61 protein-coding genes and 2 tRNA genes (1 of these 63 only partly in view) are annotated in these 54846 nt (G+C 65.8%); 27 read left to right on the top strand and 36 right to left on the bottom strand.

What is annotated here, in order from left to right:
- The 7 genes from DN824_RS07000 to DN824_RS06970 all read left to right on the top strand — a co-directional run.
- Positions 1-441, top strand: partial view of a TRAP transporter permease gene (locus DN824_RS07000; RefSeq protein WP_138407631.1) — the 3' end only. 1515 nt of this gene lie to the left of the window's left edge; the window shows 441 of its 1956 coding nt (coding positions 1516-1956); its start codon lies beyond the left edge, outside the window; it ends in the stop codon at positions 439-441.
- Positions 442-481: 40 nt separating this feature from the next.
- On the top strand, positions 482-1474 hold the full coding sequence (locus DN824_RS06995) for a TAXI family TRAP transporter solute-binding subunit (RefSeq protein ID WP_138407630.1): 993 nt from the start codon (positions 482-484) through the stop codon (positions 1472-1474).
- 63 nt (positions 1475-1537) lie between these two features.
- Positions 1538-3175, top strand: a complete 1638-nt coding sequence (locus tag DN824_RS06990) for a thiamine pyrophosphate-binding protein (protein WP_138407629.1) — start codon at positions 1538-1540, stop codon at positions 3173-3175.
- A gap of 351 nt (positions 3176-3526) precedes the next feature.
- Positions 3527-4963: a UbiD family decarboxylase gene (locus DN824_RS06985; protein ID WP_138407628.1), complete on the top strand. Its 1437-nt coding sequence runs from the start codon at positions 3527-3529 to the stop codon at positions 4961-4963.
- Positions 4964-5196: 233 nt separating this feature from the next.
- A complete protein-coding gene (locus DN824_RS06980) occupies positions 5197-6639 on the top strand; it encodes an aldehyde dehydrogenase family protein (RefSeq protein WP_138407627.1) in 1443 nt (480 codons plus the stop codon).
- A gap of 21 nt (positions 6640-6660) precedes the next feature.
- Positions 6661-7611 carry a LysR family transcriptional regulator gene (locus tag DN824_RS06975; protein WP_138407626.1) on the top strand — a complete coding sequence of 317 codons (951 nt, stop codon included), beginning with the start codon at positions 6661-6663 and terminating at the stop codon, positions 7609-7611.
- The gene (locus DN824_RS06970; RefSeq protein WP_138407625.1) at positions 7598-8230 is read left to right on the top strand and encodes a UbiX family flavin prenyltransferase; all 633 of its coding nucleotides are present in this window, start codon (positions 7598-7600) and stop codon (positions 8228-8230) included. The genes DN824_RS06975 and DN824_RS06970 overlap by 14 nt, the downstream gene beginning before the upstream one ends.
- A gap of 47 nt (positions 8231-8277) precedes the next feature.
- On the opposite strand, the gene DN824_RS06965 is transcribed toward DN824_RS06970, so the two are convergent.
- Entirely contained in the window at positions 8278-9057 is a 780-nt protein-coding gene (locus tag DN824_RS06965; RefSeq protein WP_138407624.1) for an alpha/beta fold hydrolase, read from the bottom strand.
- Between the two features lie 89 nt (positions 9058-9146).
- Between DN824_RS06965 and DN824_RS06960 the strand changes: the two genes are divergently transcribed.
- The 3 genes from DN824_RS06960 to DN824_RS06950 are packed head-to-tail and all read left to right on the top strand — an operon-like array spanning position 9147 to position 11591.
- Positions 9147-10115: an XdhC family protein gene (locus DN824_RS06960; RefSeq protein ID WP_138407623.1), complete on the top strand. Its 969-nt coding sequence runs from the start codon at positions 9147-9149 to the stop codon at positions 10113-10115.
- A complete protein-coding gene (locus DN824_RS06955) occupies positions 10105-10725 on the top strand; it encodes a nucleotidyltransferase family protein (protein WP_138407622.1) in 621 nt (206 codons plus the stop codon). Before DN824_RS06960 ends, DN824_RS06955 begins: the two co-directional genes overlap by 11 nt.
- A 2-nt stretch (positions 10726-10727) precedes the next feature.
- Positions 10728-11591: a helix-turn-helix transcriptional regulator gene (locus tag DN824_RS06950; RefSeq protein ID WP_138407621.1), complete on the top strand. Its 864-nt coding sequence runs from the start codon at positions 10728-10730 to the stop codon at positions 11589-11591.
- A 138-nt stretch (positions 11592-11729) separates the two neighbouring features.
- Here the strand turns inward: DN824_RS06950 and DN824_RS06945 are convergent.
- The 4 genes from DN824_RS06945 to dapA all read right to left on the bottom strand — a co-directional run bounded on the left by DN824_RS06945 (position 11730) and on the right by dapA (position 14934).
- A tRNA-Ser gene (locus tag DN824_RS06945) sits at positions 11730-11819 on the bottom strand.
- Between the two features lie 111 nt (positions 11820-11930).
- Positions 11931-12800 (bottom strand): phosphoribosylaminoimidazolesuccinocarboxamide synthase, encoded by an 870-nt coding sequence (locus tag DN824_RS06940; RefSeq protein ID WP_138407620.1) that lies wholly within the window; start codon positions 12798-12800, stop codon positions 11931-11933.
- 137 nt (positions 12801-12937) lie between these two features.
- Complete coding sequence (gene bamC / locus DN824_RS06935) at positions 12938-14038, bottom strand: outer membrane protein assembly factor BamC (RefSeq protein ID WP_138407619.1); 1101 nt, start codon at positions 14036-14038, stop codon at positions 12938-12940.
- Positions 14039-14055: 17 nt separating this feature from the next.
- A complete protein-coding gene (dapA, locus tag DN824_RS06930) occupies positions 14056-14934 on the bottom strand; it encodes a 4-hydroxy-tetrahydrodipicolinate synthase (protein WP_138407618.1) in 879 nt (292 codons plus the stop codon).
- Positions 14935-15155: 221 nt separating this feature from the next.
- Here dapA and DN824_RS06925 point away from each other — a divergent pair, with 221 nt between their 5' ends.
- Together DN824_RS06925 and DN824_RS06920 are read left to right on the top strand one after the other, a co-directional pair.
- Positions 15156-15713, top strand: a complete 558-nt coding sequence (locus DN824_RS06925; RefSeq protein WP_138407617.1) for a glycine cleavage system transcriptional repressor — start codon at positions 15156-15158, stop codon at positions 15711-15713.
- 57 nt (positions 15714-15770) lie between these two features.
- Positions 15771-16244 (top strand): peroxiredoxin, encoded by a 474-nt coding sequence (locus tag DN824_RS06920; protein ID WP_138407616.1) that lies wholly within the window; start codon positions 15771-15773, stop codon positions 16242-16244.
- Positions 16245-16284: 40 nt separating this feature from the next.
- On the opposite strand, the gene DN824_RS06915 is transcribed toward DN824_RS06920, so the two are convergent.
- On the bottom strand, positions 16285-17364 hold the full coding sequence (locus DN824_RS06915; RefSeq protein WP_138407615.1) for an AI-2E family transporter: 1080 nt from the start codon (positions 17362-17364) through the stop codon (positions 16285-16287).
- Positions 17365-17382: 18 nt separating this feature from the next.
- Entirely contained in the window at positions 17383-17634 is a 252-nt protein-coding gene (locus tag DN824_RS06910) for a sulfurtransferase TusA family protein (protein ID WP_138407614.1), read from the bottom strand.
- Between the two features lie 106 nt (positions 17635-17740).
- Here DN824_RS06910 and DN824_RS06905 point away from each other — a divergent pair, with 106 nt between their 5' ends.
- Positions 17741-19171 (top strand): M48 family metalloprotease, encoded by a 1431-nt coding sequence (locus DN824_RS06905; RefSeq protein WP_138407613.1) that lies wholly within the window; start codon positions 17741-17743, stop codon positions 19169-19171.
- 16 nt (positions 19172-19187) lie between these two features.
- Here DN824_RS06905 and nadA read toward each other — a convergent pair whose 3' ends face one another.
- The 16 genes from nadA to aspS all read right to left on the bottom strand — a co-directional run bounded on the left by nadA (position 19188) and on the right by aspS (position 32405).
- Positions 19188-20246, bottom strand: coding sequence for a quinolinate synthase NadA (gene nadA, locus DN824_RS06900; RefSeq protein ID WP_158295370.1), 1059 nt, complete (start codon positions 20244-20246; stop codon positions 19188-19190).
- 230 nt (positions 20247-20476) lie between these two features.
- Positions 20477-20552, bottom strand: a tRNA-Lys gene (locus DN824_RS06895).
- Between the two features lie 58 nt (positions 20553-20610).
- Positions 20611-21285: a 7-cyano-7-deazaguanine synthase QueC gene (gene queC / locus DN824_RS06890; RefSeq protein ID WP_138407611.1), complete on the bottom strand. Its 675-nt coding sequence runs from the start codon at positions 21283-21285 to the stop codon at positions 20611-20613.
- 14 nt (positions 21286-21299) lie between these two features.
- On the bottom strand, positions 21300-21947 hold the full coding sequence (gene queE / locus DN824_RS06885) for a 7-carboxy-7-deazaguanine synthase QueE (RefSeq protein ID WP_138407610.1): 648 nt from the start codon (positions 21945-21947) through the stop codon (positions 21300-21302).
- A 113-nt stretch (positions 21948-22060) separates the two neighbouring features.
- Positions 22061-22882 (bottom strand): tol-pal system protein YbgF, encoded by an 822-nt coding sequence (gene ybgF, locus DN824_RS06880; protein ID WP_138407609.1) that lies wholly within the window; start codon positions 22880-22882, stop codon positions 22061-22063.
- A 6-nt stretch (positions 22883-22888) separates the two neighbouring features.
- Positions 22889-23395: a peptidoglycan-associated lipoprotein Pal gene (gene pal / locus DN824_RS06875; RefSeq protein ID WP_138407608.1), complete on the bottom strand. Its 507-nt coding sequence runs from the start codon at positions 23393-23395 to the stop codon at positions 22889-22891.
- 57 nt (positions 23396-23452) lie between these two features.
- The gene (tolB, locus tag DN824_RS06870; RefSeq protein ID WP_138407607.1) at positions 23453-24754 is read right to left on the bottom strand and encodes a Tol-Pal system beta propeller repeat protein TolB; all 1302 of its coding nucleotides are present in this window, start codon (positions 24752-24754) and stop codon (positions 23453-23455) included.
- Positions 24751-25749 carry a cell envelope integrity protein TolA gene (gene tolA / locus DN824_RS06865; RefSeq protein ID WP_138407606.1) on the bottom strand — a complete coding sequence of 333 codons (999 nt, stop codon included), beginning with the start codon at positions 25747-25749 and terminating at the stop codon, positions 24751-24753. Before tolA ends, tolB begins: the two co-directional genes overlap by 4 nt.
- Positions 25749-26189 (bottom strand): protein TolR, encoded by a 441-nt coding sequence (gene tolR, locus DN824_RS06860; RefSeq protein ID WP_138407605.1) that lies wholly within the window; start codon positions 26187-26189, stop codon positions 25749-25751. The genes tolA and tolR overlap by 1 nt, the downstream gene beginning before the upstream one ends.
- 12 nt (positions 26190-26201) lie before the next feature.
- The gene (gene tolQ, locus DN824_RS06855; protein ID WP_138407604.1) at positions 26202-26894 is read right to left on the bottom strand and encodes a protein TolQ; all 693 of its coding nucleotides are present in this window, start codon (positions 26892-26894) and stop codon (positions 26202-26204) included.
- Positions 26895-26896: 2 nt separating this feature from the next.
- Positions 26897-27340: a tol-pal system-associated acyl-CoA thioesterase gene (gene ybgC, locus DN824_RS06850; protein ID WP_138407603.1), complete on the bottom strand. Its 444-nt coding sequence runs from the start codon at positions 27338-27340 to the stop codon at positions 26897-26899.
- Positions 27341-27393: 53 nt separating this feature from the next.
- A complete protein-coding gene (gene ruvB, locus DN824_RS06845; RefSeq protein ID WP_138407602.1) occupies positions 27394-28446 on the bottom strand; it encodes a Holliday junction branch migration DNA helicase RuvB in 1053 nt (350 codons plus the stop codon).
- Complete coding sequence (gene ruvA / locus DN824_RS06840) at positions 28447-29052, bottom strand: Holliday junction branch migration protein RuvA (protein ID WP_138407601.1); 606 nt, start codon at positions 29050-29052, stop codon at positions 28447-28449.
- Positions 29053-29133: 81 nt separating this feature from the next.
- A complete protein-coding gene (ruvC, locus tag DN824_RS06835) occupies positions 29134-29658 on the bottom strand; it encodes a crossover junction endodeoxyribonuclease RuvC (protein ID WP_138407600.1) in 525 nt (174 codons plus the stop codon).
- A gap of 148 nt (positions 29659-29806) precedes the next feature.
- Positions 29807-30553: a YebC/PmpR family DNA-binding transcriptional regulator gene (locus tag DN824_RS06830; RefSeq protein WP_138407719.1), complete on the bottom strand. Its 747-nt coding sequence runs from the start codon at positions 30551-30553 to the stop codon at positions 29807-29809.
- Positions 30554-30629: 76 nt separating this feature from the next.
- Positions 30630-32405: an aspartate--tRNA ligase gene (aspS, locus tag DN824_RS06825; protein WP_138407599.1), complete on the bottom strand. Its 1776-nt coding sequence runs from the start codon at positions 32403-32405 to the stop codon at positions 30630-30632.
- 415 nt (positions 32406-32820) lie between these two features.
- On the opposite strand from aspS, the gene DN824_RS06820 reads away from it, so the two are divergent.
- Positions 32821-33291, top strand: a complete 471-nt coding sequence (locus tag DN824_RS06820) for a Dps family protein (RefSeq protein WP_138407598.1) — start codon at positions 32821-32823, stop codon at positions 33289-33291.
- A 256-nt stretch (positions 33292-33547) separates the two neighbouring features.
- Entirely contained in the window at positions 33548-34162 is a 615-nt protein-coding gene (locus tag DN824_RS22805; protein WP_138407718.1) for a cold shock domain-containing protein, read from the top strand.
- Positions 34163-34185: 23 nt separating this feature from the next.
- Here DN824_RS22805 and DN824_RS06810 read toward each other — a convergent pair whose 3' ends face one another.
- Together DN824_RS06810 and DN824_RS06805 are read right to left on the bottom strand one after the other, a co-directional pair.
- Positions 34186-34392 carry a SlyX family protein gene (locus DN824_RS06810; protein ID WP_138407597.1) on the bottom strand — a complete coding sequence of 69 codons (207 nt, stop codon included), beginning with the start codon at positions 34390-34392 and terminating at the stop codon, positions 34186-34188.
- 2 nt (positions 34393-34394) lie between these two features.
- Positions 34395-34817, bottom strand: coding sequence for an HIT family protein (locus tag DN824_RS06805; protein ID WP_138407596.1), 423 nt, complete (start codon positions 34815-34817; stop codon positions 34395-34397).
- Between the two features lie 393 nt (positions 34818-35210).
- Between DN824_RS06805 and DN824_RS06800 the strand changes: the two genes are divergently transcribed.
- From DN824_RS06800 to DN824_RS06785, 4 genes are all read left to right on the top strand, one after another.
- On the top strand, positions 35211-36464 hold the full coding sequence (locus DN824_RS06800) for an OprD family porin (RefSeq protein ID WP_138407595.1): 1254 nt from the start codon (positions 35211-35213) through the stop codon (positions 36462-36464).
- Positions 36465-36645: 181 nt separating this feature from the next.
- Positions 36646-38361 (top strand): proline--tRNA ligase, encoded by a 1716-nt coding sequence (locus DN824_RS06795; RefSeq protein WP_138407594.1) that lies wholly within the window; start codon positions 36646-36648, stop codon positions 38359-38361.
- An 8-nt stretch (positions 38362-38369) separates the two neighbouring features.
- Positions 38370-39323: a hypothetical protein gene (locus DN824_RS06790; protein ID WP_138407593.1), complete on the top strand. Its 954-nt coding sequence runs from the start codon at positions 38370-38372 to the stop codon at positions 39321-39323.
- Positions 39324-39334: 11 nt separating this feature from the next.
- On the top strand, positions 39335-39907 hold the full coding sequence (locus DN824_RS06785) for a lytic transglycosylase domain-containing protein (protein ID WP_138407592.1): 573 nt from the start codon (positions 39335-39337) through the stop codon (positions 39905-39907).
- Between the two features lie 3 nt (positions 39908-39910).
- Here DN824_RS06785 and DN824_RS06780 read toward each other — a convergent pair whose 3' ends face one another.
- Entirely contained in the window at positions 39911-40375 is a 465-nt protein-coding gene (locus DN824_RS06780; protein WP_138407591.1) for a TlpA disulfide reductase family protein, read from the bottom strand.
- Between the two features lie 230 nt (positions 40376-40605).
- Between DN824_RS06780 and DN824_RS06775 the strand changes: the two genes are divergently transcribed.
- The gene (locus DN824_RS06775; protein WP_138407590.1) at positions 40606-41001 is read left to right on the top strand and encodes a hypothetical protein; all 396 of its coding nucleotides are present in this window, start codon (positions 40606-40608) and stop codon (positions 40999-41001) included.
- Between the two features lie 8 nt (positions 41002-41009).
- Here DN824_RS06775 and DN824_RS06770 read toward each other — a convergent pair whose 3' ends face one another.
- A complete protein-coding gene (locus DN824_RS06770) occupies positions 41010-41201 on the bottom strand; it encodes a hypothetical protein (protein ID WP_138407589.1) in 192 nt (63 codons plus the stop codon).
- Between the two features lie 159 nt (positions 41202-41360).
- Complete coding sequence (locus DN824_RS06765) at positions 41361-42584, bottom strand: YihY family inner membrane protein (RefSeq protein ID WP_138407588.1); 1224 nt, start codon at positions 42582-42584, stop codon at positions 41361-41363.
- A 181-nt stretch (positions 42585-42765) separates the two neighbouring features.
- On the opposite strand from DN824_RS06765, the gene arsC reads away from it, so the two are divergent.
- Genes arsC through DN824_RS06750 form a run of 3 tightly spaced genes read left to right on the top strand, consistent with a single transcriptional unit; the run spans position 42766 to position 44121 of the window.
- Positions 42766-43119, top strand: a complete 354-nt coding sequence (arsC, locus tag DN824_RS06760) for an arsenate reductase (glutaredoxin) (protein WP_138407587.1) — start codon at positions 42766-42768, stop codon at positions 43117-43119.
- Positions 43116-43721, top strand: a complete 606-nt coding sequence (gene wrbA, locus DN824_RS06755) for an NAD(P)H:quinone oxidoreductase (protein WP_138407586.1) — start codon at positions 43116-43118, stop codon at positions 43719-43721. Before arsC ends, wrbA begins: the two co-directional genes overlap by 4 nt.
- Positions 43714-44121, top strand: a complete 408-nt coding sequence (locus DN824_RS06750) for a DUF2069 domain-containing protein (protein WP_138407585.1) — start codon at positions 43714-43716, stop codon at positions 44119-44121. The genes wrbA and DN824_RS06750 overlap by 8 nt, the downstream gene beginning before the upstream one ends.
- 19 nt (positions 44122-44140) lie before the next feature.
- Here DN824_RS06750 and DN824_RS06745 read toward each other — a convergent pair whose 3' ends face one another.
- From DN824_RS06745 to lexA, 3 genes are read right to left on the bottom strand one after another with little or no spacing between them, the layout of a single operon-like run.
- Positions 44141-45556, bottom strand: a complete 1416-nt coding sequence (locus DN824_RS06745) for a Y-family DNA polymerase (RefSeq protein WP_138407584.1) — start codon at positions 45554-45556, stop codon at positions 44141-44143.
- A 6-nt stretch (positions 45557-45562) separates the two neighbouring features.
- Positions 45563-46177: a translesion DNA synthesis-associated protein ImuA gene (imuA, locus tag DN824_RS06740; RefSeq protein WP_138407583.1), complete on the bottom strand. Its 615-nt coding sequence runs from the start codon at positions 46175-46177 to the stop codon at positions 45563-45565.
- Positions 46177-46794, bottom strand: coding sequence for a transcriptional repressor LexA (gene lexA / locus DN824_RS06735; RefSeq protein WP_138407582.1), 618 nt, complete (start codon positions 46792-46794; stop codon positions 46177-46179). The genes imuA and lexA overlap by 1 nt, the downstream gene beginning before the upstream one ends.
- 120 nt (positions 46795-46914) lie before the next feature.
- Here lexA and DN824_RS06730 point away from each other — a divergent pair, with 120 nt between their 5' ends.
- Positions 46915-47541 carry a cyclodeaminase/cyclohydrolase family protein gene (locus DN824_RS06730; RefSeq protein ID WP_138407581.1) on the top strand — a complete coding sequence of 209 codons (627 nt, stop codon included), beginning with the start codon at positions 46915-46917 and terminating at the stop codon, positions 47539-47541.
- Here DN824_RS06730 and DN824_RS06725 read toward each other — a convergent pair.
- From DN824_RS06725 to DN824_RS06705, 5 genes are all read right to left on the bottom strand, one after another.
- Complete coding sequence (locus DN824_RS06725; protein WP_138407580.1) at positions 47531-47839, bottom strand: nucleotidyltransferase family protein; 309 nt, start codon at positions 47837-47839, stop codon at positions 47531-47533. The genes DN824_RS06730 and DN824_RS06725 overlap by 11 nt on opposite strands.
- Before the next feature lie 13 nt (positions 47840-47852).
- The gene (locus DN824_RS06720; protein ID WP_241666607.1) at positions 47853-48398 is read right to left on the bottom strand and encodes a disulfide bond formation protein B; all 546 of its coding nucleotides are present in this window, start codon (positions 48396-48398) and stop codon (positions 47853-47855) included.
- A gap of 155 nt (positions 48399-48553) precedes the next feature.
- Complete coding sequence (locus DN824_RS06715) at positions 48554-48787, bottom strand: hypothetical protein (protein ID WP_138407579.1); 234 nt, start codon at positions 48785-48787, stop codon at positions 48554-48556.
- Positions 48788-48863: 76 nt separating this feature from the next.
- Positions 48864-49292, bottom strand: a complete 429-nt coding sequence (locus tag DN824_RS06710) for a DNA methylase (RefSeq protein WP_138407578.1) — start codon at positions 49290-49292, stop codon at positions 48864-48866.
- An 87-nt stretch (positions 49293-49379) separates the two neighbouring features.
- A complete protein-coding gene (locus DN824_RS06705) occupies positions 49380-50003 on the bottom strand; it encodes a glutathione S-transferase family protein (protein ID WP_138407577.1) in 624 nt (207 codons plus the stop codon).
- Between the two features lie 203 nt (positions 50004-50206).
- Between DN824_RS06705 and DN824_RS06700 the strand changes: the two genes are divergently transcribed.
- The 3 genes from DN824_RS06700 to DN824_RS06690 form a co-directional block, all read left to right on the top strand.
- Entirely contained in the window at positions 50207-51856 is a 1650-nt protein-coding gene (locus tag DN824_RS06700) for a VRR-NUC domain-containing protein (protein WP_138407576.1), read from the top strand.
- Positions 51853-54114 carry an ATP-dependent DNA helicase gene (locus tag DN824_RS06695; RefSeq protein WP_138407575.1) on the top strand — a complete coding sequence of 754 codons (2262 nt, stop codon included), beginning with the start codon at positions 51853-51855 and terminating at the stop codon, positions 54112-54114. The genes DN824_RS06700 and DN824_RS06695 overlap by 4 nt, the downstream gene beginning before the upstream one ends.
- 354 nt (positions 54115-54468) lie before the next feature.
- Positions 54469-54846, top strand: a 378-nt coding sequence (locus tag DN824_RS06690) for an OprD family outer membrane porin (RefSeq protein ID WP_138407574.1), incomplete at its 3' end; no start/stop codon positions are given.

Raw genomic sequence — 54846 nt, 5'->3', positions numbered from 1 at the left:
TTCGTGCTCTATTTCGCCGCCCTGTCGATGGTCACGCCGCCGGTGGCGCTGGCCGCCTTCGTCGCTGGCGGCATCGCCAAGGCCAACGTGTGGAAAACCGGCTGGGTGGCGTTCCGCTACAGCCTGGCCGGCTTCCTCGTCGCCTTCGCCTTCGTCTTCAGCCCCGCGCTGCTGCTGCAGGGCGAGTGGCAGGCCATCGTTCCAGCGGTGGTCACCGCGGTGATCGGCTGCTACGCCCTGGCCGGTTGCGTGGCGGGCTACCTGCGCGCCCGCAACTCGCTGCTCGAAACAGCGCTGCTGTTCGTCGCCGCGGCGCTGCTGATCGCGCCGGTCATCAAGGCCTCGATAGGCGGCCTGCTGCTGTTCTGCGCGATCTGGGCCTGGCAGAACCGCAAGGCCAGGGCCACACAGGCCAACTGTGTACTGGAGCCGGGCGCCTGACGGCCGCCCACTGCCGAATTCAACCAAGGAGAACAAGAAGATGATCAAGTCACTGAAGAAACACGCGGCGATCGCGCTGCTGGGAGCCATCGGATTGTGCGGCAGCGCGCTCGCCGCTGACCCGGTGAAGGTCAAGTTCGCCGCCGGGCCGACCGGCACCACCTGGTATGCCTATGCCGGCGCCCTGCGTGGCGAGATGCTCGAGCGTCTGCCGGCCGGCTCGACGGTGGACATTCAGGGCACCCCCATGGCCATCGCCAACACCCAGCTGCTGGCCGCCCGGCGCGCCGACATCGGCCTGATCTTCCCGCCGGTGGCGGCCTGGGCCCAGCAGCCGTTCGGCCCGTTCAAGAAAAAGATAGAAAGCGTCCGCGGCCTGGTCGGCGGCCTCGACCAGTACTACCAGCGCATCACCGTGCAGAACGACAGCCCGATCCAGTCGCTCGCCGACATTCGCGAGAAGAAACTGGCGGTGCGCATCGGCACCGGCCCGCAGGGCAGCCTCAACGAATACATCGCCAAGCTGATCCTCGAGGCCAACGGCCTGAGCTACGAGGCGATCGAATCCTTCGGCGGCAGCATCAGCAAGTCGAGCCTGAGCATCCTGCAGGACCAGTTCGGCGACCGGCAGATCGACATGATCATCGGCATCACCACCGCCGGCCACCCGAACACCGCGCAGCTGTCGATCACCCCCGGGCAGCGCTTCCTCGACCTCAGCGACGAGGCCGTCAGCCACCTGGAGAAGTTCGGCTTCGTCCGCGCCACCATGCCGGCCGGCATGTTCGAGAAGCAGGACAAGCCGGTCCAGGGCGTCGGCTTCGCCACCTCGCTGTACGCCAACGAGCTGGTTCCGGAACAAGAGGCCTACGCCATCACCAAGGCGGTCATGGAAGGCCGCGAATCCCTGCAGCGCTCGTTCGGCTCGATGAAGGGCTGGACCGCCGAGGGCTCGGTCGACCCGGCCAACCTCGCCGCTCCGCTGCACCCGGGCGCCGAGAAGTACTACCGTGAAGTGGGACTGCTCAAGTAATGCCCCCTGCCGCGCGGCCATGCGGTTCCGCGCGGCTTTTCCGCCGAACTCAGCGAGGACCAGATGACAGCCGACAACCGACCCGATGGCGGCCAGGCCATCGTCGAACTGCTCAGGCGCAACGGCGTGGACCGCGTTTTCACGGTGCCCGGCGAAAGCTTCCTGCCGGTGCTCGACGCGCTGCACGATGCCCCCGACATCGCCCTGGTGGTGTGCCGCCAGGAAGGCGGGGCATCGATGATGGCCGAAGCCTACGCCAAGACCACCGGACGCCCGGGCGTGTGCTTCGTCACCCGCGGACCCGGCAGCGCCAACGCACTGGCCGGCCTGCACGTGGCGGCGCAGGACTCCACGCCGCTGCTGGTGTTCGTCGGCCAGGTGCCACGCGCCATGCGCGAGCGCGAGGCCTGGCAGGAAATCGACGTCGGCGCGCTGTTCGGCTCGGTGGCCAAGTGGGCCACCGACATCCAGGACGCCACGCGCCTGCCCGAATACCTCTCCCGCGCCTTCACCACCGCCCGCTCCGGACGCCAGGGCCCGGTGGTGCTCGGGCTACCGGAGGACCTGCTGTACGAGCGCGTCGAGCCAGTTGAACTCGGCCCGGCGGCGATCAACCAGGGCTATCCCGCGCCGGCCGCACTGGAGCGCCTGCGACAACTGCTGGCCGAGGCCCGGCGGCCACTGGCGATCTTCGGCGGCTCCGGCTGGAGCTCCGAGTGCCGGCAGCAACTGCAGGCCTTCGCCGAAGCCCAGGGCCTGCCGGTGGCTACGTCCTTCCGCCGCCAGGACCGCTTCGACAACGATCATCCGAACTACGCCGGCGACGCCGGCCTGGGCATGAACTCCGGGCTCGCCGCGATGATCCAGGAAGCCGACCTGCTGATCGCGGTCGGCACCCGCCTGGGCGACATCACCACCCGCCACTACGAGCTGGTCGAGGCGCCGCAGGCGCGCCAGCGGCTGGTGCACGTCCACCCGGACCCGCAGGAACCCGGCCGCGTGTACCTGCCGGACCTGGCCCTGTGCGCCTCGGTGGCGAACTTCGCCGAGGCCGCCGCCGGACTGCCGGCGCCGTCGAACCTCTCCGGCGAGCGCCAGCAATGGCTGACGCGAGCCCGCGAGACCCGCCAGGCCTGGCAGCAGCCGACCGAGCTGCCGGGCCCGCTGCAGCTCGGCGAGATCGTCGCCTGGCTCGGCCGTCGCCTGCCGGCCGACGCGGTGATCAGCAACGGCGCCGGCAACTACACGCTCTGGGTGCACCGTTTCTATCCGTACCGCGACTGGGGCAGCCAACTGGCGCCCACCTCCGGCTCGATGGGCTACGGCCTGCCCGCGGCGATCGCCGCCAAGCTCGCCCAGCCCGCGCGCCCGGCGGTGTGCTTCGCCGGCGACGGCTGCTTCCAGATGACCTGCCAGGAGCTGGCCACCGCCGTGCAGTACGGCGCCAACGTCATCGTGGTGGTGGTCAACAACGGCTCCTACGGCTCGATCCGCATGCACCAGGACAAGCACTACCCCGGCCGCCGCTACGGCACCGACCTGGTCAACCCGGACATGGTCGCCCTGGCCCGCGCCTACGGTGCCGGCGCCGCGCGGGTCGAACGCACCGAGCAGTTCGCCGAAGCCTTCGAGCAGGCCCTGGCGGCCGACCGGCCCTTCCTCATCGAGGTGCTGATCGACCCGGCAATCCTGCGGCCCTGACCGACGCGAAAGGCGCCATGCGCGCCGGTGTGGCTGCCTATTTGGCAGCGGCACCCTGGCCTGGCGCGAGCAGCCATCGGGCTCGTCGCGACATGCACCCCTTCGCGGTCAAGACCGCGAAAAAAACCACTCCGGAACCGAATCCCTTCGAATCGCCCCGCGCCCGAGGGGATATCGCCTGCGGTCGTCATAAGCCGCAGGACCTCTGCTGTCGTCCGAGGCGGAACGGCTCTACAGCGCTATCCGGCGGGGCATCGCCAGCACTGATGGCGCGCATCAGAAAACCTTAATAGGCAGGCTTTCGCGACGCTTCTAGCATGGCCAAAACAATAATCACGAGAGAGTACCGCCATGCTGCCCCAGCATTCGCCCTCGGCCGAATCCGCGTCCCCCACCCTGCCGCTCGGCGCCAGCCTGCGTGGCTGGCTGGATCATCTGCAGCAAACCCGGCGGCTGAGCATCGTGCGTGCCGGGACCGACCTGCGCTTCGGCGTCGCGGCCATCGCCAACCGCCTGGACGGCCACAGCGCGTCCCTCTTCCTGAAACCGGGCGGCCACGACATCCCGGTGATCTCCGGCCTGCTGTCGGACCGCCAGTGGATGGCCGAGGCCATGGGCGTCGAACCGAGCCAGGTGCTGGCGCGCTTCGAACACGCCAGCCTCAACCCCCTGCCGTCGCAGGACGTCACCGACGCGCCCTGCCAGCAGGTGGTCCACCGCGACGTCGACCTGCTCGCCCAGCTGCCCATCCCCACGCACAACGAGCATGACAGCGGCCCCTACATCACCGCCGGCCTGCTGATCACCCGCAACCCGCGCACCGGCGTGCAGAACGTCTCCATCCACCGCCTGCAGGTCAGCGACCGCAACCGCCTCGGCGCGCTGCTGCTGCCGCGCCACGCGCTGGCCTTCTTCCAGGAGACCGAACGCGAGAACGAGGACCTGGAAGTCGCCGTGGTGGTCGGTTGCGACCCGCTGACGCTGATGGCCTCGCAGGCCATCGTGCCGATCGACCACGATGAACTGGAGATCGCCGGTGCGCTGCATGGCCAGCCGCTCAAGGTGGTGCAGTGCGTGACCAACCGCATCCGCGTACCGGCCGATGCCGAGATCGTGGTCGAGGGCCGCCTGCTGGCCAATGCGCGCGAGGAAGAAGGGCCGTTCGGCGAATTTCCGCAGTACTACGGCGAGCGCGCCGAACGCCACGTGATCGAGGTGGACGCCGTCACCCACCGCCAGGCGCCGCTGTTCCACACCATCGTCGGCGGCGGCCTGGAGCACCTGCTGCTCGGCGGCATTCCGCGCGAGGCGACCATGCTCGCGCACCTGCGCCGCAGCTTCCCCAGCGTGCGCGACGTGCACCTGGCCCGCGGCGGCGTGTGCCGCTACCACCTGTACGTGCAGATCGACAAGCGCTCCGAGGGCGAGGCGAAGAACGTCATCCTCGGCGCGCTCGGCGGCCATTACGACATCAAGCACGTGGTGGTGGTGGACACCGACGTCGACATCCACAACCCCACCGAGGTGGAGTGGGCGGTGGCCACCCGCTTCCAGGCCGACCGCGACCTGGTGCTGGTCCACGAGTCCCAGGGCTCCAAGCTCGATCCTTCCACCCGCGACGGGGTCGGCTCGAAGATGGGCTTCGACGCCACGGTGCCGCTGGCGGCCCCGCCGATGCGCTTCAAGCGCATCCGCGTGCCGGGCGAGACCGAGGTCGACCTCGCCGCGGTCGCCCATCCGGCCGGCGCGGACTGGCAGCGACTGTTCGGCCAGCCGCACAACGGCTGACCGGCGACGGACGCGCGGCGTATTGCGGCGCGCGTTTCGCGAACGGGCCCGACGGTCAACCGGAGGGGCCCGTCTTCTCTCGACGCCCAGGCGTCCAGGCAGCCCCGAGCTGGCCGGCCCACAAGGCGCCATCCCCGGGCCGCACCCGCTCAGGTCAAACAGGCAAAGGGCACGGCGCCCTCGCCCATGGCTGAAAAACAAGCACAAGCAGCTTTGCCGGACAGGAGAATCAGATGCAGCAGGCACGACATTTCATCGACGGGCAGTGGTGCGACGACAGCCAGTGGGCCGACAGCCTCGACCCCGCCAATGGCGAATGCGTCGGCCGCTTCGCCGACGGCGGCGAAGCCCAGGCCCGCGCCGCGGTGGAGGCCGCCGCGCGCGCCTTCGAGAACCCGCAGTGGTCGCAGAATCCGCGCCTGCGCCAGCAGCTGATGCTGGACTGGGCGGCCGCGCTGAAGAGCCGGCAGGAGGAACTGGCGAGCCTGCTCACCCGCGAGAACGGCAAGGCGCTGGCGCAGTCGCGCGGCGAGATCGGCGGCGCCATCTCGGAAATCCTCTATTACGCCGGCCTCGCGCGGCACAACCCCGGCCACGTGCTGGAGGTCGCGCCCGGCGAGTTCTCGACCATGCTGCGCGAACCGGCCGGCGTGGCCGGGCTGATCATTCCCTGGAACGCCCCGGCGGTGCTGCTGGTGCGCGCGCTGGCCCCGGCGCTGGCCGCCGGCTGCACCTGCGTGGTCAAGCCGGCGCCGCAGACGGTATTGTTCAACGCCGCCTTCCTCGCCCCACTGCTGGACCTGCCGGATCTCGCGCCCGGGGTGGTCAACCTGTTCGCCGAGACCGGCCATGCCGGCGCCGCCTACCTGGTCGCAACGCCGAAGGTCGACGTGCTCAGCTTCACCGGCTCCACCGCCACCGGCACGCGGATCATGCAGGACGCCGCGCCGACCATGAAGAAGCTGTCGCTGGAGCTCGGCGGCAAGTCCTGCTGCCTGGTGCTGGAGGACGCCGACGTGGCCACCGTGGCGCCGAAGCTGGCCGCCGCCGCGACCATCATCTCCGGCCAGCAGTGCACCGCCGCCCGCCGCGTGCTGGTACACGCCAGCCGCGCGGCGGAAATGAAGCAGGCGCTGGCCGCCGCGCTGGCGGAGATCCGCCTCGGCCACGGCCTGGAGGCGGCCACGCAGATGGGGCCGCTGATCGACGAGCGATCCCGCGATCAGGTCGAGCAGCGCATCCGCGAGGCGCAGGACAGCTGCGACGAGGTGCTGCTGGCCGGCGGCCGCCCGGGCGGCGCGCTGGAACGCGGCGCCTTCCTCGCGCCGACGCTGATCGCCCATCAGGACAGCGGCGCCTTCTTCTGCCAGGAAGAAATCTTCGGCCCGCTGCTGGTGCTGGAAACCTTCGAGGACGAAGCCGAGGCCGTGCGCCGCGCCAACCACACCGAGTTCGGCCTCTCGGCCAGCGTCTGGACCCGCGACGGCGCCCGCGCGCTGCGTCTGGCCCGGGCCCTGCGCAACGGCACCGTGTGGATCAACGACCACAACAAACTGTTCGCCGAGGCGGAAACCGGCGGCTACCGCAGGAGCGGCCTTGGCCGCCTGCACGGCTACGACGCGCTGCTGGATTTTACAGAGCTCAAGCACGTCTACCAGAATGTCGGCTCCCTGTAGGCCGGCATCGACGAGGTTGAGATGGAACTGCGCCAGCTGAAGTACTTCACCTGTCTGTACGAGGAAGGGTCGGTGACCAAGGCGGCGCAGCGGCTGAACATCGTCCAGCCCGCCCTGTCGATGCAGATCGCCAAACTGGAAGAGGAACTCGGCCAGCCGCTGTTCGAGCGCACGCCCAAGGGCATGACGCCGACCGAGGCTGGCGTGCAGGCCTACCGGCTGTTCATGCCGATCCTCGGCGAGCTGCTCGAGGCACGGCAGACGCTGATCGACCGCAGCGGCGAGATCGGCGGGCGGATCAACGCCGGGCTGATCGCCTCGGCGGCCAACCAGGCGCTGGCCAGCACCCTGGCCTACTTCGTCGAACACCACCCGGACGTCGAGCTGCAGGTCAGCTACGGCTACAGCCAGGACCTGATCGACCGCGTGCTGTCCGGCGCGCTGGACTTCGCGGTGATCAACCAGAGCTTCCAGCAGGAACACCTGCACCGCATGGACATCCTCGACGAGGAGCTGCTGGTGGCCACCGGCGCCACCACCCGCCTGCGCATGCCGACGCCGGTGCCGCTCGCCGCGCTGGGCGAACTCAAGCTGGTGCTGCCGTCGCGCCGCCACGGCCTGCGCATGGTCATCGACCAGGCGCTGGCCGCCCAGGGCCTGGAGCTGGCACCGCACCTCGAGCTCGACGACCTCACGGTGATCGAGAGCTTCCTGCGCCGCAGCGACTGGATCAGCGTGCTGCCGGCCACCGTGCTGCAGCGCGGCCTCGAGGAAGGCGCGCTGCGCGCCTATCCGCTGGCCGCCCCGGGCATCACCCGGCGCATGGTCTGCGTGCACGACAGCCGCCGCCCGTTGACCCCGGCGGCGACCCTGTTCATCGACATCATCAGCAAGACACTGGCCACCGCGCTCAACGCCATCCACTTCTACAAGGAAGGCGCCCTCCAGGATGCAGACCATGAACTCAGCTAGTCCCCGCCCGCAGCGGCTCGTCATCGGCATTTCCGGCGCGTCCGGCGCGATCTACGGCGTGCGCCTGCTGGAGCTGCTGCGCGACACGCCGATCGAGACCCACCTGGTGGTGTCCAAGTCGGCGCTGATCACGCTGGCCCACGAGACCGGGCTGTCCTGGTCGCAGCTCAAGCCGATGGCCACCGTGTGCTATTCCAACCAGGACATCGGCGCGGCCATCGCCAGCGGCTCGTTCAAGACCATGGGCATGATCGTCGCGCCCTGCTCGGTGCGCTCGATGTCGGAGATCGCCAGCGGCGTGACCTCCACCCTGCTGACCCGCGCCGCCGACGTGATCCTCAAGGAACGCCGGCGCCTGGTGCTGATGGTGCGCGAGACGCCGCTGCACCGGAACCACCTGCGCACCATGACCGAACTGGCCGAACTCGGCGCCATCATCGCCCCGCCGGTGCCGGCCTTCTATGCCAGGCCGGCGTCGCTGGCGGAGATGGTCGACCATACCCTCGGCCGCGTGCTCGACCTGTTCGACATCGAGCTCGGCGTGGTCAGGCGCTGGCGCGAGACGCCGGAAGACCTGCCGACCCTCGACGAGGTCGAGGCGATGAGCCGCGAGCGCTGACCCTCATGCACCCGCCCCCCACCCGCCATCCCAGGCCGCGCCAGCCTTCAGCGGGGCAGCGTCGCCAGGAATTCTGCGACCAGCGCCAGCACCCTCGGGCGCGCCTGGTTCTGTGGGAAGTGCCGGCAGTGCTCGAGCAGCATCGTGCGGCAGGGCCCGGCGACTTCCCGGGCGATGATCTCCAGCTGCGCCGCAGTGGCGAACTCGTCCTCCCGCCCCTGGATCGCCAGCAGCGGCACCTGGATGCGCGGCAATTCCGGATAGAGGTTCCAGGCGGCGAAGGCCGGGTTCAGCCAGGTCTCGCTCCAGCCGCGGAAGGCACCCTCGAGGTTGTCGCCATGGTAGGCGTGCAGCCGTTCGCGCAAGTCGCCACGGGCGTACGCCTTGACCGTGCGGCGCACGCCCTCGACGCAGGCCTGCTCGACGTCCACGTGCGGCGCCAGCACCACCACGCCGCGCACGCGCGGGTCCTGTCGGGCCGCGTAGGCGAGCGCGATGGAGGCGCCGTCGCTGTGGCCGACCAGTACCACCTGTTCGAGCCCCAGGCCGTCGAGCACCCGACCGAGCTCGTCCGGGCCATCCACGCCGAGGTAATCGAGCGGACGCGGCAGCGGCACCGGGCTGGAGCGCCCGTAGCCCTGCCGGCTGTAGGCCAGCACCGACGCGCCGCAGGCCTCGGCCAGCTCGGCCGGGAAGTCCTTCCACAGGTCGAGGCTGCCGAGCCCCTCGTGCAACAGGACGAGGGTCGGGCCGGTCGAATGGGGCAGGCGCAGGTGCTGATATTCGAGCCTGGCGGCTTCGGTCTCGAGGTAGTGTCGGTGCGTCATGAAGTGCAGGCCCGTCTGACTGAGGGCTCGAAGGTTAACCGATTTGCGCGGCGCCACCGGCGACCGCCTCCGTCACGGGGATTCTGACAATGCGCCAACTCGACCTTCAGGTGGTGGAAACCGCCCTGCAGTGGGTCCGCGAAGGCCACGCCGTCTGGCTGTGCACCGTGCTCTCCACTTACGGCTCGGCGCCGCGCGCCCCCGGCGCGATGCTGGTGGCGCGGGCCGACGGCCGCTACGTCGGCTCGCTCTCCGGCGGCTGCGTCGAGGAGGCCTTCCTCGACAGCCTGGCACGCGGCGAACTGCGCGCACCGACCCAGATCGTCCGCTACGGCGAGAGCGACGACGAGCGCCAGCGGCTGCGCCTGCCGTGCGGCGGCATCCTCCAGGTCCTGGTGGAATACCGTGCCGCCGATGCGGCCTGGGCCGACCACCTGCAGGGCCTGTACGACGCCCTGCTCGGCCAGCGCCGGCAGGTGCGCGAACTGGACCTGACCACCGGCGCCTTCGCCCTGGCTGTCGACGACCGCGGCGGCGCGGTGGCGCAGGTGGAGAACGAACGCGTGCGCCTGCGCATCGGCCCGGCGTTGCGGCTGATCCTCGCCGGGCTCTCGCCGGTGGCCGAATACTGCGCCAGCTTCGCCCGCGCCATCGGCTGCGAGGTGATCGCCTGCGACCCACGCGAGGAGATGCACCAGCGCCCGCTCGAGGGCGTGCGCCGGCATCCGGTGCTGCCGTCGGAATTCATCGCCGCCGGCAACTGCCACGAGGCCACCGCGGTGGTCGCCCTCACCCACGATCCGCGCATCGACGACCTCGCACTGATGGAGGCGGTGCGCACGCCGGCCTTCTACATCGGCGCCATGGGTTCGCGGCAAACCTCCGCACGGCGTGCCGAACGCCTGGCACGGGTCGGCGGCCTGTCGGCCGAGCAGATCGCCCGCATCCATATGCCCATCGGCCTCGACCTCGGCAGCAAGGCACCCGCCGAGATCGCCCTGTCGGTGGTCGCCGACGTGCTGCGCGTCTACCACGGCAAGGCCCGTGATGAGCTCTGAAGCGAAGGTGGTGGGCCTGATGCTGGCCGCCGGACGCGCCAGCCGCTTTGGCGCCGACAAGCGCCGCGCGCGCATGGCCGACGGCCGCACGCTGCTGGAGGCAAGCCTGGAAAACGCCGCGGCGGCCTTCGACGACCTGTTGCTGGTGCTGCGCGACGGCGACCGGATCGACGACCTGCGCCTGCCGCTACGGGTCCGGGTGCTGCACACGCCGCAAGCCGAACGCGGCCTCGGCGCCAGCCTGGCGGCCGGCGTCGCGGCGCTCGCCACGCACCCGGCCGAAGCGCTGGCGGTGCTGCTCGGCGACATGCCCTGGGTCCGCCCCGACACCTGCGCCCGGCTGATCGCCGAGGCCGATGCCGCACGCATCGTGCAACCGTGCCATGATGGCCGGCCCGGGCACCCGGTGCTGTTCGGCCGCACCTTCTGGCCGGCATTGTGCGAACTCGACGGCGACGAGGGCGCGCGGGGCCTCATCCGCCGCCATGCCGATCATTACCGGGCGGTGCAGGTCGAGGATTCCGGCATCCTGCTGGACGTCGACCGGCCCACCGACCTTAACGGGCGCGCGGCGCCCGCTCCTTCCCCCCACCGACCCGCAAGGAGCTAGCGATGTCCACGGCACAACGCGTCTTTCACGGCAAATTCGGGCGGGTCGCCTTGCTCGACATGGACCGCCCCCTGGTCACTCACTCGCACCACGAGTGCCATGTGCTGGTAAAGGCCTCCGGGGCGGACACCTTCTTCAACGTCAACGGCCGCCAGGTGCCGCTGACCGATCGCTGCGCGGTGCTCGTCAACGCCTGGCAGCCGCACTACTACGACTACCAGCCCGGCGCCGAGCAGACCCAGATCCTCGCGCTCTACATCGAGCCGGCCTGGCTGGCCGAGGCGCAGCAGTCGCTCTCGCTCAGCGCGCACCCGGGCTTCTTCGCCCAGCCGTGCATCGAACTCAATAGCAAGAACCGGGCGATGGCCGACCATCTGATCGCCGAGGCCTGCAGCATCGGCCTAGTGCCGCGCGAGCGTATCGAATTCCTGCTGTTCGACTTCCTCATCGAACTGATCGAGGACTACTCACAATGGAAGCAGCTGCGCCGCCTCGGCGCGCAGGTCCGCCAGGGCTTTCGCGACGCCCGCATCCGCCGTGCCTGCGACTACCTGCAGAACCACCTCGACGACCCGGACTGCCTCACCAACGCCGCGCAGGCCGCCGGCCTGTCGCGCGCGCACTTCTTCACCCTGTTCCGCCAGGACACCGGCATGACGCCGACCCTCATGGTCAACGACGCCCGCATGCGCCGCGCCTTCCTCTGGCTGGAACGCGAGCGCAGCGGCACGCTCGGCCAGCTCGCCGAGAATCTTGGCTTCTCCGAGCAGGGCCACTTCACCCGCTTCTTCCGCCAACACATCGGCGCCTCACCGAGCCAGTACCGCCGGGTGGTGGACAGCTACCGCGCAAGCGACAGGGAATGAGCTGAGAGGGGCGCTGGGTAGCTCACCCATCACGGGCTGCGATGAATTCTTAGATGACGATCACGGTGTCACCAACACCCAAAAACGAAAAAGCCCCGCTGCATGCTTAGTGCGGCGGGGCTCAGTCGTTCTTGATAATGGCGGAGAGATAGGGATTTGAACCCTAGGTACCCGCGAGGGTACAACGGATTTCGAATCCGTCCCGTTCGGCCACTCCGGCATCTCTCCAGCGGCGCGCATCATATCAGCTCGGATGCGTTTGTCGAACCCCGAACCGCTATTTTTTTACCCTTTTCAGCAGGTTGCGGCTGCCAAGCAGCCACCTCCGGTATGTGGGTATCAGCGCGTCAGACGGGTCAGCGCTTCGCGGTACTTGTCGGCGGTCTTCTGCGCGACCACGGCCGGGACGGCCGGTGCCGGTGGCTGCTTGTTCCAGCCGGTGCTCTCGAGCCAGTCGCGGACGAACTGCTTGTCGAAGCTCGGCGGGTTGCGCCCTTCTTCGTAGCTGTCGGCGGGCCAGAAGCGGCTGGAGTCGGGCGTGAGGACTTCGTCCATCAGCGTCAGCGTGCCGTTCTCGTCCAGGCCGAATTCGAACTTGGTGTCGGCGATGATGATGCCCCGGGTCGCTGCGTATTCCACCGCAGCGCTGTAGAGGGCGATCGAGGTGTCGCGGACCTTGGCCGCCAGCTCCTTGCCGATGATGGCCTCGCACTGTTCGAAGGAGATGTTCTCGTCGTGGTCGCCGACCGCCGCCTTGGTCGACGGCGTGAAGATCGGCTGGGGCAGCTTGGCGGCCTCCTTGAGGCCCGCGGGCAGTTCGATGCCGCAGACAGTGCCGCTGCGCTGATATTCCTTCCAGCCCGAACCGACGATGTAGCCGCGCACGATGGCCTCGACCGCGACCGGCTTGAGTCGCTTGGCCACCACGGCCCTGCCCTCGACCAGCGGCAGCTCTTCGGCCGGCACCACGTCCTCGACGCGATCGCCGGTGAAGTGGTTCGGCACCATGCCCGAAAGCTTGTCGAACCAGAAGTTGGAGATCGCGGTGAGGATCTTGCCCTTCTCGGGAATCGGCTCGGCGAGGATCACGTCGAACGCCGAGAGGCGATCGGTCGCCACCATGAGCATCCGGTTGGCGTCGATCTCGTAGAGGTCGCGTACCTTGCCGGAGTAGATCTTCTTGAGGCTGAGCTGGGTCGGTGCGGTCATGTCGATGTCCCGGTAGCGTGCGAAGCCGCCAGGCGATCCTGGCCATGCCAGGCGTTCGGGCGAGCTGCGGCGCGTTGAAATGAAATAGGCGAAACCCAAAGGGTTTCGCCTATCTGCTCGGTGGCCGTTGCGCTGGCTTAACCGAGGTTGTCCTGAAGCTGGGTGAGCACACGCCGCGCGATGTCGCTCGGCGCAACGGTGTTGATGTTGCGCTCGACGGTCACCTGGGCGCTGCCGCTCACCGTGGTGATGCGCACCTGGTAGCGCTCGGCGCGCGCATCGATGTCTTCCTGCGACGGACCACGGCGGAACAGGCGCGAGAAGAAGCCACGCGACTCCTCGGGGCGCTGGGCGCCTTCGGCCAGGTTCACGTAATACACACCCAGGCTGCGGTCGAGGTCATCGATGCGGATATCGGCGGCCTCGAGGGCACGGCCGATGCGCGACCAGGCGCGATCGAAATCGCTTTCCAGCTGCAGCACCGGGTTGCCGTTGCCGTCCTCGCCGAGGCTCACCCGGCCCGGCGCATCGAAGTCACGCTCGGCCAGCAGCGACACCGAACCACCCTGCTCGGAGGAACGAGCCAGGCCGGTGCGCAGTTCGTCGAGCAGAGCGGCATCGAGGCTGGTGTTCACCGAACGGTCGGTCCAGGCCACGTCCGCCGTACTGCCGGCGGGACGCTGCGCGCTGACCACGAAGATCTCGCTGGTGTTGCTCTGCACGCCCGGCTCTATCCGTACGCGAAAGCGCGACTCGTCGTTGCGCATGCCGAGGCTGCGGGCCAGGGTCGAGTCGATCTGCTCGCGAGTCTGCCAGGCAGTGACGAATTCACCGGTCTGCGGCCGTTCTTCGGCGATTTCGAAACCGTTGTCGATGAAGAACTGACGCGCGGCGGGCCAGACCTGGGAAGGAGTGCGCATGGCGATCAGCCAGCGCGAGTCGCCGGAGCGCTGCAGGCTGAACTCGCTGGCTTCGGCGGCCACTTGCAGGCGCTGCGGGCGCGGTATTTCGTAGTCGCTGGAGGCGTGCGAGTCGGCGACGTTGCGCGGGATCGGCAACAACGGCTCGACCGGGCGAACCTGGCTGCCGGGCGGCACCTGCATCGGCGCCGTCTGCCGGGCCGCCAGGTAGTCATTGCCGCGGTCCCGGAAATAGCCATCGTCACCCCAGAGCCAGCCGCAGCCGCTGGTGCTGGCGATGATCACCGCCAGGGTCGAGAAACCGGCCAATCGCTTCATGGGTATTCCCTTATCGTTCAAACCAGTACACCGGAATCGCGCATTGCCTGACGCAGCGGCTCCTGGCAACGCGGGCTCAGCCAGGTCAACGGCAGGCGGATGCCGTCGGGCATCAGGCCCATCTCGTGCAAGGCCCACTTCACCGGAATCGGGTTGGCCTCGATGAACAGCTGCTGGTGCAGCGGCATCAGACGCTGGTGGATGGCGCGTGCGGTTTCGGCATCACCGGCCATGGCCGCCGCACACAGCTCGCTCATGGCACGCGGGGCGACGTTGGCGGTCACCGAGATGTTGCCCTTGCCGCCCATCAGCATCAGCTCGACGGCCGTGGCGTCGTCGCCGGAGTAGACGAGGAAGTCCTCGGACACGCGGTCGAGGATATCGCGCGCGCGGCCGAGGTCGCCGGTCGCTTCCTTGATGCCGATGATGTTCGGGACCTTCGACAGACGCTCGACTGTTTCAGGGAGCATGTCGCAGGCGGTGCGGCCGGGCACGTTGTAGAGAATCTGCGGAATCGCCACGGCCTCGGCGATATGACGGAAGTGCAGGTAGAGCCCTTCCTGGGTCGGCTTGTTGTAATACGGGGTTACAAGCAGGCAGGCGTCGGCGCCGGCGCTCCTGGCGTTCTCGGTGAGCTCGACCGCCTCACGGGTGGAGTTGGCGCCCGTTCCGGCGATGACCGGGATACGACCGTTGACCTGGTCGACGACGCGACGGATCACCTCGATATGCTCGGAGACGTCGAGCGTGGCGGACTCGCCGGTGGTACCGACCGCAACGATTGCGTTGGTGCCTTCCTGCAAATGGAAATCCACCAGCTTGCTCAGGCTGTCCCAGTCCAGACCACCCTGCGCATCCATGGGCGTGACCAGTGCCACCATACTGCCCGCAATCATGCAACCACTCCTGCCGGAAAAAGAGAGGCGTAATGGTACAAGGCTCCAATACGCTTTGCGAGCGTGCTGCGCGGTCGCGCCACGACGGACGTCCGGCGCTCGACTGCCGGTAGCCGAGGCAGCTGTTCGACGGCCATCAATTCCCTCGGCCGGCGAATTTCGCTAACCTTGCCCGTTTCGGCCTGGCCGGCCGACCGATTCACCACCGCCAGGAAAGCTGCATGTCCACCCCTCTCGTACGCGAACAGTTCCTCGTCATTAGCGCTCTGGGCGCCAACGCCATGGAGCTTACCAATGTGCTCTGCCGAGCCAGCCACGAGAACCGCTGCGCCGTGGTCAGCACCCGGCTGAGCCGTCATGGCGACCACAGCGCGCTGGTGCTGCAGATCTCCGGCAACTGGGACGCGCTGGCACGCATGGAGTCGGCACTGCCGGCTCTGTCGAAGAAGCACGCCTTCACCTTGAGCGTCATCCGCAGCGCGGCGCCGGAAGCGCGCCCCGAAGCCCTGCCCTACGTGGCCTATGTCAGCGCGGTCTATCGCCCCGACATTCTCAGCGAGCTGTGCCAGTTCTTCATCGACCACCGCGTCGCGCTGGAAAGCCTGACCTGCGACACCTACCAGGCACCACAGACCGGCGGCACCATGCTCAACGCCACGCTCACCGTCACCCTGCCGGCCGGCACCCAGATCAGCTGGCTGCGCGATCAGTTCCTCGACTTTGCCGATGCCCTGAACCTGGACGCCCTGATCGAGCCCTGGCGGCCGCAGAACCCGTAGTCATCGCGCATCGCTGCGGCGCCGGCCGCAGCGTCAGGCAAAACCGAAGGAGCAATGATGAGCGTCGAACTCGACCAACCGGTACCGCCGTTCCAGGCGCAAGCCACCAGCGACCAGTCCGTCAGCCTCCAGGCACTGAAGGGCAAGCAGGTCGTGCTCTACTTCTATCCGAAGGACAACACCCCGGGCTGCACCACCCAGGGCCAGGGCTTTCGCGATCGGCATGACGAGTTCCTGGCCGCCGACACCCTGGTGTTCGGCGTGTCGCGCGACAGCCTGAAGACCCATGAAAACTTCAAGCGCAAGCAGGCGTTTCCGTTCGAGCTGATCAGCGACAAGGACGAAACCCTTTGCCGGCTGTTCGACGTGATCAAGCTGAAGAAGCTCTACGGCAAGGAATACCTGGGCGTGGACCGCAGCACCTTCCTGATCGACCGCGAGGGCGTCCTGCGCAAGGAGTGGCGGGGCGTGAAGGTTCCCGGCCACGTGGACGCGGTACTCGAAGCGGCGCGCGCACTCAGCGCGGGCTGATCGATCGCGGGAGGCCGCCGGGCAGCGGCCTCCCCTTGCATCAGGCGACCGGACCTTCGGTCACCGCCACTGCGCCATGGCGCGGCCAGGCGTTGAGCACTGCCTTGAAGAGCGTCGCCAGCGGAATCGCGAAGAACACCCCCCAGAAGCCCCACAGCCCACCGAACAGCAGCACGGCGCAGATGATCGCCACCGGATGCAGGTTCACCGCCTCGGAGAACAGCAGCGGCACCAGCACGTTGCCGTCCAGCGCCTGGATGATCGCGTAGGCCACCATCAGGTAGATGAACTGATCGCCCCAGCCCCACTGGAACAGGCCGATCAAGGCAATGGGGACGGTAACCACCGCCGCGCCAATATAGGGCACCACCACGGAAAACCCGACCAGTAGCGCCAGCAGCGCCGCGTAGTTGAGGCCGAGCAAGGCGAACACCACGTAGGACACGACGCCGACGATCAGGATCTCGATCGACTTGCCGCGGATGTAATTGGCGATCTGCAGGTTCATTTCCTGGGCGACCTGGGTGATCAGGCCCCGCTCACGGGGCAGATAGCCACTGATCCAGTCACTGATCTGCTGGCGATCCTTGAGGAAGAAGAACACCAGGATCGGCACCAGCACCAGGTAGATCATCAGCCCGAGCAACAGCGGCAGGCTGGCCAGCGACGAGGTCAGCGCGATATGGCCGACGCGCGCGAACTCGCCCCGGATCGCATCGATGCCGCGCAGCACCTGCTCCTGGGTGATCAGCTGCGGATAGCTCTCGGGGAGCAGCAGCAACAGCGACTGCCATTCGACCAGCATTCGCGGGAGCTCGTTGATCAAGGTGAAGCCCTGCTGCCAGAGCAGCGGCACGAGGATCAGGATGCACACCGACAAGGCCCCGACGAACAACGCGAACACCAGCCAGACGGCAGCCAGATGAGGCATACGCAAACGCTCGAGCGTGCCGACCACCCCCTGCATGAGAAACGCCAGCACCAACCCGGCGATGACCGGAGCGAGCATCCGCCCAAGCGTCAGAACCAGCAGGAATGCCAGGAACAGTAGCACCGCCAGGACCACAGCCTCCTCGTCGGAGAAATAGCGATGCATCCAACCGCGTAGAACCTTGAGCATGCGACTCCTTGTTGGCCTTCAGGCCTTTCGCAACCAGTAACGATAAATGCCGGCATCCGCCTCTTCACGCAGCAGCGCATGCCCGGCCAGATTGGCGAAACTGCGAAAGTCGCGCTGCGAGCCGGGATCGGTCGCGGTCACCTTGAGGACCGCCCCGCTGGCCAGCCGGTTGAGTTCGAGCTTCGCCTTGAGCAGAGGCATCGGGCACTCCAGCCCGCTGGCGTCCAGCTCGGCGGCGACGGGGATGTCGCCGTTTGCTGCGTCATTCATGATCAGTCTCCACAAAGGTCGTCAGGATACCGAGCAGGGCCCACCTCTGGCCAGCCGGCCAACCTCGACGCTACAGTAGCGCTCTCACCCAACCCGAGCCTTATGGATGAAACTGCTGCGCCCTACCCTGCTGACGCTGGCCTGCCTGCTTGCCACGCCCGTGCCGGCCAACGACCTGCCATCGCTGGGCGATGCCAGTTCCGGCATCGTCTCACCCGAACAGGAGTACCAGCTCGGACGGGCGTGGCTGAGCATGTTGCGCGGACAGGTCAAACAGATTTCCGACCCGCTCCTCAAGGATTACGTCGAGAGCAGCGTGTATCGCCTGGCCGAAAGCAGCCAGCTGCAGGACAGGCGCCTCGAGTTCATCCTGCTCGACAGCCCCCAGCTGAATGCCTTCGCCGCCCCCGGCGGGATCATCGGCGTCAACGGCGGCCTCTTCACCAACGCGCAGACCGAGTCCGAATACGCCTCCGTGCTGGCCCACGAACTGGCTCACCTGTCCCAACGCCATTTCGCCCGGGGCCTGGAAGCTCAGCAGCGCATGCAGCTACCGGTGATGGCCGCCCTGCTCGCAGGCGTCGTCGCCGCCGCGGCGGGCGCGGGCGATGCCGGCATCGCGGCGATCGCCTCGACCCAGGCCGCCGCCATCCAGGAACAGCGGCGCTTCTCCCGGCAGAACGAACAGGAGGCCGACCGCATCGGCCTGGTCAACCTGGAGCGGGCCGGCTATGACCCACGCGCCATGCCGATGATGTTCGAGCGCCTGATGCGCCAGTACCGTTACGACCAACGGCCACCGGAGTTTCTGCTGACCCACCCGGTGACCGAATCGCGCATTGCCGACACCCGCAACCGGGCCGAACAGTTCGCCCGCGGAGGCGCCGAGGACAGCCTGCGCTACCAGCTGCTGCGCGCGCGTGTCCAGCTTCGCTTCGAAAGCTCCCCGGGCGCTGGCGCCAAGCGCTTCAGGGCCATGCTCAACGAAGATCCGACGCTCGATGCCGCGCGCTATGGACTGGCGCTGGCCCAGATCAAGAGCGGCCAGCTCGACGAAGCGGGCGAAACCCTGCAGCCACTGCTACAGGGCGCCCCGGACAACCCGCTCTACAACCTGGCACAGACTGAGCTGGACATCACCGCCAATCGCCTGCCACAGGCCATGCAACGGATGCAGCGGATGCGGAGCCTCTACCCCAACAACTACCCGATCCAGCAGATGCATATCGACGTGCTGCTCAAGCAGGGCGAGATAGCCGAAGCCGAGCGCGCGCTCGACGAGCTGGTCGGGCGCCGCAGCAGGGATCCGGATATCTGGTATCAGGTGGCGGAAGTGCGTGGGCTGAGCGGCAACATCGTCGGCCTGCATCAGGCGCGCGCCGAATACTTCGCCCTGGTCGGCGACTACGACCAGGCCATCCAGCAACTGGGGCTGGCCAAGCGGCGCTCGCCGAACTTCCAGCTGGCTTCGCGCATCGACGCGCGCGAGCGGCAGATGATCGAAGAACAGCGGATGGTCAAGGACATGATGCGCTGAGCCGCCAGGCAACGCCTCAGGCGTTGCCGGCGAGCTTCAACCGGGCGGCCTGGGTGAAATCCAACATCCGCTTCAGCGGCTTGACGGCGCGAGGCACCAGCGCCGGGTCGACGAAGATCTCGTTACTGCCCTGACGCAGGCAGTCCAGCGTACTCTCCAGCGTGTTCATCGCCATCCAGGGACAGTGGGCGCAGCTACGGCAGGTCGCCCCGTTACCGGCCGTGGGCGCCTCGATGAATTCCTTGTCGGGGCACAACTGCTGCATCTTGTAGAAGATGCCCCGGTCGGTGGCGACGATGAACGCAGGATGGGGAAGCGTCTGCGCCGCCTTGATCAGTTGGCTCGTCGAGCCCACCGCATCGGCGAGACGCACCACGGCTTCGGGCGACTCGGGGTGCACCAGGATCGCGGCGTGCGGGTACAGCGCCTTCATGTCCTCGAGCTGCTTGGCCTTGAATTCCTCATGGACGATGCACGCACCGTCCCAGAGCAGCATGTCCGCGCCGGTCTCGCGCTGCACGTACTGGCCCAGGTGCTTGTCCGGTGCCCAGAGGATCTTTTCACCGTTATCCATCAGGCTTTCGACGATTTCCAGAGCGCAGCTGGAAGTCACCACCCAATCGGCCCGCGCCTTGACCGCCGCGGAGGTGTTCGCATAGACCACCACCGTACGCTCGGGATGCTGGTCGCAGAACGCCGAGAACTCATCGACCGGGCATCCGAGATCCAGCGAGCAGGTCGCCTCGAGCGTGGGCATCAGCACGCGCTTTTCAGGATTGAGGATTTTCGCCGTCTCGCCCATGAACCTGACGCCGGCGACCAGGACCGTCGTGGCCGGGTGCTCGTTGCCGAAGCGCGCCATCTCCAGGGAGTCGGCAACACAGCCGCCGGTCTGCTCGGCCAGCGCCTGGATCACCGGGTCGGTGTAATAGTGCGCGACCAGCACCGCGTTCTGCCGGATCAACTCCCGGGCAATGTCATCACGCAACCGCGCCTCCTGATCAGGTGTCAGTGGCTTGGGCTGTTTGGCTGCCAGATGAGCCTGTACGAGGATGCGTTCGGCGATTTCGCTCATGTTAGGACCTGCGAGCAACGGTTGGCGCATGGCATTCGATTGTACCCCGACCACGGCGCACCTGAATGACATCGGGCAGTCAGCAACGACCACGGGACGCCCCAAAGGGATGGGGATACTAGCGAAGCGCCTTCGGCGAGGGAAGCAGCCCGGCCGAAGCCGATTAAAAAGGCAGATACGAAAAAGCCGAAAACCCTGGAGTTTTCGGCTTTTGTTCGTCTCGAGCAATCTGGTGGGTCGTGTAGGATTCGAACCTACGACCAATTGGTTAAAAGCCAACTGCTCTACCAACTGAGCTAACGACCCGATGCGGAGCGCATGATACTGATTTGATTGAGGAAATCAACCTTTCTCGAAAAATATTTCAGACATAGCGCGTCGGATCGGCGATTCCGGCCTCGCGAAACCCGGCCGCGCGCAGCCGGCAGCTGTCGCATTTGCCGCAGGCGCGGCCGTCGACATCCGCCTGATAGCAGGAAACCGTAAGGCCATAATCGACGCCCAAGCGTTGCCCGGCCTGCACGATCTGCGCCTTGCTCAGCATCTGCAACGGGGCGCGAATCCTGAAGCCCTCCCCTTCGACACCCGCCTTGGTCGCGAGGTTGGCGACCTGCTCGAACGCCGAGACGAACTCGGGACGGCAATCGGGATAGCCCGAATAATCCACCGCATTGACGCCGATGAAGATATCCCTGGCACCGAGCACTTCCGCCCAACCGAGCGCCAGCGACAGGAACACCGTGTTGCGCGCCGGCACGTAGGTGACCGGAATCCCTTCGCCCGGGGTTTCGGGCACATCGATACGCTCATCGGTCAGCGCCGAACCGCCGATACCGTTGAGGTCGAGCCCAACCACCTTATGCTCCCGGACTCCCAACTGCGCCGCGACGCGCTCGGCCGCCTGCAGCTCGGCACGATGCCGCTGGCCATAGTCGAAGCTCATGCTGTAACAGCTGTAGCCTTCGGCTTGCGCCATGGCGACTACGGTTGCCGAGTCCAGCCCGCCCGAAAGCAGAACGACCGCTCTTTTCTCATTCATGTCTTGGCTCCGGCTCAGTGCCCTGGTTCGTCATTCCAGAGCAGCTTGTGCAGCTGCAGCTGGAAACGAACCGGCAGGTTGTCTTCGATGATCCATTCGGCCAGCGCACGGGGGTCGACCTGCCCATGGCTGGGCGAAAACAGTACGTCGCCGACACGCTCGTCGAGCCGGTACTCGATGAGCTTGCTGACCGCCCAATCGTAATCCCCACGCGAGCAGATCACGAACTTGAGCTGATCGTGGCGTGTGAGGAAGGCGATGTTCTCGTAGCGATTGCGCCCCACCTCGCCCGAACCTGGCGTCTTGAGGTCGACGACGCGACTGACACGCTCATCCACAGGCGAGATATCCAGGGCGCCACTGGTTTCCAGCGACACCTGATAGCCCGCGTCACACAGCTGCTCGAGCAGCCCGATGCAGTCCGGCTGGGCCAGGGGCTCGCCCCCGGTCACACAGACGTGTCGAGCCTTGAACGTGGCGACGCGCCCGAGAATCGCCTCGAGCGAATGGATTTCACCACCGCTGAAGGCATAGGCGGTATCGCAGTAAAGACAGCGCAGGGGACAGCCGGTCAGGCGAACGAACACCGTCGGCAAGCCGCTGGTACGCGACTCCCCCTGCAGCGAGTGGAAGATCTCGGTGATACGCAGGGTGTTATGCATAAGGGCCACGGGCGTGACGGCGAAACAGGCCATCCGCCTCCGTTGCGTTAAAAGAAGCGCATCCTAACGAAAAACCCGCGCGGTGCGCGGGCTTCGATACAACACGGACGCGGTTAGCGGCTGAGCTGTCGCTGCGCCAGTTGCGCAGCGGAGCTGTTCGGGTATTGCGAGATCACCTCGCGCAATATCCCCTGGGCCCGATCACGATTGCCGAGCCTGAGCTCGACGTCGGCAAGCTTGTAGAGCGAGTCCGGCACCTTGGCGTGATTCGGGTAGGTCTGGCTGACCTTGGCAAAGGCCTGCCCTGCGGCTTGCAGGTCGCCCTTGGCCAGATTCACCTCTCCCAGCCAGTACTGCGCATTGCCGGCGTACTGGCTTTGCGGGTAGCGGCGCAGGAAGGCGGCGAACGCCTGGCTCGCCTTGTCGAAGTCCTTGGCCTTGATGAGGTCGAATGCAGCGTCGTAATACAGCTTTTCATTCGCCGGATCGGCCGATTGATTGCCCGCCTGAGCCTGCTGAGCCGGCTCGCGAGGCGTTTCGCTGGCATCGATGGCGCCAGCGGTAGAAGAATTCTGTGCGCCCACGGCTCCGGCGGATGCACCGCTGGAGAGGCGTCTATCGAGTTCCTGGTAACGCTCCAGCCCTTCCCTCTGGAGTTGCTGGATCTGGTTCTGCTGCTGTTCGACCATGCCGCGCAATTGCGCGATTTCTTCCTGCATCTGCTGCAGCTGGATGAACAACATGCCCTGCGCCGAAGACGGGGTATTCACCCCGCCTTCGGCGTAAGCACCGCCAGTGTCCTGCCGCGCAGCGGGATAACCCGAGCCACCGGAACCGGCGGACTGCGAGTCATACTCGACTACGGGCACCTGAGCCATCGCATGAAGCGGAAGGCTGAGAGACAGGACTGTCAGAGCACGGCAGTACTTACGCATGGCAGCTTACTTACGCAGCTCTACGCGACGGTTCTGAGCCCAGGACTGCTCGTCGTTGCCGGTAGCGACAGGACGCTCTTCGCCGTAGGAAACAACTTCCAGCTGAGCAGGGGAAACGCCCTGCAGAACCAGGTAGCGCTGAACGGCCTTGGAACGGCGCTCGCCCAGAGCCATGTTGTATTCGCGGGTACCGCGCTCGTCGGTGTGGCCTTCCAGAGCGACGCGAGCGCCATTGCCTTTCAGATCACGAGCGTGAACGTCCAGAGCGCGCATGGCTTCCGGCTTCAGGTCGGAGCTGTCGTACTCGAAGTAGAAGGTGGTGATCGCACGCAGAGCGGCTTCTTCGCTCATGCTGCCGTCTACGGAACCGGTACCGGCGCCGTAACCAGCGTTCGGATCGATGCCAGTGGCAGCGCCTTCGCCCGAATCGTCACCGCCTTTGGACGAACAGCCAACCGCTACGGCCAGGGACAGCGCCAGCACAGCAAACTTACCGAATTTCAGCATTTCCATGATGTAACTCCTAACAACCCCAGGTGTGTGTTTTTGGTTTTAACGCTAAGTACCGCATCAGTTCAGGTAAGGGGACCAGGATGGCTCACGGACTTCGCCTTGAGCGGTAGGAATCGGGAGCCTTACTCGGCCATTAATGGACGCAAGCATCAAGACTCCCCGGCCCTGCTGGCGGGTGGCGTAGATTAGCATGGTGCCATTGGGCGCAACAGTAGGCGATTCGTCCAAACTTGTATCTGTTAATAGCCGCAGGTTGCCGCGCTGCAGGTCTTGGGCAGCGACCTTGAAGTTGGTGTAGCCATCCTGACGATGAATCATGACCAGCGTCTTCTCATCGGCGGAAAGTTTCGGGTTGGCGTTGTAGTTTCCAACAAAGGTCACGCGCTCCGGCGTATTGCTGCCAATACGCTGTTTATATATCTGCGGCTTGCCGGCCCGATCGGAAGTGAAATAAATCGTCTGGCCGTCGGCGCCCCAGAAAGGTTCTGTATCGATTGCATAATGGTTGGTCAGACGCTGCAAGTTACGCGTTCCCAAATCCATCACATAAATCTCCGGATTACCGTCTTTCGACAACACGAAAGCCAGACGGTTGCCATCGGGCGAGAACGCAGGCGCGCCGTTGAGACCTTCGAAGTTGGTGATCTGCTCGCGACGACCGGTATCGACGTGCTGGATGAAGATACGCGGACGGCGCTGCTCGAAGGAGACGTAGGCGATACGCTTGCCGTCGGGGGCGAAGCGCGGCGACAGGATCGGCTCGCGCGACTGCAGCAGCGTCACGGCACGCGCGCCATCGTAATCCGAGCGCTGCAGGGTATAGCGGGTGTTGTTCCCGCCGACACTTTCAGCCGTCACGTAGAGCAGGCGCGTGGAGAACGCCCCCTTGATGCCGGTCAGCTTCTCGAAGGACTGGTCGGCCACGTAGTGGGCCATGTCGCGCAGCTGGTCGGGCGTACCACCGACGGTGCCGGTCATGACCTGCTGTTCGGTGGAGACGTTGTAGACCTCGAACTGCACCTGCAGACGACCACCCGCCGGCTGGATGTTGCCGACCATCACGTACTGCGCGCCGAGCGCCTTCCAGTCGCGATAGATGATCTCGCTGCCACGGGTCGGCAGGCTGATCATGTTCTGCCGCGGCAGCGGCTCGAAGATGCCAGAGTTGCGCAGGTCGTTGCCGACGATCTGGGACATGTCCTCGGGCAGCACGGTACCGCCCTGCCAGCCGAAAGGCACCACTGCAATGGGAATCGCCCGGTCCGCGCCACTGGTGACCAGAATGTTTTTTTCCTGTGCCCCGGCAAAGCCGGCAAGACAGCAGAGGGCGACTAGGAAACCTCGGAGAGTGTTGATCACAACGCAAGATCCTCTGGCGTGAAAGTCATGTTGAAGGAACGGTACGGTTGGAACTCCTGCGGCGACAATCCCTGCATTTCAGTCAGTCGTCCGATGTTCTTCACCGCCGCCACCGCAGAATTGTCGAAAGGCGTATCGCCACTGGAGCGCGCCACGCTGACGTTGGTGATCGTGCCGTCGGGAAGCATGTTCACTCGCAATACCACGGTCATGTTGTTACGGGCCGAAGGCGGCCTGGACCAACCCTCGGCCGCGCGCAGGCGGATCAGGTCGTCGAAATTGCCGGCCACCTGGTCGCCCTGAGTGTCCGCCATCGCCTGCTGCCGCTCGGTCGTATCGGACAGCAACTCGGCCAGCGCCTGCGCCTTCTTGTCCTCTGCCGCCTTGCGGGCTGCTTCCGCTGCCGCCTTTTTCTTGGCTTCTTCGGCGGCTTTCTTCTTGGCCGCCTCGGCTGCCGCTTTCTTCTTCGCCTCTTCGGCTGCTGCCTTTTTCTTGGCTTCTTCAGCCGCCGCCTTTTTCTTCGCCTCTTCGGCGGCTGCCTTCTTCTTGGACTCTTCCTCGGCCTTCTTGCGCGCGAGATCGGCCTGGCGCTTCTGTTCGGCGGCCTTGGCCTCTTCGGCTTTCTTGGCCTCAGCCTGCTTGGCTGCAACAGCCTTCGCAGCTTCGGCCTTTCGAACCTCTTCCAGCTTCTTTTGTTCCGCCGCCTGCGCCTGCTTTTGCTGCTCGAGCTTGCGCTGTTCCAGCTGCTCGGTCTCGTATTGCTTGGCCGCGGTCTTCTTGGCCTCGCCGGCAATCTTCTGGTTGGTCTGGGTGGTGGCCTGGCTCTGCGACTTCAGCTGATAGAGGGTCGCCTGCACCACCGGCCTGGAGGGCGGAAGCTCGGGCGTCATCGAGAAGCTGACGAACAGCATCCCGAAAATGATGATGTGCAGCCCCACCGCCAGCACGGTGGGCCAGAAATAGCTCTGCGACGAGGAGCGCGGCGTTTGCTGCATCAGGGCGCCTCTGTGATCAGCCCGACGTTGCCGACACCGGCTTCCTGCAGCCCGCCCATCGCCGCCATCACCGCGCCGTAGTCGACCGCCTGGTCACCCCGGATGTAGACCTGGGTGTCCGGCCGCTGCCGCATGATCGCGACGACGGCCTGCGTCATGTCGGCCAGGGCGACCGCCTCGTTACCCTTGCTGTCGACGTCGACCTCACTGCCGACGTTCCAGTAGTAGGTCTTGTCCGCCTTGATCGAGATGGTGAGGATCTGCTTGTCGTTGTCCTGCGGCAGCGCCTCGCTGCTGACTTTGGGCAGGTCGACCTTGACGCCCTGATTGAGCATCGGGGCGGTCACCATGAAGATCACCAGCAGCACCAGCATCACGTCGATGTAAGGCACCACGTTCATCTCGGCGACCGGCTTGCGTCTGTTGCGAATTCTGGCCATGGCCACGGGGCCTCAATCTTCGGTGGTGTGAACTTTGCGATGCAGGATCGCCTGGAATTCATCAGCAAAGGTGTAGTAGCGCGCGATCAGCATCTCGCTGCGCGCAGAGAAGCGGTTGTAGGCAATGACCGCCGGAATCGCCGCGAACAGGCCGATGGCGGTTGCGATCAACGCCTCGGCGATGCCGGGAGCGACCGTAGCCAGCGTCGCCTGCTGCACCTGGGCCAGGCCGCGGAAGGAGTTCATGATCCCCCAGACGGTTCCGAACAGACCGATGTAGGGGCTGGTGGAACCCACGGTGGCGAGGAACGGCAGGCTCTGCTCGAGCTTTTCTTCCTCACGCGAGATGGCCACGCGCATCGCGCGGTTGACGCCGTCCATGACCGCATCGGGATCGACGCCCTGCTGCTGGCGCAGACGGGAGAACTCCTTGAAGCCGGCGCGGAAGATCTGCTCGACGCCCGAGTCCGGATCGGGATTGCTGCCCGCCTGGCGGTAGAGTTTGGACAGATCGATGCCCGACCAGAAACGCTCCTCGAAGGTATCGAGGGCCCGCTTGGCGGCACGCAGCAGGTTGCCGCGCTGGAAAATCAGGATCCACGAGGCCACCGAGGCGCCTACGAGGGTCAGCATGACCAGCTGTACAACGAAGCTGGCATTGCTGATCAGGCTCCACATGGACATATGATCGACGTTGGCTTCCACGCTTACTCTCCTGCAGGGGATAGACCCGAGCCCGCAAACGCCGCTCGCAGCGACGGGGGAATGGCTCGGGGTTTCAAACTGTCGGTGCGCACACAGGCCACCAGAAACTGCCCTTCGCAGAGCAGCACGTCATCCTTCGCACGCCGCACCTGCTGGCGAAAACGCAGGCTGGCGCGATTGAGCTCGGCGACCTCGGCAGTCACCAGCAGCTCGTCGTCCAGCCGCGCGGGCGCGTGGTAGCGCGCTTCGCTCGAATGCACGACAAAGAGCAGGTCTTCACTGACCAGTTGCGACTGGGCGAAGCCCAGACTGCGCAACCGTTCGGTGCGGGCCCGTTCCATGAACTTGAGGTAATTGACGTAGTAGACGATGCCGCCCGCATCGGTGTCCTCGTAATAGACACGGCAACGATGGGTGAATGGCCGGGCTTCGGTTTGCGCGGGCATACTCTAGTGCTCGCCCCCCGAATTGCCAATCGGGGCGTGTAACAATATTTGCGTCATTGCGGATCCGATTCGAACAGGTCGCTGATGGGAACCTCGGCCATGCGCCGTGGCAGGTTCAGCCCGAAGTGAAGATAAGCGTGCCGTGTGACCACTCGACCGCGTGGCGTACGCATGATGTAGCCCTGCTGGATGAGGTAGGGCTCGAGCACGTCCTCGATGGTGTGCCGCTCTTCGCTGATCGCCGCGGCGATGTTGTCGATGCCCACCGGGCCGCCGTCGAACTTCTCGATCAGGGTCAGCAGCAATCGACGGTCCTGATGGTCGAAACCCCGCTCGTCGACGTCCAGCATGTTCAATGCCAGGTCCGCGATCGCCCGGGTGATCTGGCCGTTGCCGCGCACTTCGGCGAAATCCCGTACGCGACGCAGCAACCGGTTGGCGATACGCGGCGTACCCCGCGCACGGCGCGCGATCTCGAAGGCCCCTTCCGGCTCGATGGCCAGACCGAGGATGGCCGCCGAGCGGCTGACGATGGTCGCCAGGTCGGCCGTCGAATAGAACTCCAGGCGCTGCACGATACCGAAGCGGTCGCGCAGCGGATTGGTGAGCATGCCGGCCCGGGTGGTCGCCCCGACCAGGGTGAAGGGTGGCAGGTCGAGCTTGATCGAGCGCGCCGCCGGCCCTTCGCCGATCATGATGTCGAGCTGGAAATCCTCCATCGCCGGATAGAGCACTTCCTCGACCACTGGCGAAAGCCGGTGGATCTCGTCGATGAAGAGTACGTCGCCGGCTTCCAGGTTGGTCAGCAGCGCCGCCAGGTCACCGGCGCGCTCGAGCACGGGGCCCGACGTGCTCTTGATCGAAACGCCCAGCTCCTGGGCGATGATGTTGGCCAGCGTGGTCTTGCCCAGCCCCGGCGGACCGAAGATCAGGGTATGGTCCAGCGCCTCGCTGCGGCCCTTGGCGGCACGGATGAAGAGGTCCATCTGCTCGCGCACCACCGGCTGACCGATGTACTCGGCCAGCTTGAGCGGGCGGATGGCGCGATCCAGCTGCTCGTCGCGGTCGCGACTGGAAGCGGTGACAAGACGATCGGCTTCGATCACTTAGACCATTCCCTTGAGCGCACGGCGGATCAATTCTTCACTGCTCAAATCGTCTTCCTGTATGGCAGAGACGGCACGACTGGCCTCCTGCGGCTTGAATCCCAGCGAGATCAATGCGCTGACCGCATCGTTCTCGGCGCTTGAGACTGCCACATTCCCTTGGGGTTCAACCACCAAGGTCGCGATGGACGGCATGGTTTCCCAGGCTTTGAAGCGATCCTTGAGTTCGACCAGCAGCCGCTCGGCGGTTTTCTTGCCCACCCCGGGGATCTTGACCAGCACGGAGGTATCCTGCGCCTGGACGCAACGCACCAGCTCGTCCACCTCGAGCCCGGACATCAGCGCCAGCGCGAGCTTCGGCCCGACGCCGTTGAGCCGGATCAGCTCGCGGAACAGCTCGCGCTCGCGCTTTTCGGCAAACCCGTACAGCAGGTGCGCATCCTCGCGCACTACCAGATGGGTATGAAGTGTGACCGGCTCGCCAACCGACGGCAGGCGGTACAGGGTCGTCATGGGCACCTCGACCTCGTAGCCTACGCCATTGACGTCCAGAATCAGATGAGGCGGCTGCTTCTCCGCCAAAGTGCCACGCAAGCGTCCAATCACTGTGATGCATCCTCGTTCGACCGGCGCTCAAGGCAAGTCGGATTATCCAGGCTTCCCGACACACCGCATCGGGTCGATGATTTACAACCGCAGGCGCCCGCCCCGTCGCTTGGCGCCGGCCAGACCATGCGGGATGAGGCTCTGGCGATGATGGGCATGACACAAGGCGATTGCCAGTGCATCAGAGGCATCGATCTGCGGCTTCTGTGTCAGTTTCAACAGATGCATCACCATCATCTGCACCTGCTGCTTGTCCGCCCCACCGGTGCCGGCTATCGCCTGCTTGACCTGGGTGGCGGTGTATTCGGCGATCTCCAGCCCCTGCTCCGCCGCAGCCACGATCGCAGCCCCGCGAGCCTGGCCCAGCTTGAGCGCCGAATCGGCATTGCGCGCCATGAACACCTGCTCGATACCCATGGTCACCGGCCCGTGCAGTCGAATCACTTCACTGACGCCACAGAACACGGCCTTCAGGCGCGCCGAGAGCTCACCGCTGCCCGTGCGAATGCAGCCAGACGCGATGTACTCGCAGCTACGACCGTTGTCCCGCACCACGCCGTAGCCGGTGATTCGCGAGCCGGGATCGATCCCGAGAATGAGCGTCATACAGCCGCCATACTGTCTATTTATCCAGCCGAAAGTATAGTGAGGTCGCCGCGCCGCGACCAGCGGCACAGCGAAACGCAACCGCTGCGCCAATAAAAAGCCGGAAGCACACGCAGGTGACTTCCGGCTCAGGCTTCGCAGCGAAGGATCAGTCCAGCTGCTCCATGATCTCGTCCGGAATCTCGGCGTTGTGATACACGTTCTGCACGTCGTCGAGATCTTCCAGCGCATCGATCAGACGCAGCACCTTCTGCGCGGTTTCCAGATCGGTGATCGGCGCGGCGATCGACGGGATCATCGCGATGTCCGCCTCCTCGCCCTTGAACCCGGCCGCGTTCAGCGCTTCGTTGACGGCATGGAATTCGGTGAAGCTGGTGGACACCAGCGCCGACCCATCCTCGCCCATTTCGACATCGTCGGCACCGGCCTCCAGCGCAGCTTCCATCAGCGCATCCTCATCCACGCCCGCCGCGAAGCTGATCTGCCCCTTGCGATCGAACATGTAGGCGACCGAACCGTCGGTACCCAGATTGCCACCGTGCTTGCTGAAAGCATGGCGGACTTCCGCCGCGGTGCGATTACGGTTGTCGGTCATGGCCTCGACGATGATCGCGACGCCGCTGGGCGCGTAACCTTCATAGGTCAGCTCCACCATGTTGTCGGCTTCGTTGGTGCCGGCACCGCGCGCGATCGCGCGATCGATGGTGTCGCGGGTCATGTTGGCGACCAGCGCCTTGTCCACCGCCAAGCGCAAACGAGGATTGTCTGCTGGAATGGCGCCGCTCTTGGCGGCAACGGTCAGCTCACGGATGAGCTTGGTAAAGATCTTTCCGCGCTTGGCGTCTTGGCGCCCCTTGCGGTGTTTGATGTTGGCCCATTTGGAATGACCAGCCATTAACTGCCTCCCGTTCTGATCAACTTTTTCAACGTGCTGAAACCAAGAGCCCAGGTTTCCCTGGGCTCTTGCGCCGTCATTCCGCTTTTGGCTGCTCGCGCAGGCGGATGTGCAGCTCGCGAAGCGCCTTGGCATCCACCACACCCGGAGCCTGGGTCATGACGTCCGCGGCGCTCTGGGTTTTCGGGAAGGCGATGACCTCGCGAATCGACTGCGCGCCGGTCATCAGCATCACCAGACGATCCAGGCCGAAGGCCAGGCCGCCATGGGGCGGCGCACCGTACTTGAGGGCGTCGAGCAGGAAGCCGAACTTCTCGTTCTGCTCCGCCTCGTCGATTCCGAGGATACGGAACACCGTCTGCTGCATTTCCTTGCGGTGGATACGGATCGAGCCGCCGCCGAGCTCGGTGCCGTTGAGCACCATGTCGTAGGCACGCGACAGCGCGCCGGCCGGATTGGCCTCGAGCGCCTCGGGGGTGCACTTGGGTGCCGTGAACGGATGGTGCAGCGCGCTCAGCGAGCCGTCATCGTTCTCCTCGAACATCGGGAAGTCGACGACCCACATCGGCGCCCACTCGCAGGTCAAGAGCTTCAGGTCGTGGCCGAGCTTGATACGCAGCGCGCCCAGGGCCTCGGAGACGATCTTGGCCTTGTCGGCGCCAAAGAAGACGATGTCGCCATCGACCGCGCCGACGCGATCGAGGATCACATTGAGCTTGTCTTCCGGAATGTTCTTGACGATCGGGGACTGCAGGCCTTCGACACCTTTGGCGCGCTCGTTGACCTTGATGTAGGCCAGGCCCTTGGCGCCGTAGATGCCGACGAACTTGGTGTAGTCGTCGATCTGCTTGCGCGGCATGCTCGCCCCGCCCGGCACGCGCAGCGCGGCGACGCGGCACTTGGGATCGTTCGCCGGACCGCTGAACACCTTGAACTCGACCTGCTGCAGCTGATCGGCCACGTCGACCAGTTCCAGCGGGATACGCAGGTCCGGCTTGTCGGAGCCGTAGCGGCGCATGGCCTCTTCGAACGGCATGTGCGGGAATTCGCCGAACTCGACGCCCAGCACTTCCTTGAACAGCTTGCGCACCATGCCTTCGGTGATGCCGATGATGTCGGACTCGTCGAGGAAGCTGGTCTCGATGTCGATCTGGGTGAACTCCGGCTGACGGTCGGCACGCAGGTCCTCGTCACGGAAGCACTTGGCGATCTGATAGTAGCGATCGAAGCCGGCGACCATCAGCAGCTGCTTGAACAGCTGGGGCGACTGCGGCAGCGCGAAGAAGCTGCCGGGATGGGTGCGGCTGGGCACCAGGTAGTCGCGCGCGCCTTCCGGGGTCGCACGGGTCAGGATCGGCGTTTCCACGTCCAGGAAGCCGTTCTCGTCCAGGTAGCGGCGAATGCTGGTGGTGATGCTCGAGCGCAGCTTCAGCTTCTCGGCCATTTCCGGACGGCGCAGGTCGATGAAGCGATAGCGCAGGCGCGTTTCCTCGCCGACGTCGCTGTATTCGTTGAGGGGGAACGGAGGCGTTTCCGCCTCGTTGAGCACTTCGAGCGCATAGCCGAGCACTTCGATGGCGCCGGAGGCGATGTTGGGGTTGACCGCCCCCGCCGGACGCAGGCGAACCTTGCCGGTCACCTTGACCACATATTCGCTGCGCACCTTGTCGGCCGCGGCGAAGGTTTCGGCGCGATCCGGATCGAACACCACCTGGGCCAGGCCCTCGCGATCGCGTATGTCGAGGAAGATCACACCACCATGGTCACGGCGGCGGTGAACCCAACCGCACAGAGTAATTTCCTGGCCATCCAGGCTTTCGTTCAACTGGCCGCAATAGTGGCTGCGCATCATGGTGGTGTTCGCTTCTCGTATCACTGATTCGTTGGGTCGCTCGTCGCGACAAGAAAGACGGCCAGCGGAACCTGCGTTCCAGCCGTCGAGCGGCTCATGCGGACTCGCCACGGCGCTAGCCGGCCAGGCGTGTCAGCCTGGGCAGGCGGTCATACACAAGGGCCATTGCCACACGGGGGCGAGATTATATCCGGATAATCCGAGCCGTGCAGCCGCGCCCCGCCGGGCTCGGTCGATAAACGCGATCAATCGTGCCCATTGAAAACCATTCGCCCGCCATCGTGTCGATCTGTTGAACCTGAAGTCCCTGTGGCGCTTCCAATCTCTATCCTTGGACAGATCGCCACATGGAGGCCACGCGGCAGCCGTTTTCTGGCATAACTGTCCCCACCTCTCAACTCGCAAGGAGAATTGCATGGATATCAATATCGGCATCGAAGAACAGGACCGCTCCGCCATCGCCGAGGGCCTTTCCCGCCTGCTCGCCGACACCTATACCCTGTACCTCAAGACCCATAACTTCCACTGGAACGTTACCGGGCCGATGTTCAACACCCTGCACCTGATGTTCGAGACCCAGTACACCGAGCTGGCGCAGGCCGTGGACCAGATCGCCGAACGTATCCGCGCCCTGGGCATGCACGCACCCGGCACCTATGCCGCCTACGCTCGCCTGTCCTCGATCAAGGAAGAGGAAGGGGTGCCCGCCGCCGAGGAAATGATCACGCAACTGGTCCAGGGCCAGGAGGCGGTCGTGCGTACCGCGCGCAGCCTGTTCCCCCTGCTGGACAAGGTCAGCGACGAGCCGACCGCCGACCTGCTGACCCAGCGCATGCAGGTCCACGAAAAAACCGCCTGGATGCTGCGCAGCCTGCTGGCGGCCTAAACACCACGAGGCGACACCCAAACGGGCCCGTCAGGGCCCGTTTGCATGTCCGGCCCGCGCGCGCGCCGACAACGGCACGACCGCTCGGCGACCTTGCCGGAACGGGCCGTTTGAGAAGCCCACTCCTTTACTGTTAAATACGCCGGCGCTGCAGCCTGAGCAGTCAGCCAACAGTGTTCCCTCCTGCCTGACTGCGCTCCCCGTGCGCTCAGCCTGCCGCCGTTCCTTTTCGCGTATTAACTGTGTGAGCCTCACCATGTTGAAAATTGTCCACGTCGTGGCGGGCGGTGCCGCCCTGCTCTTGTCTTTTATCCCCGGCCTGCGCGGCGCAGCCCCCCTGCTGATGCAACCGGAAGCAGTGGCCCTCGCCTTTGTCGGACTCATGAACCTGCAAGCCGCCGCCAACCGCCTCTCGGCACGCGGCCCGCAACCGCCGCTGCAGCTCGCCGCCGCCCTCGGACTGCTGCTTGCCGCCGCCCTGCAAACCCTCGTGCTGCTGGTGCCGGCCACGCCCATCGCCGGGCAACCCGGAACGCTGGCAAGCCTGGCGCTCGCGCTGATCGCGACGCTTCTGCAGTTCGCTCCGGGCAAGCCAGCCCACCAACCGCGTCGCAGCCGCCCGGCGCGCCAGCCCCAGCGCACCGACAGCGCCTCCGGGCGAGAGACGGGCACGGTCAAATGGTTCAACACGTCCAAGGGCTTCGGCTTCATCTCCCGCGACACGGGCGACGACATTTTCGTCCACTTCCGGGCGATCCGCGGCGAGGGACATCGCGTCCTGATCGAAGGGCAGCGCGTCGAATTCACCGTCATGCAGCGCGACAAGGGGCTGCAAGCCGAAGACGTGGTCGCCACGGCCTACCAGCACTGAATCCAGCCAGCGCCTGCGCCACCTCAATAATGGGGTGGCGGCGCCTCATCACCCTCCGGCGGCAAGGCGCTCTGAAGTTCTTCCTGACGCTTGGCCAGCGCGGCGACCTGTAACTTCAATCGTTCCAATCTCTGTTGTTGCGCCGCAATCTCATCGTTCAACGCCTGGATAGTGTCATCTTGAAAAGCCAGGCGAGTTTCAAGTTCTGCAAGTCTAGATTCGAGATTCATTCTTATTCTCCAAACTTGAAGTCGTCAGTTAGCACCAACTTCAACTTGTCTCGTATCGCCGAAATCTGCTCCTGCCGATAAGCGACCGGCGCGTGCCTGCCCCACACCGGCGCAGGCCAGGCCGCGTCGCCCTTGCGCCGTGCAATGACGTGCATGTGCAACTGGCTGACCATGTTGCCAAGCGTCGCCACGTTCATCTTGTCGGCCTGGAAGGTGTCCTTCAGCACCTCGGCAAGCAGGGTCGTTTCCCGCCAGAGCCGCTGCTGGTCTTCGCTGCCGAGCTGGAACAATTCGCTCACCTCCTCCCGTCGCGGCACCAGGATGAACCACGGGTACTGCGCGTCATTCATCAGCAACAGCCTCGACAGCGGGAAATCGCCCAACGTCACGGTATCGCTCTCGAGCCTTGGATCAAGGGCAAACATTCCATCCTCCTATCGCACAAGCGCACCAAAAAGGTGCTTAAAAAGGTGCCGCAAGCACAATCTACGTGCACGCCAGAAAGGCCTCGACACTGAAAAAGTGGCGAAACGCCTGTTAAGTCGACTTGAGCACGATTATTGCTCTAACGCCTGACAGCAGCCAGCATCCTTGGGAACGCGAACGTTGCAGATGTCGCCCCGGGCTTGCCCGAAGGCGCATCCAGTACTACACCGGTAGGACACGACGATACACTTACAGTACTTTGCCGCAGATCAATTTGACTTGTAGGCAAGTCCGGAAACTGGAGTGTAGAATCGGGCCCGACAATAAGAACGCAACTTTCTGTAATGAGCAGAAAGTCAGCACAATATTTTTGAACCAATGGAGCAATCACGATGCAAGTGATGAAGTGGAGCGTCATCGCCCTGGCCGTTGCGGCAGGTACCTCTCAGATGGCAGTTGCCAGCCAGCAGTCGGAATCCACCGGCTTCGTCGAAGGCAGCAGCCTGAACATCCTGAACCGCAACTTCTACATGAACCGCGATTTCCGTAACGGCACTCCCGACAAGAGCTACGGCGAAGAATGGGCCCACGGCTTCATCGGCACCTTCGAGTCCGGCTTCACCCAGGGCGTTGTAGGCGTTGGCGTCGACGCCATCGGCCTGCTGGGCGTCAAGCTCGACACCGGCCGCGGTCGCTCCGAAGTCATCGGTGCCCTGCCTTACGATTCCGACGGCCGTGCACGTGACGACTACTCCGAGTTCGGCGCCGCCCTGAAGCTGCGCGTTTCCAACACGGTCCTCAAGTTCGGCGACCAGTTCACCGCCCTGCCGGTATTCGCTACCGACGACAGCCGCCTGCTGCCGGAAGTCGCCGAAGGCTTCCTGCTGACCAGCAACGAAATCGCCGGCCTGGAACTGAACGCCGGTCACTTCACCGCGATCAATGCGCAAAACCAGACCTTCCATGACAGCCTCGGCCTGAAGAAAGCCGACTTCATCGGCGGTACCTACGCATTCTCCGACGCGCTGAGCAGCTCGCTGTACTACTCCAACGTGGAAGACAACTTCCGCAAGTACTACGGCAACGTCAACTACAGCATGCCGCTGAGCGACGCTCAGGCGCTGGCGTTCGACTTCAACATCTATGACACCAAGAGCAAGGGCAGCGAAGACTCCGGCGAAGTCGACAACATCGCCTGGAGCCTCTCGGCAGCCTACAGCATCGATGCGCACACCTTCACTGTGGTTCACCAGCGCGTGACCGGTGACGGCGACTACGCCTACGGCGTGGACGGTGGCGGCACCGTGTTCCTGGGCAACTCGGTTCAGCGTTCCGACTTCAACGCCGAAGGCGAGAAGTCCTGGCAAGCGCGCTACGACCTGGACATGGCCTCCTTCGGCGTGCCGGGCCTGAGCTTCATGGCCCGCTACGTGCGTGGTACCGACGCCAACGTCGAAACGACCAACAACGGCAAAGAGTGGGAACGCGACATCGAAGCCCGCTACGTCGTCCAGAGCGGCGCTGCGAAAGACCTGAGCTTCCGCGTGCGTCAAGCGACCTACCGCTCCAGCGATGGCGTTTACTACGGATCGCCGTCGATCGACGAAGTCCGCGTAATCGTCTCGTACCCGCTGAGCATCCTGTAACGCGCTCGGTCGACACGTGACACCCGGAGCCCGGCATTTGCCGGGCTCTTTTTTTGTATTCACCGAGCCCGATTTTGCGTCGGCGTTGGGCCGACTTTTCCGCCCGGTGGATTCTGTACGCGTTCTGCGCGGCCCCGTACAATGCTCGGCCAATCTCGCCCCGCAAGGACATCACGGCCCCATGCGCACCAGTCAGTTCCTGCTCTCGACCCAGAAAGAAACTCCCTCGGACGCCGTTGTCATCAGCCACCAGTTGATGCTGCGCGCCGGCATGATTCGCAAGCTCGCCTCCGGCCTTTACACCTGGCTGCCGATGGGATTGCGCGCCCTGCGCAAGGCCGAGGCGATCGTTCGGGAGGAAATGGACAAGGCGGGCGCGCTGGAAGTTCTGATGCCGGCCATTCAGCCGGCCGAGCTGTGGCAGGAATCCGGGCGCTGGGTCCAGTACGGCCCCGAACTGCTTCGCCTGAGGGATCGCCATGACCGCGAGTTCTGCGTCGGCCCCACCCACGAGGAAGTGATCACCGATCTCGCGCGAAACGAGCTCAACAGCTACAAGCAGCTGCCGATCAACTTCTACCAGATCCAGACCAAATTCCGTGACGAAATCCGTCCGCGCTTCGGACTGATGCGCGGCCGCGAGTTCACCATGAAGGACGCCTACTCCTTCCACCTGACGCAGGAGTCGCTTCAGGAAACTTACGACCGCATGCACCAGGCGTACTGCAACATCTTCACCCGCCTGGGTCTCGACTTCCGCCCCGTACAGGCCGACACCGGGTCGATCGGCGGCACCGACTCGCATGAATTTCACGTACTGGCCGAGTCCGGCGAAGACGATATCGTCTTCAGCGACAGCTCCGACTACGCCGCCAACATCGAGAAAGCAGAAGCCATTCCCCGCGAAACCGAGCGCGCCGCGCCCGCTGAAGCGCTGCGACTGGTGGACACGCCTGACACCAAGACGATCGCCGCACTGGTCGAGCAGTTCGGCCTGCCCATCGAGAAGACCATCAAGACGCTGATCGTGCATGGCCTCGAGGAAGGCCAGCTGGTTGCACTGATCATTCGTGGCGACCACGAACTGAACGAGATCAAGGCCGCCAACCATGCGCAGGTGGCCAATCCCCTGGTGTTCGCCAGCGAAGCGGAAATTCGCGCCACGGTCGGTGCGGGACCCGGCTCGCTGGGCCCGCTGAACCTGCCGATCCCCTGCATCATCGATCGCTCCGTCGCCCTCATGAGCGATTTCGCCGCCGGCGCCAACGTCGACGACAAGCATTATTTCGGCGTGAACTGGGAGCGCGACCTGCCGCTGCCGGAAGTCGCCGACCTGCGCAACGTGGTGGCGGGAGACCCCAGCCCCGATGGCCAGGGCACCCTCGTCATCAAACGCGGCATCGAGGTGGGGCACATCTTCCAGCTCGGCACCAAGTACAGCGAGGCGATGAACTGCAAGGTGCTCGGCGAAAGCGGCAAGCCGGTCGTCCTCACCATGGGCTGCTATGGCATTGGCGTGTCCCGCGTGGTGGCAGCGGCGATCGAACAGAACTACGACGAGCGCGGCATTCTCTGGCCCGAGGCCCTGGCCCCCTTCCAGGTCGCCATCGTGCCGATGAAGTACGAGAACGAATCGGTTCGCGAAGCGACCGACACGCTCTATGCCGAACTGCTCGCCGCGGGCTACGACGTGTTGCTCGACGACCGGGACAAGAAGACCAGCCCCGGCGTCAAGTTCGCCGACATGGAACTGATCGGCATCCCCCATCGCATCGTGGTCAGCGACCGCGGGCTCGCCGACGGGATGCTCGAATACAAGCACCGCCGCGACGAACAGCCACAGGCCATCGCGATCGCCGACGTGCTTCAGCTCATCCACTCCCGCTCGGGTCACTGACTGGCATCATGCTCAACCACCGCGTCGTAGTTACAACCAGTGCCGCGCTCTGCGCGGCACTGTTGCTGGGCGGCTGCGCCAATCACCTGCCTCAGCGCAGCGAACTGGAAGCCAGGGCCGAGCGCAAGCTGCTCGACCACAGCCTGCGCATCGACGTGGGCGAGCCTGCGGTCATGGAGCTGCCGCAACGCCACATCCGCATCCAGGAGCAGAAAACCTTCGAGGTCACCGACTTCGAAGTGACCCGCCACTACGATCGCTATACGCCCTACCAGGCATGGCGGGAGCTGTACGAAATCCCGCTGGGCGCGGTGACGCTGGTCGGCGGCATCGGCGCCAACATCCTCAACGTTGTGATGCTGGGCAGCCTGCCGGAGAACGTCACCCGTGGCTGGATCAGCTACGGCGTCGCCGGGCTCAACCCCTTCATGAACGTGGAGTCCAACGGCCGCTCGCAACAGAATCTCGCCCGGCTCGACGAGGTGCGCCGTGATGCACGCGTCGATTATTCCAGCCTGCCCTGGAGCGAGCGCCCCGTCACCGTCAGCGGCGATGGCCAATCCTACGAACTGGTCACCGACCGCAACGGTGTGTTGCGCCTGAACCTGCTCGAAGGGCCCTTCCCCGAGCAGGACATCGGCCGGATCGGCAAACTTGTCCTCAGCGTCGAGGACCCGCAGGACGGCGCCCGCGCCGACGCGACGCTGATGGTCAGCCGGACCTTGCGCGGCAAGCTGCTGGAAGCCCACGACCTCATCTACAGCGACCTCGAAGGCGACGACGTCGCGCAATGGGTGCACCGCGTCAAGCGCCTGTCCGAGCTGGGCCTCGAAGAAGAAGCCAGCGAGCTCGAGCAGAGCCTGATCGAACTCACGCGAAACGATCCCGAGCTGCAGCGGGAATTTCTCAAGAGCCTGCTCGATGACGCCGGCCGGCTGGCTGCCGACCCGGGCGAAGACTGACGGAGCCGCCCGTGCGCACGCTCGCTGCGGCTCTGCTCCTGTCGCTGGCCTTCGCACTCCCCGCCCAGGCCAATCTGCGCCAGGCGCCGGAGCCCGAACTGCGCGACCTGATGATGCACACCGTCTCGCAGGCGGACAGTTTCGAGGACCGCTTCGACGCCGAAGTCTGGCTGCTCGACATGTCGACGCGCCTCGCACGCTATCTGCCCGACCCGGGTGAGCGCCTGACGCTGCTGCGCCTGGTTCACAGCGAGGCGAGCAAGGCAGGCCTCAAGCCCGATCTGGTCATGGCGCTGATTCATGCCGAAAGCGGTTTCAACCGCTTCGCCATTTCCAGCGTGGGCGCCCAGGGCATGATGCAGGTGATGCCGTTCTGGAAAGCCGAATTGGGCCGGCCCGACGACAACCTTACCGACAACGCGACCAACCTGCGCTACGGCTGCACGATCCTCAGTTATTACCTGAAGAAGGAAAACGGCGATATCAGCCGCGCGCTGGCACGCTACAACGGCAGTCTGGGGCAGACCCGCTACCCGGCGAAGGTCATCGGGTTCTGGCAGGACTTCTGGTACGTCAAGCCCTGAAGCTCACTGGGTCTGCAGACGCGCCAGGCGCGCCTTGATGCCTTCGGCCGTCTGCTCGCCGACCAGCTGGTCGCGTACCTTGCCCTCGCCATCGACCAGGTAGGTCACCGGCAACACCGGACTTCGCGGCAACTGCAGTCGCTCGGCCGGATCCTGCGCCAGGACGCGGAACCCGATCCCCATCGCCTCGCTCGCCTGGGCCAGCTCATCCCCCTGCAACCCGTCGAAGTTGACCCCGAGCACCTCGAAGGACGCCTCGCGACTGAGCGCGTTGAGTTCGGGAATCTCGGTCCGGCACGGGCCGCACCACTCGGCCCAGTAGTTGAGCACCAGCCAGCGTCCCTGCAGGGTATCGCCGCTCACCGTCTGCCCATGCTGGTCGACACCCCAATCCTCGCCGCAGCCGGCAAGGCCCAGCAGCAGACACAACAGCAGTGGGCGAAACAGACGCCGGGGGTCGTGAATCATGTTCGGCAGCTCCTTCGGCAATCGAGGTTCAAGCATAGCCTTGCGTTCGCGAGCGAGACAGCCGGTTGACATCACGATGGTTTACTGGCGCACACCGATTGATATGCCAACTAACCGGCGCAAATCCGGATATGCGAGAAGGGTCACGCTTGCGACTGGCCGAGCGCACAGTTTCGACGAACGGCGCTCCCTATAATCGACCCACTTGCCTATCACTCGGAAGTCATGCCATGTCTCAAGCCCATGACAAGCTCGTTGGTTCCGTCCCGGCCCGGATCGCCGAGGCGGCCCATTTCTCGCTGACCGCCTACGAAGGCCGTGTCGCGGAGTTCCATGTCGCGGCCTGGCTGCAGTTGCCCGGCCTGGCCAACCAGAACGCCTCGCTGCTGGTCCGCTACCGTGACGGTCAACAGCGCCGGGAAGTACCGGTGGACCATGGCCGTGTCAGCGGCAACGGCAAGGTCCTGCTATCGGGAATCGCGCGGCTCTCGGCGAAAACCAAGATCGAAGACATGCAGGTGGTGCTGCGGCCACCGATGGCCACCGAGGGGATGGTGGTTGAGGAACTCTTCGTCCAGGCGGCCGAAGCGGTGGTCACCGCCGGGGAACAGGCCGCAACGGCCTGATTGATTGCCTAGCTTCCGAGCCGCTCCAGCGGCTCGTCCCGCCCCGAAGCCCTGGCCGGAACGCCCTCGTCGCGCTCCAGCTGCCTGACCAGCGATTCCGGCCAGCGGCTGAATTTCAGTCCCGTCAGACGATTCAACGACTCGAGCGCCGAGCCCGGTACTCGTTGATGCAAATGGATGACGTTGCCCTGCTCTTTCATCGCAACCCTTTCAGCAAATAGCGCCTGTATCCCAAGCATAGCGAGAAGCGTGCCACAGCGCTGCGCAAAGCACTTCGATTCGCCCCAGTCCGCCCAATGCGGGCAGCACGGTGATGGCGGCGTCGCTGCCGTGCCGCGCGCAGCCCGGCATGGGTGACGCTATTTGTCACTTCCGGTCTGCAGCCAGTCAGCGAGACTGCCACCGAAGAGGTTCGCCTGTTCCTTCTGCAGCAGCTCCAGCGAGCGTCGCAAGGTGTCGTACCAGGGCTCGTCCAGCTGCTCCGGCAATTGCTCGGTGCGCAGCAGCGGCCAGGGATTGTGCCTTAGCAACTGGTCCAGGCTGTAGCTATGCAGGTCGCGGCACAATACCCAGCTCCCCGATCCCGTCCGGCAGGCAAGCTGCTCCTGCTCGAAGAACTGCAGGATCTCGTCCCACTCGTCTTCGGGCAGATGCCAGCCGGCGCGGTGCATGTCCTTGAGCGTCACCTCCCGACCCGACCGGTGGCCGTCGTGAAGGATGCGCAGCATCGCCAGCATCACCAGCAGCCGCGGCATCTCGCGGCAGCGCCATTCCCGCGAGGACGACATGCCGCAGACCAGCTCCGCGCCGAACAGCACGATCATCCAGCACAGATAGATCCAGAGCAGGAACAGCGGTACCGCCGCGAAGGCGCCGTAGATCAGCTGGTAACTGGGGAAGAAGCTGACGTAGAGACCGAAGAGTTCCTTGGCGGCCTCGAGCAGGATGGCGGTGAACAGGCCGCCCACCAGGGCATGGCGCAAGGGCACGCGGGTATTGGGCACCGCCGCGTAGATCAGGGTGAACGCCGCCACGCTGAGCACCAGGGGCATGCCCTGCAGCACGGTGCGCATGCCAATCAGGGCGTCGGGACCGGAAATCAGCGAAAGCGAGGTGATGTAGGTGCTGACGGCGAAACCCGCGCCCAGCAGAAAGGGGCCGAGGCTCAAGATCGCCCAGTAGAGCAGGAAGCTGGCCATCCCCCGGCGAGGCTGGCGAACCCTCCAGATGGTGTTGAACGCCTTTTCGATGGTCAGCAGCATCATGAACGCCGTGGCCATCAGGAAGCCGACGCCGAACCAGGTCAACTGCCGCGCCTGGTTGGTGAAGGCGGTGAGGTATTCCTGGATGGTCTCGCCGGTCGAGGGGATGAAGTTGCGGAAGATGTACATCTGGATCTGCTCGCCCACCCCCTGGAACGCCGGGATGGCCGACAGCATCGCGAAGGTGACGGTCATCATCGGCACCACGGCGAACAGGGTGGTGTAGGTCAGCGCCGCCGCGCTGTAGGGACCGCGGTCGGCGAGAAAGCGCCGGATCAGAAAAGTGCTGAAATCCACCAGGTGTTCGACGCGCCGATGCATGCTTTCTCCAATCCGGTACGGGCGGTCCCGAACCGATCACTGACAGGCCAAGCGGCAAGGCAAGGCCGACGGACAGCCGTCATCCGCACGGCACTCCTGCGCCCCGGACCAAGCATTCGGTTCAGGCTGCCGCGCTGTGAGGGTTAGAATAGCCAGCTCCACTGGTGCGAAGCGACCCCCGATGACCGAACTCATACTGTTTCACAACCCGCGTTGTTCCAAATCCCGCGGCGCGCTCGAACTCCTGCAGGCGCGCGGACTCGCACCGACCCTGGTCCAGTACCTCGACACGCCGCCCAGCCGGGACGAACTCAAGGCCCTGCTCGGCAAGCTCGGCATGCGCCCGCGCGAGCTGCTGCGTACCGGCGAAGAGCACTACCGGACGCTGGGTCTGGCTGACCCTTCGCTCGATGACGACCGCCTGATCGACGCCATGGTCGAGTACCCCAAGCTCATCGAGCGCCCGATCCTGATCGTCGGCGACAAGGCCGTGGTCGGACGGCCGCCGGAGCGCGTGCTGGAGTTGCTGCCATGAGCACCCCCTTCGTTCTGGTGCTCTACTACAGCCGACACGGCGCCACGGCGCAGATGGCCCGGCATATCGCTCGCGGTGTCGAACTCGCCGGACTGGAAGCCAGACTGCGCACGGTGCCGGCGGTTTCGGCCGACTGCGAAGCGACCCGCCCGGAGATTCCCGAGGAAGGCGCGCTCTACGCCACCCTCGATGATCTCAAGCACTGCGCGGCGCTTGCCCTGGGCAGCCCGACGCGCTTCGGCAACATGGCCGCGCCGCTCAAGTACTTCCTCGACGGCACCAGCAGCCTGTGGCTGACCGGCGAGCTGGTCGGCAAGCCCGCCGGTGTCTTCACCTCCACGGCCAGCCTGCATGGCGGCCAGGAAAGCACCCTGCTGTCGATGCTGCTGCCACTGCTGCACCACGGCATGCTGGTGCTCGGCCTGCCCTACAGCGAGAACGCGCTGCTCGAGACCAAGGGCGGCGGAACGCCGTATGGCGCCAGCCATCACGCCGGAACCGACGGCAAGCGGGCGCTGGACGAGCACGAAATCGCTCTATGCCGTGCGCTCGGACAGCGCCTGGCCGAAACCGCCAGACAGCTGGAGAGTGGCCGTGGCTAGAAAACCCAAGCCCCTCCCCTCGCTGGAATGGCTCACGCCGCGGGTCAAGGCGAGCCGGGCCGTGAGCCTGATCAGCTTCATTGCCCTGGCCGCCCTGGTCGCCGGATGGAACCTGTTCTTCGCCGACCTGCACGGCGCGCGGACCTGGGTGGTGATGATCATCCAGCTCGTGCCGCTGCTGCTCGTGGCGCCAGGGGTGATCGCCGGCAGCCCGAGGGCCCATGCCTGGACCTGCTTCATCGTCAACCTGTACTTCATCCAGGGCGTGCTGGCCGCGATCGATCCGGCGCGCTCGCTCTACGGCTGGCTCGAGGCGCTGCTCAGTCTGCTGCTGTTCTGCGCCGGACTGCTCTATATCCGCTGGAGCTACCAGTACCAGCGCAAGCTGGCCGGCGAATGAAGCGGCTGCGGGGCTGCGTTCAGGAGAACCAGCCCTGCAGCAACAGCGGCCCCTCCTGGCCGATGGTTCGATACGCCCAGCCGATCCGGCCGCTGCGGGTTTCGATGAGGTAATAGTCGCGCCGCACGTCGCCACCGTCCCACCAGCCGGACTCGATACGCTCGGGCCCGGCCAGGATGCGCGGCGCCGATTCGCGCAGCGTCACCGGCTCGCGCAGCAACCACCCCGGACGCCTCGCCACCGCCAGCAGCGGACTCGAAGCAGGCTCGCGCTCCAGTTGCCAGGTCCGTTCGGGGCGGTGATCGACCAGCGCCCGCAGCCCCAGCACCGCCTCGTCGCCCAGGCGGGCCCGCAGACGCTCGCGCAACTGATCCCAGGGCAGCGACTGTTGGGGGCGATCGTTGAACAGCTCCCGGTGCTCGGGCACGAAGACCGGCAGGTCGCGTGCCACCAGGCGCAATGCCTGGGCAGGGGCCGGGATCTGCAACTGCTCCAGCCGCCCGCGCGCCAGTTCGAAGAGCATCGAGGCCTCACGCTCCGCGCTCAGCAGGCCGACGGGCACCAGGCTGTCCTCCCGTTCGCGGTGCTCCAGATGCAGGGTGAAGCGCTGCACGCCGCTGTCGCGCCCGGCAAGAAAGGCCGCCAGGTCAGCCGTCAGCCGTCGCAACGGGAAGAGCAGCGCCTGGTGGGAGGCGACGTCGTAGTTGAGCTCGAGGCGCAGGTCGAACTCGTCCGGCGGCGCGTAATACTGCAGCGTCAGGGGACGCATGCCGACCAGCGTATCGAGGTGGCGCAGCACCTCCTTCGGAAAGCGTCGCGTCACCGTGTCGCGCGGCAGCGCCAGCACCAGATCCAGCGTGCGCAGCCCCATCCTGGAGAACGAGGTGGCCACCTCCGCCGGCAACCCGACCCGATCGATGGGCATGCGCCCGAGCGCCTCGCGCAACGGCGCCCCGTCCGACACCGCCAGACCGTCATGGGCATTGGCAAGCATTCGGGCCGCCGCCGGGTTCGGTGCCAGCACGATGCGATGGCGAAACCCCAGCGCGGTCAGCTCCTCGCGCAATCTCGCCTCGAACCGTGGCCAGGGGCCGAACAGGCCGAGGCTGGATTCCACCTCCATCAACAGCGAGCGCGGGTAATGCAGGCTGACGTGGGAGCTGAACCGATAGGCCCAGGCGGCCAGGAAGTTCTGCAGGCGCTCGACTTCGGCCATGTCGTACTCGAGGGTGGCGAAGTGGCGGGTCACCGCCTGGGCGGCGATCAGCGACTGCCCGGGACGCAGCCCCAGTGCACGGGCCGCCTCGTTCATCGTCTGCAGGATGCGCCGCTGCGGCGTACCGCTGATCAGCGCCAGCGGCGTGTCGGCATCGTCACGCCCGCGCAGCACGCCATCGAGCGCCAGTTGCGGCAGCACAATACAAGCCCAGCGCATGACGGCTCACTGCCAGGCGGCGAAGGGAATCGGATCGGGAGGCGCGACCGCGCCACGGCACTTGAGCACCCGCAGCCGGGCCGGCTCCAGGGTCAGGCGCAGCGCCGCAGGGGACGGATTGACCGCCTCCTTCAGCGGGCGGTAGGCAAAGGCCAGGGTCTGCCCGGTCTCGGCGGCGACCTGCAGGCGCCGCAAGGCGCGATCGTCCGCCTGCCGCGGCCAGCACAGCACCGCCCCGCAGCTTCCCGAACGCAGGCATTGCTCGGCGGCCCATAGCGCTTCCTTGCCACGCGCTTCCACCAGCGACAGCCAGCGCAGGTCCACCCCTGCGGCCAGCCAGGCCTGGGGATAGGGAATGTGCGGCGGCTCCACCAGCACCACCCGCTCGGCAGCCGCGGTCAGCCGGGCCAGGGTCGGCCAGAGCAACTGCAACTCACCGCAGCCCTCGCCGGGGATCAGGATCTCGGTGAGGGCCGCATCCGGCCAGCCGCCACCGGGCAGCAGCGCGTCGAGCGGCGCATGCCCGGTGGGCTGCGTGCTGCTGGCGGCCTGGGCCACGGGGCGCCCCTTCCAGACCCGACGCTGATCGAGCAGCGTCTCGAGGGCAACGACACCGCTCATCAGCCACGCCTTACCAGGCCACAGAACACGCCCTCGATGGCGAAGTCCTGCCTCGGGTCGACCAGGATCGGCGCATAGGCCGGGTTGCGCGGAAGCAGTCGGATCGCCTCCGCGCTGCGTTCGAAACGCTTGATGGTGACCTCCCCGTCCAACCGGGCCACCACGATCTGCCCGTTCTGCGCCTCGCCGATGCGGTGCACGCCGACCAGGTCGCCATCGAGGATGCCGTCCTCGATCATCGAGTCGCCTGCTACCCGAAGCAGGTAATCGGGCAGGCGGGAAAAGGTGTTGCGTTCGAGCAGCAGGTGGCCATGCAGATCGGCGTCCGGACCGATCGGCGCACCGGCCGCGACCCGCCCGAGCACCGGGATTTCCAGCATTTCGCTGCGCGCCTGGCGCTCCACCAGGCGTATGCCGCGGGCCTGGTTGGGCACCACGTCGATCAAGCCGGCCTCGGTCAGGGCCAGGATGTGCTTGCGCGCCACGCCCCGGGAAGCGAAGCCGAAGGCTTCGGCGATCTCGGCGAGGCTGGGCGAGCGGCCCTGATCTTCGATGCGCTGGCGGATGAAGTTCAGGATGGCGCGGCGGCGGGGGCTTAAGTCTTTCATGGAGTACATTTGTACTCTTTTGCGAATCATCTGGCCAGCGCCTTTGGTCCGTCACCTGCCCACGCAGGCGGAACGTGTGCCGGCCAGGTCCCCTCCAACAGAAACCGTTCATGCCTTGCCGAGGATGCCTTGAGCGATCGCCCCACCAGCGTCTGGACCCACTCCCTGGAGCGCTTCCGCCAGGACACCGCCGCCAACCGCCCCATGCCTGGCTGCGGCGCCGTCGCGGCGGTCAGTGCATCCCTCGGCCTCGCCCTGGTGCTGAAAGCGCTGCGCATCAGCCAGGGGCATCAGGAAGATCCCCGGCGCCAGCGCCTCATCGAGCCCGTCGAAACATTGCTGCAGCGGCTCGGCAGCTTTGCCGACGATGACATGCAGGCCTTCAGCCGCTACCTGCAGGCGGCGCGACAGCCCGACGACGGCCCCGGCGATGCGCTACAGGCCGCGGCGCGCCAGGCCTGCGCGGTCCCGCTCGCCACCGCCCATGCCTGCCTGGAGGCGCTCGACCTGAGCGTTTCGGCCCTGCCGCTGGCCAGCGACGTGGTGCGTGCCGACATCGCGGCCGGCGCCGTGCTGATCCATTCGGCGCTGAGCGCGGCACTGCTCAATGTCGATGCGGACCTGCCCTGCCTGGACGGACACGACAACCGCGAGCAGGCCCGCACGCTGCGCCAGCGCCTGCAGACCGACGCCGATGCGACGCTGCAGCGGCTGCGCGATGGCGCGAACGCACCGGATGGGGACGCTAGTCGATGAGGGTCAGCCAGGGCCAGCGGGCCTGGTAGCTTTCGGCCTTGCGCACGAACAGCTCCGGCTGTGGTGTCAGCGGGTTGCAGCGCAGCAGGCCGCGTTCGAGCTCATCGAGCCCGAACGGTGCGTAGAGTTCGCCGCTGGCGACATCGATGGCGACACAGGTATTCCACCAGGCCTGGTAGAGACAGCCCGCGGTGAGCAGGCATTGCGGGAGCGAGAGGGCGGGAAGCCGCTCGAGCAGGGTGACATTGACGGGGTTGGCCAGGGCCGCGTCGATCAGCCCCGACGCGCTCAGCGCCACGCCGGCTCGACGATCAGCGGAACATGCTGCGACGCGGACGACGGCGGGCCTTCCAGCAGCCAATCGCCACGGCCACGGCGATCGCCACGAAGGCGGTCAGCGACCATTGCGCCATGCCCAGCCCCAGGATCGGGTCGTAGACGTCGCCGCACATGCCGGTCGCCTGGAACAGGGTCGGCATCCACTGGGCCAGGGGGATCGCATCGGTCCAGAGCTGCATGACGTCTATACCGCAGCCCGCGGCCGGATGGCCCTGGACATAGACCAGTCGCGCCGCTACGCCGACGCCGACCAGCGCGATCAGCAGGGCCATGAATGCGGCGCCTCGGTTGACCCGTGCGCTTGAAAAGGAGACGCCCACGAACGCGACCAGGGCGATCAGCAGGAACAGGTAGCGCTGCACGATGCACAGCGGGCATGGCGCCTGCCCCATGACTTCCTGGAAATACAGCGCCCCGGCCACCAGCCCCAGACAAACGATGCCCAGCAGAATCAGCAGCATGCGTTGGCCGGAAAAGCGCTGCGGGCCACCGGAAATCGCCATGATGTATTCCCCCATTTCCATCTCCAAATGTGTTTAGGTGCGCAACGCTAGCAATCGCCGAGCCATTTGTCGCAGCGACTTGTCAGCAAATCTGGCAAAAAGCTACCAGCCCCCGTCGATTTCGCGACCGAAGCGACGTCCTGAGCACTGGCCGTCGCTGGTCGCGCCGATTAGCCGCGCGACCTGAAGCCCGTTACCCCAGGCTGCTCGCTTCGCTGTATCGGCTGAGTACAGCGCAGATCACGGTAGGTACTGCCGTCGAGCAACTCCCAGCCGGGGCCGGGCGAGGTCTGCTGGCAGGTGACCTGGCCATCGACACGGCTCAGCCACTTGTAATAAGGCGCAGGCGCCGCAAGCGACAACAGGGGAAGACTGAACAGCATCAGGCAGATGGCAAGGCGCATGGCGGTATGGCATCGGAAGGATTCCGCGCACTTTACCCGGCCCGTGGCGTTGTGCAAGCACCACCGGGCATCGCGCTCAGTCCCAGACCCTCTTCGCTTCGCGCATGAAGATTTCCACCGTCTTCGGACCGACGCCCTCGAACTCGGCCAGGCGCTTCTCCAAATCCTTGCGGCTCTCGCTCATCTCGTGCAGGCGCCCGAGCTTGCCGCCGTATTCGGTGTTCAGCTTCTCGCAGAGCTTGAGCAGGCGATCGGCGGTGGACTCGTCGTAGCGCACGTAATGCCCTTCGCCCAGCATGTCGACGATCTGCTGCCAGCTGCAGTTGCCCAGTTTCCTCGGCGTATCGCGCTTGTGCTTGTCGACGATGACCCGGTAGGCCTCGGCGGCGATGTCCTGCTGGATCCGCTTGCCGAACAGGAAGCTGGCGAGGAACCACTTGAACAGCTCGCCCTCGCCCTTCTCGATGTCGATACCCAGATCTTTCGCACTGATTTGCGCCGCCATGCTCGTCTCCGCCGGTTGACCTCCCTTGTTCCGATGACCAGAACGGCCGGGCGTTCCTGAGGGTGCGGCCCTGGCGACGGGCTGTCGTCAGGTCAGCGGGATCATCACCGCGGTCCGGAACGCAGGGCGCTCGCACAAGCGGTCGTACCAGGCCTGCAGATGCTTGAGTTCAGGCCGCTCGATCGGCATTTCGAACCAGGCGTAGGCGAAGCTGCCCAGCGGGATATCGCCCATGCCGAAGCGCTCCCCGGACAGATACGGCTGCGTCGCCAGCGCCTGGTCGGCCAGCGCCAGCAGGTCGCTGCAGGTCTGGAACGCCTTGCGCACCTCGTCCATCTCGCGCTGCTCGGGCGGGGTGCGCACCATGTTCCAGAACAGCACCTTGAAGGGTGCCGCCAGCGACGAAGTGACCCAGTCCATCCATTTGTCCGCCTCGAAACGCAGCGCCGGGTCGGTCTGCCACAGCGTGGTTTCTCCATAGCGCGCCGCCAGGTAGCGGACGATCGCGTTGGACTCCCAGAGCACCAGATCCCCGTCCTGCACGCAGGGCACCAGGCGGTTGGGGTTCATCGCCACGTACGACGGCTCGTCGACCACGCCGAAGGCGCCGCCGGCGTCGATGCGCTGGTAGGGCCGAGACAGTTCTTCGAGACACCAGAGCACTTTCTTGACGTTGGTCGAGTTGTGTCGACCCCAGACCTTCACTTGCATTGGCTCGCCTCCTTTCAGGGCGCCGGAGCACCGGACGATCGCAACCCTATACCGCGCCGGCGGGCTCCGCCAGTTCGGTCGCGAAAGAGGCGGGTCGCCGTCACCGCTGATCGTCCCGGCATTTTGTCGAGCCACGAACTGCTGTATAAATGCACAGCCTTTCTTCCGGAGTTCTCCGGATCGCTCAGCGAAGCGGACGTTCGATGCGCCAGTCTCTGCCCAACCCCTTCTATTACCTGGACAACTTCCAGTGGGTCCTCGCCTGGGTGGGCGCGCACCATGCCGACCTGCTCGATGCGGCCGAACACCGCTTCATCGAGGATTTCTCGGCCCTGCCGCAACCCTCCCGTGCCCTGCTGGTGCGCATGGTGATGCGCAAGGGGGACCTGTTCCGCGCCAGCAAGCTGCGTTATCAGGAGATCGGCTGCCCGCGCCAGGCTGCCGCGCCGCTGATCGAGCAGGGCTGGCTCGACGACGCGCCCGCCCTCGATCTGCTCCAGCTGTTCGGCCTCTTGCGCAAGGCCGAGCTGGCCCAGGTGTTCGGCCAGGTCGCCAGCGCCCAGAACCTGCGCAAGGATGAACTGCTGCAGCGGCTGCTGGCCGAGCACGACCAGGCCCAACCGCTGCATCGCTGGTGCGGCGCCCTGGACGAGGCGGTCTTCCAGGTGCGCATCGGCCCCCTGTGCGAGCGCCTTCGGCTGATGTTCTTCGGCAACATCCACCAGGACTGGTCGGAATTCGTCCTGGCCGACCTCGGCATCCTCCGCTACGAGCAGGTCGCCTTCTCGCCGGCTTCGCGCGCCTTCCAGCGCCGCGAGGAGATCGATGCCTACCTGCACCTGCATCGCTGCCGCGAACGCTTCGAGGCGGGCGAGGCGCTCGATGCGATCCTCGCCGACGTTCCGCAGACGCCCTACCCCAACGCCTGGCTGGAGAGCCGACGCGGCAAGCTGCTGATGCGCCTGGCCCTGCAGTACGAGCGCGAGCAGGACTGGTCCCAGGCGCTGCGCCTGCATGCGGCCAACCGCTATCCCGGCGCGAGGCAACGCACCATTCGCGTGCTGGAACGCTGCGGCCAGGCCGAGGCCGCGCTGGCGCTGGCGCTGCTCGCCGAAGCGGCGCCGGAAAACGAACTCGAGGCGCAGCAGCTCGAACGCATGCTGCCGCGCCTGCGACGCGCGCTGGGCCAGCCGCGAGGGCCACGCCGCAGCTCGGCGAGCGTCGAGCGCATCGACCTCGTCCTGCCGCCGCCGGGTGGCGGGCTGTCCGTGGAATATGCCGTACGCGAACACCTGGACAGCCCCGGGGCGCCGGTTCATTACGTGGAAAACGCGCTGCTCAATTCGCTGTTCGGGCTGCTCTGCTGGGACGCCCTGTTCGCCGCCCTGCCCGGCGCCTTCTTCCATCCGTTCCACGCCGCGCCCGCGGACCTGGCGCAACCGGACTTCCACAGCCGTCGCGCCGCCTTGTTCGAGCGGTGCCTGGGCGCCCTCGACGACGAGAGCTACCGCGACTGCATCCGCCGCACCTTTCGCGAGAAAGCCGGCATCCACACCGCCTTCGTGGCCTGGAGCCTGCTCGACGACGGGCTGCTCGAACAGGCCCTGGCGTGCATTCCCGCCGCGCACCTGAAGACCATCTTCACCCGCATCCTGCGCGACGTGCCGAGCAACCGTACCGGGCTGCCCGACCTGATCCAGTTCTGGCCCGAGCAGGGACGCTACCGGATGATCGAGGTCAAGGGGCCGGGCGATCGGCTGCAGGACAACCAGCTGCGCTGGCTCGACCACGCCGCCGAGCATGGCCTGCCGATCGCCGTGTGCTACGTGCAATGGGCCGAGCCGACGCCGTGAGCTATCAGGTCGCGGTCCGTGCGCTGTGCGAATTCACCGCCAAGGCCGGTGATCTGGACCTGCGCTTCACCCCCTCGCCCACCGCGCTCGAAGGCATCGTCGGCCATCAGCTGGTGGCCGCCCGGCGCGGCCCTGACTACGAAGCGGAAATCACCCTGGCAGGCAGCTATCGCAGCCTGCAGGTGCGCGGCCGTGCCGACGGCTACGACCCGGCGCGCAACCGCCTCGAAGAGATCAAGACCTTTCGCGGCGACCTGTCCCGCCAGCCGGCCAACCACCGCGCCCTGCACTGGGCGCAGGCCAGGGTATACGGCTGGTTGCTGTGCCAGAGCCGCGGGCTGGCCTCGCTCGAGCTGGCGCTGGTGTACTTCGACGTGGTCAGCCAGCGGGAAACGGTGATCGTGGAGCATCACCCGGCCGAGGCGCTGCGCGAGTTCTTCGAGACGCACTGCGAGCGCTTCATCGGCTGGGCCGAGGCGGAGCTGGCCCACCGTGCCCGGCGCGACCAGGCGCTGCTGCAACTGCGTTTTCCCTACCCCGAGTTTCGCAGCGGGCAGCGGCAACTGGCCGAGGCCGTCTACAAGGCGGCCTGCACCGGCAGCAGCCTGATGGCGCAGGCGCCGACCGGCATCGGCAAGACGCTCGGCACGCTGTTCCCCCAACTCAAGGCGTTTCCCGGCCAACGCCTGGACAAGCTGTTCTTCCTCGCCGCCAAGACGTCCGGGCGCCGCCTGGCGCTGGACGCCCTGGCCAAGCTCGACAGCAATCGGGAAATGCCGCTGCGCGTGCTGGAGCTGATCGCCCGGGACAAGGCCTGCGAGCACCCGGACAAGGCCTGCCATGGCGAAGCCTGCCCGCTGGCCCGGGGTTTCTACGATCGCCTGCCGGCCGCGCGCCAGGCCGCGCTCGAACGCCCCGTCCTGGATCAGGCGACGCAGCGCGAGGTCGCCCTGGCGCACCAGGTCTGCCCCTATTACCTGAGCCAGGAGCTGGCGCGCTGGGCGGACGTGGTGATCGGCGACTACAACTACTACTTCGACCTGGGCGGCCTGCTCCACGGGCTGACGCTGAACAACGGCTGGCGCGCCACGGTGCTGGTCGACGAAGCCCACAACCTGCTCGAACGGGGGCGCAAGATGTACAGCGCCGAGCTCGACCAGCGCAGTTTCAAGGGCCTTCGCCAGAACGCCCCGGCCCTGCTGAAGAAGCCGCTCGAACGGATCCAGCGCTGCTGGAACGAGCTGCACCGCGAACAGGTCCAGCCCTATCAGGTCCATGAGGCGTTGCCCCTGAAGCTGATCAATGCCCTGCAACAGGCGGTCAGCGCCATCACCGACTACCTGGGCGACAACCCCGCCGGGCTCGCGCCGGAGCTGCAGAACGCCTATTTCGAGGCGATGCATTTCTGCCGTATCGCCGACCTGTTCGGCGAGCATTCGCTGTTCGATGTCACCCTTGCGCCCGGCACCGCCCGCGGCGGCAAAAGCTCCAGGCTGTGCCTGCGCAACCTGTTGCCCGCCCCTTTCCTTTCGCCGCGCTTCGCCCTGGCGCACTCGACGGTGCTGTTCTCGGCGACCCTGAGCCCGCGCCGCTTCTATACCGACACCCTGGGCCTGCCGCCGGCCAGCGTCTGGCTGGAAGTGGAGTCGCCCTTCGAGGCCGACCAGCTGCAGGTGCACCTGGCCCGGCACATCTCCACCCGATTCAACGACCGCTCGGCCTCGCTGCCAGCGATCGTCGACCTGCTCGCCCGGCAGTACCGGCAGGCGCCGGGCAATTACCTGGCCTTCTTCAGCAGCTTCGACTATCTGCAGCAGGTCAGTGGCCTCATGGCCGAACGCTTTCCCGAGGTGCCCTGCTGGGAACAGACCCGCGCCATGGACGAACCGGCCCGCACGGCGTTTCTCGAGCGCTTTTGCGCGGGTGGCCGGGGCATCGGCTTCGCCGTCCTGGGCGGCGCCTTCGCCGAGGGGATCGACCTGCCCGGAGACCGCCTGATCGGCGCCTTCATCGCCACCCTGGGCCTGCCCCAGGTCAACCCGATCAACGAGCAGCTCATGGCGCGGATGGCCAAGCGCTTCGGAGGCTCTCGCGGCTACGACTACACCTACCTGTACCCCGGCCTGCAGAAGGTGGTTCAGGCCGCCGGACGGGTGATACGCACGCAGCAGGATCGCGGCGTCATCCACCTGATCGATGACCGCTTCGCGCGGCCACAGGTCAGGGCACTGCTGCCCGGATGGTGGGCCATCGACTGAGGCTCCGCCAGCGTCCGCACCCAGCCGAACGGACTATGTCATCCGACAACGTACCCCTAAAGCCCACCCTACTCTAACGACAACGTCCACCGAGCGAAGCCTCCGAGCGGTATCGACAAGGCTTAATGCTCCGTATATCGGGGCTTTCAGCGCATCAGCTAATAGTTCAATCGTCGCGTTGACAACTGTTACGACATGTTGATAATCGCCCATGTCGTATGACGACATATGAGATTGCTGACACACACGAAAACGCAGGAGGCCCTGCCGGCTGCGTACAAGATCGAGAGACACCCATCCCTGCGCCGTCGAACGGCCAGCGGATGACCACATCAAAAAGGGAGTACAAAAATAATGACCCCACGCAATCCGCTCGCCGCCGCCGTCTTCGCCGGTGGCCTGACCATGGCCCTGGGCACTCCGGTCGCCGTGGCACAGGAAGGTTTCGTCGATGGCTCCAAGCTGAGCGTCAACGCCCGCAACTTCTACATCAACCGCAACTTCGTCGACTCGGCCAACGCCCAGAGCAAGGCTGAAGAGTGGACCCAGAGCTTCATCCTCAACTTCCAGTCCGGCTACACCTCCGGCCCCATCGGCTTCGGCGTCGACACCCTCGGCCTGCTCTCGGTCAAGCTCGACGGCGGTGGCGGCACCTACGGGACCGGCCTGCTGCCGCGCCACAGCGATGGCCGTCCGGCCGACGACTACGGCCGCCTGGCCGTGGCCGCCAAG

This window comes from Stutzerimonas nosocomialis (assembly GCF_005876855.1).
Lineage (GTDB): Bacteria > Pseudomonadota > Gammaproteobacteria > Pseudomonadales > Pseudomonadaceae > Stutzerimonas > Stutzerimonas nosocomialis.
The sequence above is the reverse complement of the archived record's forward strand: the minus strand, read 5'-3'. Positions and strand labels throughout refer to the sequence as shown.

Coding starts and splice junctions, on each gene's coding strand:
- nadA (WP_158295370.1), bottom strand. CDS start 20,246: ATGAGCGAAATCGCCGAACGCATCCTCGTACAGGCTCATCTGGCAGCC.
- imuA (WP_138407583.1), bottom strand. CDS start 46,177: ATGAGCGGTGTCGTTGCCCTCGAGACGCTGCTCGATCAGCGTCGGGTC.
- DN824_RS06910 (WP_138407614.1), bottom strand. CDS start 17,634: ATGAATGACGCAGCAAACGGCGACATCCCCGTCGCCGCCGAGCTGGAC.
- DN824_RS06970 (WP_138407625.1), top strand. CDS start 7,598: ATGAACTCAGCTAGTCCCCGCCCGCAGCGGCTCGTCATCGGCATTTCC.
- tolA (WP_138407606.1), bottom strand. CDS start 25,749: ATGCAGCAAACGCCGCGCTCCTCGTCGCAGAGCTATTTCTGGCCCACC.
- DN824_RS06915 (WP_138407615.1), bottom strand. CDS start 17,364: ATGCTCAAGGTTCTACGCGGTTGGATGCATCGCTATTTCTCCGACGAG.
- DN824_RS06810 (WP_138407597.1), bottom strand. CDS start 34,392: ATGAATCTCGAATCTAGACTTGCAGAACTTGAAACTCGCCTGGCTTTT.
- DN824_RS06955 (WP_138407622.1), top strand. CDS start 10,105: ATGAGCTCTGAAGCGAAGGTGGTGGGCCTGATGCTGGCCGCCGGACGC.
- DN824_RS06965 (WP_138407624.1), bottom strand. CDS start 9,057: ATGACGCACCGACACTACCTCGAGACCGAAGCCGCCAGGCTCGAATAT.
- DN824_RS06800 (WP_138407595.1), top strand. CDS start 35,211: ATGCAAGTGATGAAGTGGAGCGTCATCGCCCTGGCCGTTGCGGCAGGT.
- ruvC (WP_138407600.1), bottom strand. CDS start 29,658: ATGACGCTCATTCTCGGGATCGATCCCGGCTCGCGAATCACCGGCTAC.
- DN824_RS22805 (WP_138407718.1), top strand. CDS start 33,548: ATGTTGAAAATTGTCCACGTCGTGGCGGGCGGTGCCGCCCTGCTCTTG.
- DN824_RS06705 (WP_138407577.1), bottom strand. CDS start 50,003: ATGCAAGTGAAGGTCTGGGGTCGACACAACTCGACCAACGTCAAGAAA.
- queE (WP_138407610.1), bottom strand. CDS start 21,947: ATGCATAACACCCTGCGTATCACCGAGATCTTCCACTCGCTGCAGGGG.
- DN824_RS06775 (WP_138407590.1), top strand. CDS start 40,606: ATGTCTCAAGCCCATGACAAGCTCGTTGGTTCCGTCCCGGCCCGGATC.
- DN824_RS06975 (WP_138407626.1), top strand. CDS start 6,661: ATGGAACTGCGCCAGCTGAAGTACTTCACCTGTCTGTACGAGGAAGGG.
- DN824_RS06905 (WP_138407613.1), top strand. CDS start 17,741: ATGAAACTGCTGCGCCCTACCCTGCTGACGCTGGCCTGCCTGCTTGCC.
- DN824_RS06765 (WP_138407588.1), bottom strand. CDS start 42,584: ATGCATCGGCGCGTCGAACACCTGGTGGATTTCAGCACTTTTCTGATC.
- DN824_RS06980 (WP_138407627.1), top strand. CDS start 5,197: ATGCAGCAGGCACGACATTTCATCGACGGGCAGTGGTGCGACGACAGC.
- lexA (WP_138407582.1), bottom strand. CDS start 46,794: ATGTACTCCATGAAAGACTTAAGCCCCCGCCGCCGCGCCATCCTGAAC.
- pal (WP_138407608.1), bottom strand. CDS start 23,395: ATGGAAATGCTGAAATTCGGTAAGTTTGCTGTGCTGGCGCTGTCCCTG.
- DN824_RS06820 (WP_138407598.1), top strand. CDS start 32,821: ATGGATATCAATATCGGCATCGAAGAACAGGACCGCTCCGCCATCGCC.
- DN824_RS06940 (WP_138407620.1), bottom strand. CDS start 12,800: ATGACCGCACCGACCCAGCTCAGCCTCAAGAAGATCTACTCCGGCAAG.
- DN824_RS06805 (WP_138407596.1), bottom strand. CDS start 34,817: ATGTTTGCCCTTGATCCAAGGCTCGAGAGCGATACCGTGACGTTGGGC.
- ybgF (WP_138407609.1), bottom strand. CDS start 22,882: ATGCGTAAGTACTGCCGTGCTCTGACAGTCCTGTCTCTCAGCCTTCCG.
- arsC (WP_138407587.1), top strand. CDS start 42,766: ATGACCGAACTCATACTGTTTCACAACCCGCGTTGTTCCAAATCCCGC.
- DN824_RS06920 (WP_138407616.1), top strand. CDS start 15,771: ATGAGCGTCGAACTCGACCAACCGGTACCGCCGTTCCAGGCGCAAGCC.
- DN824_RS06795 (WP_138407594.1), top strand. CDS start 36,646: ATGCGCACCAGTCAGTTCCTGCTCTCGACCCAGAAAGAAACTCCCTCG.
- DN824_RS06700 (WP_138407576.1), top strand. CDS start 50,207: ATGCGCCAGTCTCTGCCCAACCCCTTCTATTACCTGGACAACTTCCAG.
- wrbA (WP_138407586.1), top strand. CDS start 43,116: ATGAGCACCCCCTTCGTTCTGGTGCTCTACTACAGCCGACACGGCGCC.
- tolR (WP_138407605.1), bottom strand. CDS start 26,189: ATGGCCAGAATTCGCAACAGACGCAAGCCGGTCGCCGAGATGAACGTG.
- DN824_RS06715 (WP_138407579.1), bottom strand. CDS start 48,787: ATGCGCCTTGCCATCTGCCTGATGCTGTTCAGTCTTCCCCTGTTGTCG.
- DN824_RS06985 (WP_138407628.1), top strand. CDS start 3,527: ATGCTGCCCCAGCATTCGCCCTCGGCCGAATCCGCGTCCCCCACCCTG.
- DN824_RS06790 (WP_138407593.1), top strand. CDS start 38,370: ATGCTCAACCACCGCGTCGTAGTTACAACCAGTGCCGCGCTCTGCGCG.
- dapA (WP_138407618.1), bottom strand. CDS start 14,934: ATGATTGCGGGCAGTATGGTGGCACTGGTCACGCCCATGGATGCGCAG.
- DN824_RS06990 (WP_138407629.1), top strand. CDS start 1,538: ATGACAGCCGACAACCGACCCGATGGCGGCCAGGCCATCGTCGAACTG.
- aspS (WP_138407599.1), bottom strand. CDS start 32,405: ATGATGCGCAGCCACTATTGCGGCCAGTTGAACGAAAGCCTGGATGGC.
- DN824_RS06710 (WP_138407578.1), bottom strand. CDS start 49,292: ATGGCGGCGCAAATCAGTGCGAAAGATCTGGGTATCGACATCGAGAAG.
- ybgC (WP_138407603.1), bottom strand. CDS start 27,340: ATGCCCGCGCAAACCGAAGCCCGGCCATTCACCCATCGTTGCCGTGTC.
- DN824_RS06770 (WP_138407589.1), bottom strand. CDS start 41,201: ATGAAAGAGCAGGGCAACGTCATCCATTTGCATCAACGAGTACCGGGC.
- DN824_RS06960 (WP_138407623.1), top strand. CDS start 9,147: ATGCGCCAACTCGACCTTCAGGTGGTGGAAACCGCCCTGCAGTGGGTC.
- DN824_RS06950 (WP_138407621.1), top strand. CDS start 10,728: ATGTCCACGGCACAACGCGTCTTTCACGGCAAATTCGGGCGGGTCGCC.
- DN824_RS06925 (WP_138407617.1), top strand. CDS start 15,156: ATGTCCACCCCTCTCGTACGCGAACAGTTCCTCGTCATTAGCGCTCTG.
- DN824_RS06830 (WP_138407719.1), bottom strand. CDS start 30,553: ATGGCTGGTCATTCCAAATGGGCCAACATCAAACACCGCAAGGGGCGC.
- DN824_RS06780 (WP_138407591.1), bottom strand. CDS start 40,375: ATGATTCACGACCCCCGGCGTCTGTTTCGCCCACTGCTGTTGTGTCTG.
- bamC (WP_138407619.1), bottom strand. CDS start 14,038: ATGAAGCGATTGGCCGGTTTCTCGACCCTGGCGGTGATCATCGCCAGC.
- DN824_RS06720 (WP_241666607.1), bottom strand. CDS start 48,398: ATGGGGGAATACATCATGGCGATTTCCGGTGGCCCGCAGCGCTTTTCC.
- DN824_RS06745 (WP_138407584.1), bottom strand. CDS start 45,556: ATGCGCTGGGCTTGTATTGTGCTGCCGCAACTGGCGCTCGATGGCGTG.
- queC (WP_138407611.1), bottom strand. CDS start 21,285: ATGAATGAGAAAAGAGCGGTCGTTCTGCTTTCGGGCGGGCTGGACTCG.
- DN824_RS06995 (WP_138407630.1), top strand. CDS start 482: ATGATCAAGTCACTGAAGAAACACGCGGCGATCGCGCTGCTGGGAGCC.